This is a genomic window from Streptomyces sp. NBC_01166, assembly GCF_045039765.1.
Lineage (GTDB): Bacteria > Actinomycetota > Actinomycetes > Streptomycetales > Streptomycetaceae > Streptomyces.
In genome coordinates, this window is sequence record NZ_CP108613.1 from 6554653 (window position 1) to 6612125 (window position 57473).

A 57473-nucleotide genomic window follows, 5' to 3' on the forward strand; every position below is an offset into this window, starting at 1 on the left:
AGTACCTCACCTTCACGGTCTCCGTCCCGGGCCGCCACTACGCGCACAACGCGGTCGCCGCGCTCGCCGCCGGTGTCGCCCTCGGCATCCCCGCGCACAACCTGGCCTCCGCCATCGGCAAGTACACCGGGGTCAAGCGGCGCCTGCAGCTCAAGGGCGAGGCGGCCGGCGTCCAGGTCATCGACTCGTACGCCCACCACCCCACGGAGATGACCGCCGACCTGGAGGCCATGCGCGGCGCGGCGACGGATGCCCGCCTCCTGGTGGTCTTCCAGCCCCACCTCTTCTCCCGCACCCAGGAGCTCGGCACGGAGATGGGCCAGGCCCTCGCGCTCGCGGACGCCTCGCTGGTCCTGGACATCTACCCGGCCAGGGAGGACCCGCTCCCGGGCGTCACGAGCGCACTGATCATCGACGCCGCGAAGGCCGCCGGCGCCGATGTCACGGCCGTACACGACAAGGCCGCCGTCCCCGCGGCCGTCGCGGGAATGGCGAAGCCAGGCGATCTGGTTCTCACCATGGGAGCGGGCGATGTCACCGACCTCGGCCCGCAGATCCTGGACCACCTGTCGAGCTGAGGGAGCCACCGTGTCGTACGACGTCGAGAAGCCGGACGAGCAATGGCGGGCGGAACTGACGCCCGCCGAGTACGCGGTGCTGCGCAAGGCCGGCACCGAGCCCGCCTTCGTGGGTGAGTACACCGACACCAAGACGGCGGGCGTCTACTCCTGCCGTGCCTGCGGTGCGGAGCTGTTCCGCTCCGACACCAAGTTCGAGTCGCACTGCGGCTGGCCGTCCTTCTACGACCCGAAGGACACCGACGCGGTCGAGCTGCTCCAGGACAACACCCTCGGCATGGCCCGCACCGAGGTGCGCTGCGCCCGCTGCGGCTCGCACCTGGGGCACGTCTTCGAGGGCGAGGGCTACCCGACGCCCACGGACCAGCGCTACTGCATCAACTCGATCTCGCTGACGCTGGCGCCGGACGAGAGCTGAGCGGCCGCACCCCCGGTGCCCCCGGCCCTCGGGCCGGGGGCACCGGTGCGCTCACGTCTTCACGAGCTCGACCGGCTCCCGCTGCACCGGGATCTCCCGCTGCAGCCGCTCGCCCTCGATGTCGAGGTCGGGCAGCACCCGGTCGACGGGGCGGGGCAGCCACCACGCGGCGCGTCCCAGAAGGTGCATGACCGCCGGTACGAGGGCCATCCGCACCACGAAGGCGTCGACGAGCACGCCGATCGCCAGGGCGAACCCGATGGACTTGATGATCGGGTCGGGCATGAACACGAATCCGCCGAACACGGCCGTCATGATCACTGCTGCGGCCGTCACCACGCGTGCGTTGTGGCCGACACCGCTGATGACCGACTCGCGGGCGTCGGCGCCGTGGACGAAGTCCTCCCGCATACGCGAGACCAGGAAGACCTCGTAGTCCATGGCCAGCCCGAAGAGGATGCCGATCAGAAGGATGGGCAGGAAGCTGACCAGCGGCCCGGGTGTGTCGAGGCCGACCAGCTTGGCCAGGTGGCCCTCCTGGAAGATGGCGACGGTGATCCCGAAGGTGGCGCCGATGGTCAGCAGGAAGCCCAGCGCCGCCTTGAGGGGCACCAGGATCGACCGGAAGACGAGCATCAGCAGCAGGACGGACAGTCCGACCACGAGCAGGAGATAGACCGGCAGCGCGGCGGCGAGCTTCTCGGAGACGTCGATGCCGACCGCGGTGGCGCCGGTCAGCGAGACGGTGGCGCCCCCGACGTCCGCCACCCGGTCACGGATCTCGTTGACGGTGTCCTCGGTCGCGGCGGCGGTCGGACCGGTCTCGGGGATCACGGCCAGGAGGGCGGTGGTGCCCTTCTCGTTCATCTGCGGGGCGGCGACGGCCAGCACCCCGTCGGTGTCCATGATGAGCGCGGCGGTCTCCTTGGCCGCCGTACCGGTCGCCTGCGCGGTGTCGCCCGACACGACGGCGACCAGCCGGCCGTTGAAGCCCTCGCCGAACCCTTCGGTCGTCAGGTCGTACGCCTCGCGGTTGGGTGACCCGACCGCCTCGGTGCTCGCGTCGGGCAGCGCCAGACGCATGTCCTGCACGGGCAGGGCGAGAGCGCCGAGCCCCACCACCCCGAGGACGAGGACGGGCACACGCAGCCGTGCCACGATCCGGCCCCAGCGGAAGCCGAAGCCGGCCTCGGCGGGAGCAGGAGCGGGTGTCCGGTCCCGGGTCCGCTGCTTGCGGGGCAGTACGCGGGCGCCCGCGAAGCCGAGTACGGCCGGCAGCAGTGTGAGGGACACCAGCACCGCGAGAGCGACCGTGGCCGCGGCTGCCAGGCCCATGACCGTCAGGAAGGGCACACCCGCCACGGCGAGTCCCGCCAGCGCGATGACGACGGTGGCACCCGCGAACACGACGGCCGAACCGGCGGTCCCGGCCGCCCGGCCCGCCGCCTCCTCCCCGTCCATGCCCTCCAGGAGGTAGTGGCGGTAACGGGAGGTGATGAACAGGGCGTAGTCGATGCCGACCGCCAGGCCCAGCATGAGCGCCAGGATGGGCGCGGTGCTGGTCAGCTCCACCGTGCTGCTGAGTGCGAACAGCCCCGCCATGCCGGCCGCCACGCCGACCAGTGCGTTCAGCAGGGTCATGCCCGCGGCCACCAGGGAGCCGAAGGTGAGGACCAGGACGAGGGCGGCGACGGCTACACCGATGATCTCGGTCGAACCGATCTCCGGCACTCCCCGCATGATCTCGCCGCCGTGCTCGACCCGCAGACCGGAGACGGACGCACCCGCCTCGGTGAACGCCTCCCGCTGTGCGTCGGTGATGCCGTCGGCGCCCGACTCGAACTGCACCTGGATCAGGGCGTAACGGCCGTCCTGCGAGACGGCCTTGGACACGAAGGGGTCGACAGCCGCGAGGACGCCGGGCACCTCCGAGGCCTCCTCGGTCACGGGAGCCACAGCCGCGGGCGTGAGCTTCCCGCCCTCGGGTGCGGCGACGACTATGGTCCCCGTCGCGCCGCCCGCCTGCGGGAACTCCCGGGCGAGCGAGTCCAGGGCCTTCTGGGACTCGGTGCCGGGGATCGAGAACTTGCTGGTGGTGGGCCCGCTGAAGGCCGCGGCGCCCCCACCGAGCAGCGCGAGCAGCAGGAGCCAGAGGGCGAGGACACGCCCTCGGCGCCGGAAGGACAGCCGGCCGAGCCGGTACAGCAGTATTGCCATGCGAAGGAGGCGTCTTTCTCTTCGGTCTGGACGGCTTCTGTCAGCTTCGGCCGGTCGGATGCCCGAGGGTTCTCAGTGCTCCCTGGACCAGTTCGGCACGCATCGTGCCGGGTTCGACATCCACGCCGGCGGCGACCGTGACTGCCACGCCGCCGATCACCATCTGCGCCGTCACGCGCGCACGGGGCTCGTCCGAACGGCCGGCCAGCGCGGCCGCGAGCTGGTCGACGGCCCGGGGGATGACGGCCAGCACGGGATGGCCGAGCATGTCGGGCAGCTCGGCGAAGATGATCTTTACTTCGAGGTGGAAGCGCATGGCGAGGCCGACGTAGCCCGTGACGGCGGATTCGACGGCCTGACCGCCGGTCAGCGCGGCCAGCTCCTCGCCCATGGCGGAGAGCCCCTCGGCCGGAGGGGTCAGCAGCTCGGTGAGGATCGCGTCCTTGCCGGCGAAGTGGTACAGCAGGGATGCCTTGGAGCAGTGCGCCTCGACTGCGATGTCGTGCAGCGAGGTTCCCTTGAAGCCGTGCTCGGCGAAGAGACGCAGTGCGGAGTCGAGAATCTGACGACGCATCGCGGAAGGCGGACGTGGCATGGGGTCACCGTAGCTGACCGATCGGTCAGAGCTGACCGATCGGTCAGGCTTTTCGGGTGACGCCCGCCACATCCGGGTCCGTGGGGGAGGGGTGCTACTTCTCCGGCCGGCTCCGGCCGACGAGCTCTCCGTCGCGCGCCACGACGGCTCCGCCGTGCACGACCATGTCCCGTCGGGGCATGTCCACGACGACCTGGGGCAGGCACTCGCCCCGCACCAGGACGAAGTCGGCCGGGGCCCCGGGCCGGAGGTCCGCGTGCGCGAGGCCCATGACGTCCGCGCCCCCGTGGGTCGCGACGCGGTAACAGTCGGCCAGCTCCTCGTCCAGGCGCACGTCCGTCACCCATCCGAGCAGATGGGCGCGGTGCAGCATGTCGGCGTTGCCGAAGGGGCTCCAGGAGTCGCGTACGCCGTCGGAACCGAGCCCGACCCGTACCCCGTGCTCCCGCAGCCGCGCGATCGGCAGCACCAGGGAATCGGACGGCGCCACCGTCGTGAGCGCGATGTCCAGATCACCCAGTTCGGCGGCGAGGGAGCCGAGTTCACCGTCCGCCAGGCCGGGCAGGCAGAAGACGTGGCTCACGGTGACCTTGCCGGTGAGGGACAGCGCGCGCGTCCGGTCGATGATGCCGCGCAGCGCCTCGATCCCCTTGGCTCCCCGGTCGTGCAGGTGGATGTCCACGCCGATGCCGTGACGGTCGGCGATACCGAAGACGAGGTCGAGCTGCTCGTCCAGGGCCTGGTCGAAACCGCCGGGGTCGATACCGCCGATCATGTCGACGGTGCCGGTGCGCGCCGCTTCCTCCAGCAGTTCCGCCGTGCCCGGGGTGCGGATGACACCGTGCTGCGGGAAGGCCACGATCTGGACGTCCAGGGCGTGACCGAGCCGCTCACGGGCGTCCGACAGACCCTCGACCCCGGCCAGGTCGTAGGCCGGGGCCACGTCGGCGTGGGCGCGCATCGCCCGCGTGCCGCGCGTGACGGCGTGGGCCATCAGGCCGTACGCGCGTTCCGCGACGGTCCGGCGCTGGCTGTGGAACAGGTCCACGTCCTGGGCGACGTAGTCCGCGATACCGCTCGCGGGCCGGCGTGACACCCAGGACCCGCCCCAGGTCGTCTTGTCGGGGTGGATGTGCGCGTCCACGAGCGACGGCAGTGCGATCCGGCCGCCACCGTCGACGACCTTCGCACCGCGAGGTGCCGGGCCCCGCGAGACGCGGCCGCCGACGACCACGAGGTCCGTGGTCGTCGGAGCCCCGTGCAGGCGTACGTCGCGGAAGACGACGGTCCTGCTGTCGGCCGGTGCGGCACCGGAGGCGGCCGGTTCGACCGGGGCGGCGTCGGCCCGGGCGGCCGGGGCCACCACGGCCGCGGTCGCCGTGGCCGTGGTGCCGGCGAGTGCGGCGGCACCGGCCAGCACCGTGCGACGGGAGAAGGTGCCGGGGGCGGGCGATGACGGCTGCATGGGGACTCCTACTGCGGATCGACGCGGCGGGGGACGGGGGAGGGGCGGGGGCCGGGGCGGGTCAGAGCGCGACGCCCGCCCGGACCACCCGTACCGGCTGCGTGAGTACGGAGACGTCGGCCAGCGGATCGCCGTCCACGAGGACCGCGTCGCCCGCGAAACCGCGCGCGAGGCGGCCCACCGTGCGTTCCAGCCCCAGAAGGCGGGCCGCGCCCGTCGTGGCGGTGCGGATCGCGTCGAGTGCGGGCAGCCCGGCCGCGCGCATCAGCTCCACCTCGCGGCCGATGGGCCGCACCGTGCCGCCGGACGAATCCGTTCCGGCGGCGAGCGGCACGCCGAGTTCGTGTGCGGCGAGCACCGCCCGCTCCAGGACGGGGAGGTAGGTGCGCCCCCGCTCCGCGAGGACCGGGTCCGGGGACTGCGCCAGGCCGGCGATGGCGGTGAGGGTCGGCGTGAAGTACGTACCCCTGCGGAGCATTTCGTCGAGAGTGCGCTCCGCGACGAACGCGCCGTGTTCCAGGGAGCGGATGCCGGCGGTGACGGCGTCGTGGCAGCCCTGCTCGCTGTAGCTGTGGCAGAGGACGCCCTTCCCCCGTCGCCGCGCCGCGGCGACGATCTCCGAGAGCTGCTCGTGCGAGTACACCTGGGTGAGCGGGTCCTGTTCGGGCAGCCCGGCGCGCTCGTTGACACGCGTCTTGATCACGTCCGCGCCCCGCGCGATGTTCACCTCCACCACGCGGCGCAGCGCCTCGGCCGAGCGGACGCCGTCCTTGAGCCGGGCGAGCGGCGTGAGGTCGGGGTCGGCGAGTACGGTCTCGCCGAGGTCCGGGGTGACGAAGACGCCCGCCGCGGTCAGCCGGGGCGCGAGGTCGGGGCTGTGTCGCGCCAGTTCGCGAACGGCGATGTCCTGGTAGAACGACGTCGACCCGCTGCGGGCGCTGGTCGCGCCCTGGCGGACGGCGTCACGGGCCTCGGCGGCCGTGCTCAGGTGGATGTGCGCGTCGACCAGGCCCGGCAGGACCCAGCGGCCGTGCGCGTCCAGGACCTCGGCGCCGCTCGGTATACCGACGCTGCCGCGTGCTCCGGCCGCGCGCACCGTCCCGTCGCGGATGACGACGACGGCGTTCTCGGTGACCTCGCCGGTCGCCGGGTCGAGGAGAGTGCCGCCCCGGATGACGAGGCTGCCGCCCCGCGCCGCGCCGCCGGAGGCGCTCCGGGCGGCGGGTGAGGCCGCGCCCCGGTGCGCGGGGGCGGCCACCGCGGGAGCCGCCGCGGCCACGGTTCCGGCGAGGGCGGCGGCACCGGCGAGAACTCCGCGGCGGGTCAGCCTGCCTGAGGGTGGGGGGAGGGCTTCGACGCACATGAGAGCTCCTTGGGGGAGAGGGGCCGATGGCTACGGAATTTGTATACCAAGCATCGGGCGACGGGCAAGGATCATGTCGCCGAACAGCCGGAATGCGGGATTTGAGGCCATCGCCCCCGACGTGGCGCACGTGTGAGCTCGGCTTGGTATACAAGCCGCGGGCCGACAGGCCCTTGCCAGGTGTCAGGCGTCGCCGAACAGCGAGCGCAGGGCGACCGCTCGGCTGTCGCGCACATGCAGGAGGGTGCAGGCCGCGGCGGCCTCCACGTCGCCGGCGGAGATGTGCCGGAACATCTCCGCGTGCTGGGCCCGCATGTGGGCGGGCTCCTCGCGCATGCCGAACAGCAGCCGGAGCTGCCAGCTCAGCTGCTCCATGGTGCGTGCCAGCAGGGGATTGCCCGACATCGCCACGACGCCCTCGTGGAAGGCGGTGTGGGCGGCCACCTCGCGCGTCCCCTCGTCCGACGCGGCGGCCGACTCGGCCTGGCGGAGGGTGGCTTCGAGAACGGCCAGCCCTCCGGTCCGGCCCGCCGTCACGGCACGGGCCGCGAGCCGCGACGCCTGGACCGCCAGGGGCTCCCAGACCTCGTACAGGTGCTCGACATCGGTGTATTCGAGGCGGCGCACGCGGACGCCGCTGTGGGGGAGCAGCTCCAGCAGACCTTCGGCGACCAGCGCGCGCAGTGCCTCGCGTACAGGCACGCGGGACATGCTGAGCTCCTCGGCGACCTCCCGCTCGACGAGGCGTGCGCCCTGCGCGTAACGCCGGTCGACGATGCGCTGCAGGACGGCTTCACGCGCCCTCGCGCTGAGCGAGGCCGGCGCCGTCGCCCCCGGCGCACGTGAACCGCTGTCGCTTCCGTCCGCCACCTGATCCGCCTTCGTCCGCAGCCTTGTCCGGTGCGATCCGGACGGCAGGACCCTAGTCCTCGTCGGACCCGGACCCGGACTCCGCGGCCGCCTCGGCCCGCAGCAAGGGATGCACCACCCCGGGGAACACCCTGGCCCGTACGACCTCCTCGGCCGCACCGCCCTGCACCACGGTCTCGGCCACGCCCCACGGACGCCCCGCCAGATGGACGGTGAGCGTGTACGACGACGAGCAGCCCATGCACTCGTAGCGGTCCGCCCAGACCTCGACGTCCGTGACACTGCCCGGGTAACGCTTCACGTGCCGGTGCCGGGCATGGCAGTGATCGCACGTCTCGCCCGGCTCACACGTCCCGCCGCACGGGCACGGCACGTCCAGCGACTCCGCGGGCTGCCACCGCTGGACGAGCCGGGCCTCGCGGGTGGCGCCCATGTCCTTCATCGCCTTGAGGTTCCGCGCGGCGACGTTGTACGACTCGCCGGTCGCGGCCATCCGGTCCCGGATGACGTCCTTGCGTCCGCGGTTCGTCGTCATGCCGTCTCCTCCTGGGGTGTCACGCAGCCCGCCAGGAGGCACACGAGATCAGAACATCCCACGGTACCCGCCGTCAGGAGCGTCCGGCGACCTCGTCACGCCCTCCGGACCCGCCCCGCGATGCGTCTGCCGAGGCGTCCCAGGGAGCGGGGCGGCCGGTTCCAGGTGCGGAACGCTTCGAGGGTGCGGCTGCTGCCCTCGCGTTCCACGGCCTCCTCCACGGCCGCGAGCCCCTCGGGGGACAGGGCGCGTACCGCGGGGCGCAGCACCTCGTCGAGCAGCGCGGTCCGGGTCCGCGTCCAGCCGGCGCCCGCGTGCGGGTGGGCGTTCCATACGGTGAAGCAGTCCGCCACGTACGCGGGATCCGCCCGCAGCAGCGCCAGGACCGCTTCGCGGCGGGCCGCCCTGCCGTACGCCGCGATCAGGTCCTCGTCCCCGCTGTGCACGAACGCGTACAGCTCGTCCCCGGGCCGGTCCGGAGCGAGCAGCCGCTCGGCCAGGGCGCCCAGGGCGTGCCCCAGGGCCGGGGGTTCCGCCGGTCCGGCCTGGCCGCGCAGCGTCCGTACCCGGTCCGTCCAGCCGGGTTCCGCCGTTCCCGAGCGCACTTCGCGCGCGAAGTCGAGCAGCATCAGGCAGCCGCGTACCCGGGCGCCGATCTCCTGCGGGAAGCCGCGCAGCAGGTCGTGGGCGAGCTCGGGGGCGTCCTCGTCGCCGACGGGCGCGGCGAGCGCCGCGTCGACCAGGTGCGCCCAGGTGCCGGCCGTCCGGTGGGCGTCGGACGTGGTCTCGCCCAGCAGCGACCGGGCCTCGCCCGCCGTCGGGGTGTCCTCGCCCCACACCAGGCCGACGGCTGTCCGCAGCACCAGCGGCTCGGCGAACGGGGACATGCCCGCCGCGCGCAGCACCGTGTGCAGGACCCCCACCCGGTCGGCGCCCCGTGCCTTCGCCCCGGGTGCCTCGGCGCACATCCGCAGATGCGGCAGCGTCTGGGTCCCGGTGAACGGCAGGGCCACGCGGATCAGCAGCCGTTCCGTGTCCGCCGGGCGGTCCGGGGCGAGCCGGTCCAGCTCACCCAGGAGCGCCGTACGGACGTCGAACTGCTCGTCCAGCAGGTCCGGCAGCGCGCGGCACGCGCCCGCCTCGGGGTCGTCGAGCAGTGCGCTCGCCAGTCGGCCCACCACGCCGGGGAGCAGCTCCGCGCGGTCGAGGCCGAGCAGCCGGGCGATCCGCATCAGCTGCACGGTCCTGGCGACGCCCACGGGCGACGCGGCGGAGAGCTCGGCCAGCAGCTCGTCGCCGAGCTCCTCGACCAGGGCGGCGAGTGCCCGCTCCCCCGCGGGCTCCTCGAACGCCGAGCGCGCGGGCGGCTCCAGGTCCACATCGCCGCCCCGCACCGCCTCCGTCACCAGCAGCGCGGCCAGCGGCGCGGTGACGGCGGCGGGGCAGCGGCCGTCGAGCGCCGTCAGCAGCCGGAGCGCCGCCGCGCACTCCGCGGCCGTACGGTCGTCGGCCGGGGCGGTCAGGGCGTCGGTCAGCTGGCGGGTCCGCTTCTCGTCCAGCGCGTAGGGCCGCTCGGCCGCCCAGTCGGCCGCCGCCGCCCGCTCGTCGGACCCGAGCGCGATGCCGGCACCCAGCGCGGTGACGGCGAGCGGCCCGGCGGCGAACGGCTCGCCCGGCAGCTCCGCCGCCTCCCGGAAGAGCTGCGGCGACCGGCTCCGCCAGATCCGGGCGGCCGTCCCCGCCCACGCGTCGTCCACCGTCCCGGAAGGGCGCGGACCTGAGGCGGCGTGTACGCGGAAGCGGGGGTCGCTGATGTCGGGCGCGTCCTCGGGGAGGACCCCGATGACCTGGTGCGTGGTGAGTCCGGGGTGCCGGGTGTACGTGGTGAAGGTCAGCCGCTCGGCATGCTCCGGAGACAGCACGGCGGTCGCCAGCGCGACCCACCGGGCCACGTCCGCGCTCTGCCGCTCCACGAGCACGACCGGCGGCGCGGACGGGTCCTCGCTCACCCGGCGCAGATCGCTGAGCACGGCGGCGAGCCACGGGCTCCGGGCCACGGCGAAGTCGCCGAGGCCCTCCCGGGTGAGCCCACGCGAAGGGCCGTGAGCGGTGAGCATGGCGGTCAGGGGATCGGGCGGCATGCGGTCCGGCGTCGCGGAGAGCCACCCCGCGGCCCCCCACGCGGCGACCGGCAGCACCCGGCCGGGTATCGGCGTGCCGGGCGGGAGATGTACGGCGTGGGCGTGGAACCCGCCCGCGCCCGTGGCCACCGTACGGCTGAGCAGATGGCTGCCGTCGGAGAGCAGGGCGAAGCCGAACGCCACCGGCAGCGCGCGGAGTCCGGCACCGGGGAGCCGCTCGGGGGTGCCCGCCGGAGCGTCGTACGCCAGGATCGGCGCGGCCTCCGCGCGCACCGGCCCGGGTATCGCGGGGTCCACGGCGGTGAACCGGGGGGAGGGCACCCCGTCCCCGGACACGACGGAGGTGTAGTGCAACTGCGGGAGGCTCATGCGTAGGCCCTCATCGTCCCTGCCACGTGCGTCCCCGTCACACGCACCGGCCGCCGCTCGCCGCCCTGTCGGTGCGGCCCGGCCCGGCGGAGCGACGACCCCGGCGGGGAGCTTTCCGTAGTCGTGCGGGCGACGCTATCAAGCCCTGACGCCCCGTTGGGCCCCACGGAGGCGGAGGACGCCCTAGGTTGACCGTATGACCGACGTGACGCTTTCCGCGGGAGTGGTGGAGTACGAGGACACCGGTGGTGACGGGCCCGTGGTGGTCCTGCTGCACGGGGTGGCGATGAACGGCTCGCTCTGGCGCCACGTCGTCGACGGGCTGCGTTCCGACTACAGGTGCGTCGTGCCCACGCTGCCGCTGGGAGCCCACCGCAGGCCGATGCGCCCGGACGCCGATCTGACGGTGCTCGGGGTCGCCCACCTGGTGGCGGAGTTCCTGGAGAAGCTGGACCTGAGGGACGTCACCCTGGTGATGAACGACTGGGGCGGGGCGCAGGCCCTCGTCGCGGACGGCCGGGACCAGCGGATCGGCAGGCTGGTGATCACGTCCTGCGAGGCGTTCGACAACTTTCCTCCCGGACTGCCCGGCCGCAATCTCCTCGCCGCGGCCAAGGCGCCCGGTGGGCTGCGGTTCGCCTTCGCCCTGCTGAAGTCGAAGCGGATGCGCCGGCTCCCGCTGACCTGGGGATGGATGAGCAAAAGGCCGGTACCGCACGACGTGATGGACGAGTGGTTCCGGCCGCTGTGGACCTCCGCCGCTATCCGGCGGGACCTGAGGGCGTACGTGCTCGGGGTGCCGCCCGCGGAGGTGCTCCTGGCCTGGGCGGAGGCGCTGCGCACGTTCGACCGCCCCGCGCTCGTCGTCTGGGCGACGGAGGACAAGGTCATGCCGCTCGCCCACGGCCGGAGGCTGGCGGAGATGCTGCCCAAGGGCGAACTCGTGGAGATCGCCGACAGCTTCACGCTCATCCCCGAGGACCAGCCCCAGCGGCTGAGCGAGGCCGTCAAGGCGTTCGTACCGCTGTCCTGAACGCGGCCCGGCCGGGTGCGGGAAGCGCGTGTCTGCGCCTCCCGCACCCGGCCGGGGCGGGCGGGAGGGGCCTCAGCTCTCCACGGCCCCGGTGCGACTGCGCATCCCGAACCCCGCAAGCAGCGCGCCGGCGGCACACAGGACCGCGGTGACGACCACCGCGGCGTGCATGCCGTTCATGAAGGCGTTGCCGCTGCCCTCGATCACGGCTGCCCTCAGCTGTGCCGGCATGTCGGCGGAGACCGGCGAAACACCCATGGACACGGCGTCCTTGGCCTCTTCGAAGCCGGTCGCCGCCTCGGGCGGGACACCGGCGGAGGTCAGCTCGCCGGTCAGCGTCGAACCCACCTTGCCGCTGATGAGGGAGACCAGCACGGACGTGCCGAGCGCACCGCCGATCTGCAGCGAGGTGGCCTGGAGCCCGCCCGCGACGCCGCCGTCCTTCCGCGGGGCGTTGCCCACGATGGCGTCGGAGGACGCGGACATCACCATGCCGACGCCCAGACCGATGGCGAGGAACGGCGGCCACATCGCCATGAACGCCGAATCCGCGTCCCAGGTCAGCATCCACAGGGAGGCCGCCGCCTGGAGAACCATGCCGGCCGGCATGGTCACCCGCGGGCCGAAGCGCTGCGTCAGCGCGGCGCCGAGTGGTGCCGCCACCACGGTGGCCAGGCTGAACGGCAGCGTGCGGACGCCGGCCTCGACCGGCGTGAAGCCACGCACGTTCTGCAGGTACAGCATCACGAAGAAGATGACACCGAGCATCACGAAGAAGTTGATGGCGGTGACGATCGTGCCGATGGTCAGTGAACGGTTGCGGAAGAGGCGCATCGGCAGCAGCGGGTGCTCCTGGCGCGTCTCGTACCAGCAGAAGACGGCCAGCACGGCCAGGCCCGCGACGATCGACCCCAGCGTTCCACCGGAGGTCCAGCCCCAGGTCTCCCCCTTGACGACGCCGAAGATCAGGGCGACCAGGCCGACGGCGAGCAGGAGCACACCGGGTACGTCGAAGCGGTGGTTCCCCGTGGAGTCCTTGCTCCTGGGGAGGACGAACAGGCTGAACGCCAGCGCGAAGACGCCGATGGGGGCGTTGATGTAGAAGACCGACTCCCAGTTGACGTGCTCGATGAGCAGTCCGCCGACGATCGGGCCGAGGGCGGTGGAGCAGGACGCCACCATGGCCCACAGGCCCACGGCCATGCCGAACTTCTGGGGCGGGAAGACCGCGCGCAGGAGGCCGAGGGTGTTGGGGATCAGCAGGGCGGCGAAAAGACCCTGGACCGCCCGGAAGGTGATGACGCCCTCGACCGAACCGGAGAGGGCGATCGCGACCGAGGCCAGTGTGAAGCCGACGGTGCCCGTCATGTAGACCGTGTGCCGCCCGAAACGGTCACCGAGCTTGCCGCCCAGGATCAGCAGGGCGGCCATGGCGATCAGATAGGCGTTGGTGACCCACTGCAGGTCGGCCGTGGACGCGCCGAGGTCCCGGCCGATCTCGGGGTTGGCGATCGCGACGACGGAGGAGTCGAGGTTGACCATGAACAGACCGATGGCCACGGCGATCAGAGTCAGCCAGGGGTTGGTACGCCTGCTGCGGGGCACGTCGGGCGGACTGCTCTCGGGCAGGGCGGAGGTGTCCACGGTGGTGGAGGACATGCGGAAGCCTTGTCTGTGGAACTCGGTACGGAGAAAAGGGACTTCGGGGCAGCGGAAGGCGCGCCCCGGCTACGACGGGCGCGCCGCGGGCGCGCCGGGGGGCCCGGTCACGGCCGGGCCCGGTGGCGGAGTCAGCCGAGGGGGGAGTGGAGGCCCCGGTTCAATGAGGTCAGTGCGCCCAGGGCGGCACCGAGAGCGTCGAGCTCCCCCTCGGTGAGGGTGCGCAGCGCCCCGGCCAGATGGGCTTCCTTGAGCCCCCGCGCCTCGGCGAGGCGCTGCCGGGCCGTGGCCGTCGGGTGCAGATGGGCGACCCGCTTGTCGGCCGCGTCCTGCCGGCGTTCCAGCAGTCCCTGGTCGGTGAGCTGGGAGACGAGGGCGCTGACGTTGTTCGGCTTCATCAGCAGGGCGTCGGCCGCATCCCTGACGGTGATCCCTTCGCGCTCCTCGACGAGGAACAGCAGCGCCAACTGGCCGTCGGGGAGCCGTGGATGCGGGAAATCGCGTGCGACCTGCCGCTCCAGACCCCGGTGCAGCGCAGGCAGGGACGCCACGAGCGCGGAGGCTACGTGGTCGATGTCCTGGTCGGGCGCGGTGGGGTCGGGCACGACCACAGCATAGGTACCGGAAGATAGCTATGTCAACATACCTAAATATGGTGCGGTCCGCCGGGTGGTATATGTGCCCTGAAGAGAGCCCCGAGCGCCGCGCACGCGGTCGAGAGAAGGACCGTGGACAAGCCGACGCACTTGATCGAATTCGAGGCGATGCTGCTCGGGCGGCACCTCCAGCCGGGCGCGTCCCGGTCGAGGCGCGGCGGCGGACACCTCGACCGCAGCGCGTACACCCTGCTGAGCCGGATCCGTATGGAGGGCCCGATGTCCATCGGGCAGCTCAGCGACGCCTTCGGCCTCGACGCCTCCACCCTGAACCGGCAGACCGCCGCCATGCTGCGGGCCGGTCTGGTCGAACGCATCCCGGACCCCGACGGGGGCATCGCCCGCAAGTTCCGCATCACCGGTGCGGGTGAAGACGGTCTCGACGCGGAGCGCGCGGCGAACATCAGGGGCCTGGAGCGGGTCATGGCCGACTGGTCGCCCGACGAGGTCGCGGCCTTCGCCGCGTACCTCAAGCGCTTCAACGGCGACATCGAGAACCTCGACGGTCGGCCCTGGCCCCGGCCCTGAGCGAGAGGCGCCCGTTCCGTCACGCGCGTGTCCCGCTTGTCGCACGGGCGCAACAGTCCGCCGGATCCTCGTGCGGGGCGGTCCGCGGCTCCTATGATCGAGCGGCGTCGTGGATATGGGGGCACGAACTCGTGAGACACCTAAGGTCGTTGCACAGGTACGCCATACCGGTTCTGGCTCCGCTGATGTTCCTGGCGGCGTGTTCGAGCGGGGACGGCGGCACTCCGTCCGCCGGGAAGGCGAACCCTTCGGCGAAGGCAGGGCCGGGCCCGGACACCGCGTCACCGACCCCGGTCGTCGACGCCGATCCCGCCCGCCTCCCCAGGGACCGCGAGGCCGCGCTCGACCTCATCGGCAGGGTCATCGCGGACCCCGACAGCTTCGGCCCGGGTGTGGTGAGACGCAGTCCGTACGAGAGTGGTCCGGCCACCTGGCCGGTGCTCGGCGCCGACTGCGTCTGGCACCAGGAGAAGCCCGCGAGAAACGTCCTCGCCACGCTGTCCCGTTCCTTCGAGGTCCCCGCCGCACAGGGGAAGGGGCCCGTGCGGCTCTCGGCGGTCGTCACCGTCCACCGCACCCGTGAGGACGCGCAGTGGGAGATGGCCGAGTCCCTGGAGGAGACGATGCGCTGTCCCACCCAGCAACTCCAGGAGGGCGAGAAGATCGGCTCGATGGTCTCGGGCGTGCTGACGGGAGGGGAGGGCGGACAGTCCACGGCGGAGGACATGCTGACCGAGACCGGCGAGTTCACCAGCACCGAACTGGGCGGCCCGCACGTCTACGACTGGCAGCAGGCGCAGAGCCTCCAGTTCACCGTCGCCGCGACGGGCAAGGGAGCCGAGGGCCGCACCGGCCAGGAGATCTCCGACCTGGTGGCCCATGGGCTGGCCACCATGCTGGTGCGCATCGGGTCCGCCGTCGAGAAGCAGAGCTGAGGACACCCCATGGACGAGCTTCGGCCCACGGACCCGGCGCGCATCGGCGCGCACCGGCTGCTCGGACGCCTCGGCGCGGGCGGCATGGGGGTGGTCTACCTCGGCCGCACGGACGAGGGAGCTGCCGCCGCCATCAAGGTGATCCTCCCGGAGTACGCCGGGGACGACGAGTTCCGGGCCCGGTTCCGCCGCGAGGTCGAGGCCGCCCGTAAGGTGCGCAGCCCCTGGGCCGTCGCGGTCACCGGCGCCGGGACCGAAGAAGAACGCCCCTGGCTGGCCACCGCGTTCGTCCCCGGCCCCTCGCTCTCCGAGGCGGTCACACGCTGCGGCCCGCTGCCCGCCCGCAGCGTGCGTGTGCTCGGACGGCTGCTCTCCCGCGCCCTCACGGCCGTACACACGGCGGGACTCGTGCACCGTGACGTCAAACCCGGCAACGTCCTGCTCGCCGTCGACGGGCCGCGGCTCATCGACTTCGGCATCGCCCGGTCCGGCGACGCCACCGCGCTCACCGCGACCGGCCTCGTCGTCGGCACTCCCGGCTTCCTGTCACCGGAGCAGGCTTCCGGGGGCGGTACGCCCGCCGGGCCCGCGAGCGACGTCTTCTCCCTCGGCTGTCTCCTTGCTTACGCCGCGACAGGCCGGCCGCCCTTCGGCAGCGGAGCCGTGGACGCCCTGCTGTACCGCACGGTGCACGACGAACCCGACCTGGCGGGGATCGGCGACACCGGACTGCGCGCCCTGGTCGCCGACTGCCTGGCCAAGGACCCCGCCGGCCGGCCGACAGCGCGGGAGCTCGACGAGCGCATCGCCGAGGACGCCCCGCACGGCTCGATCGCGTGGCTGCCCGAGGACGTCGTGCAGCTGATCGCGGACCGGTCCGCCGAGATGCTCGCCCTGCCCGACATCGAACCCACGATCGCCGAGGAGCCCGTGCCCGCGGCCCCGGGCAGACGCCGGTTCCTCTCGCTGGCTGCCGCCGGCGCGGTCGTCGTGGCGGGCGGCGGCGCCTTCGCCGCCTGGGAGGCGCTGAGCGACGACGAGGACGGCGCCGCGGCGAAGTCCGGCGAACGGGCCTGGACCATCGGCGTACAGGCCGATCTGTCCGGGGCCCGGAAGGCGGCGGGGAAGGCCCAGGAACGCGGGGTGCGTGTCGCGGTCGAGCGCTTCAACTCCCGCAAGGACAAGCCCTTCACGCTTCAGGTCAAGGCGCTCGACGACCGGGGCGACACCGGGCGGGCCGTGAAGGCGGCCCAGGAGTTCGCCCGCGACCGCGACGTGCTCGCCGTCATCGGTCCGACCGGCGACGCGGAGACCGGCGCCGTCCTGGGCGTCTACGACGAGGCGATGCTGCCGCTGATCACGGTGTCGTCCCTGGCGATCGGCTACGCACCCCGGTCCAGGAAGTCCTTCTTCCAGGCCGCCCCGTCCTATGCCGTCCTGACCGAGCCGATCGTCAACAGGCTGGTGCTCCGGCCCGGCGTCGAACGCCTCGGTGTGCTGCTCGACCGCGCCGGGGGACAGGCCTCCTACACCGGCGGCTACGCGACCGACCTGCTGACTCCTGTCCTCACCACCGGGACCGCCTACCCGAGGGTGATCCCGGCCGGCACGCGGGATCTGGGCCCGGTCGTCGCCGACATGCTGGCGAACAGGAGCGACGCGTTCTTCTACGCCGGTGACGAGGCCGGAGCCGCCCGCACCGCACGCGCGCTCGCGGCGACCCCGTTCGAGGGGCCCCGGATGGCCATGCACACGGCCATGGGACCGGGGTTCATCGAGGACGCGGGCGACGCCGCCACGGGATGGGAGTTCACCGCCCCGTACACCGACGCGACCGCGCCCGCCGCGAAGGAGTTCGCCGCCGCGCACCGCAGGAGCTTCGGCTCGGCGCCCGGCCACTGGGCGGCCGAGGCCTACGATGCGGCAGGCCTCGTCATCGACGCCCTCACAGCCTTCAGGGAACGGCCCGCGCGTGCGGCACTCGTGGCGCGCATCGCCAGGTCGGCGTACAAGGGAGTCTCCCGGACGTACACCTTCGACGAGGACCGGCTCATCGAGAGCAAGGACGCGTATCTGTACCGGGTCGAGAACGGCCGCTACCGCTTCGTCGGCCCGGCGCCGAAGACCGCGAGCTGACGTGCGGCCGCTCACGTCCGAGGACCCCCGGACCGTCGGCGGGCACCGCACGCTGGCCCGGCTCGGGGCGGGCGGCATGGGCGTGGTGTACCTGGCGCGCTCGCCCGGCGGCGGCCTGGCCGCCGTGAAGGTGATCCGCGCCGAACACGCCGCCGACGCGGGATTCCGCGCCCGCTTCCGGCGCGAGGCCGAGGCGGCACGGCGGGTCTCCGGACCGTGGGTGGTCCCCGTGACCGGCGCGGACACCGAGGCCCGCGAGCCCTGGCTGGCCACCGCCTTCGTACCGGGCCCCTCGCTCGCCGAAGCGGTCGGCGCGCAGGGGCCGTTGCCGGCCGGCACCGTGCGGGCGCTCGGTGCCCGGCTGGCGGTGGCCCTCGCGGCGGTGCACGACGCCGGCCTGGTCCACCGCGACGTCAAGCCGGGCAATGTGCTCCTGGCGCTCGACGGACCACGGCTCATCGACTTCGGCATCGCCCGCCACGACGGTGCCACCGCCCTCACCGCGACCGGTGCGGTGATCGGCACGCCCGGCTATCTGGCCCCCGAGCAGGCGTCCGCGGGGGAGTCGGGACCCGCCGGGGACGTCTTCGCGCTCGGCTGCGTCCTCACGTACGCGTCGGCCGGGCACGGCCCCTTCGGCCAGGGGCCGGCAGCGGGCGTACTCTTCCGCACCGTTCACGAGGACCCGGACCTGGACGGCCTGCCGGCCGAGCTGCTGGACACGGTCAGCGCCTTCCTGGCCAAGGATCCGGCGGACCGCCCCACCGCCGCGCAGGCAGCGGAGCTGCTCACTCCCGGGGGAGGGGCGGCGGACCGGTGGTCGGTGCCCGGACTCTCCGCACTGATCGCCGAACGCTCCTCCGCGGCACTCGCCCTGCCCGACCCCGAACCCCTCCCCACCGGGCCGGACCCGGCGCCTCCCGGGAACCCCTCCAGGCGCCGCGTGCTCATGGCCGGAGCCGCCGGGGCGGTCCTGCTGACCGGCGGTGGCACCGCCGCGTGGCTGACGGGCCGGCGCGGAGACCCGTCCGGCGGCCCGCCGAGCGACCGTCCGACGTACACCATCGGCCTGCACGCCGACATGAGCGGACCCGGCAGAGCCGTCGGCCTGGCCCACCAGCGGGGCGCCCAGCTCGCCGTGGCGGCGCACAACGCGCGCGCCGAGGCGGCGTTCAGGCTGGCCCTGCGCACCGAGGACGACACGGGAACCGCCGAAGGCGCCCTACGGGTCGCCGACCGGCTGTCCGAGCGCCCGGAGGTGCTGGCCGTCGTCGGCCCGAGCACCGACAGCACGCCCGAGGCCGTCGTCACCCGGTACGGCAGGAGCGGCCTCGCCGCGGTCGTCGTCGCGGCCCGGTCCTCGGCCGGGGCGGGCACCCAGGGCACCCTGTGCGTGATCCGGCCGCCCGACGGCGTGCTTCCCGCCGGCCTGATCCATTACGTGGTGAACGTCAGACCGGCCGAGCGGATCCATCTCGTCGAGGACGGCGCCGATCCGGCGAGCAGCTGGCTGATCACGAACTCGTTCCGCGACGCCGCTCCCACCGGAGCCACGCTCACCGTGCACCCCGTGAAGTCGGACGGCGGCTTCGGCCCCGCCGCGCGGGCGGCCGTCTCCGCCCGGGCGGACGCGGTCGTCTACGCGGGCGGGTCACCCACCCGGGGCGCCCTCTGCGCCAGGGCCCTGGCCGACGCCGGATTCACCGGGACCCGGCTGTCCACGGGGCCCGTCCTGGCTCCGGCCTTCCTCCGGGACGCCGGGGACGCCGGAGAGGGGTGGGTCTTCTCCGAGGCCTGGACCGACCCCTTGGCGGCCCCAGCCGCCAAGGCGTTCACCGCGGCCCACCGTGCCCGGTTCGACGCCCCGCCCGGCCGCTGGTCCGCCGAGGCGTACGACGCGGTCGGCCTGATCGCCCGCGCCGCCGGGGCGACCAGTGCGACGGACGCGAAGCGGAGCGGAGTGGTCCAGCGGCTGTTCCTGCTGGACCACCAGGGCATCAGCCGGCGCGTGACCTTCCACGGCAGCCGTCAGGTGCGGAGCGAGGCGGGGATCTTCCTGTACCGGATCGAGGGCGGGAAGGCCCGCTGGCTGGGGCTGTACTCGAAGGTGTGAGGCGAGAGGCGTGAAGCGAAGCTGCGGCGGCGCTTAAGAAATCCTCGATGGACCTGCGGTCCGGCGTGCGGCAAGGTCTCTGTGACGGCAGCGAGCGGCGGATGACGCGCTCACCTGCTCCGTCACCCCCAGCCACTCCGGGCCCGCAGGCCGCCTTCGGCATGCCCCTGCCCGGAGTGTTCACCAGGTACTAGGTACAGGGAGCCGCAGCTGTGAAGGCACTCGTGAAGCACAAGGCCGAGCCCGGACTGTGGCTGATGGACGTGCCGGAGCCGGAGACCGGCCCCGGGGACGTGCTCATCAAGGTGCTGCGCACCGGGATCTGCGGCACCGACCTGCACATCCGCGACTACGACGGCTGGGCGCAGCAGGCCGTGCGCACCCCTCTCGTCCTGGGCCACGAGTTCGTCGGCGAGGTCGCCGGGATCGGCTCGGACGTCGTCGACATCAAGATCGGCGACCTGGTCAGCGGCGAGGGCCACCTGGTCTGCGGGAAGTGCCGCAACTGTCTCGCCGGGCGCCGGCACCTGTGCCGCTCCACCCTCGGGCTCGGGGTCGGCCGCGACGGGGCGTTCGCCGAATACCTGGCGCTGCCCGCGTCGAACGTCTGGGTGCACCGGGACAAGGTCGACCTCGATGTCGCCGCGATCTTCGACCCGTTCGGCAACGCCGTGCACACGGCCCTGTCCTTCCCCCTGGTCGGCGAGGACGTGCTGATCACCGGCGCCGGCCCGATCGGCATCATGGCCGCCGCCGTCGCCCGCCACGCGGGCGCCCGCAACGTCGTCATCACCGACGTGAGCGAGGCGCGGCTCGACCTGGCCAGGAAGGTCGGGGTGGACCTCGCCCTGAACGTCGGCGGCGCCACCATCGCCGACGGCCAGCGCACCCTCGGACTGCGTGAGGGCTTCGACATCGGCCTGGAGATGTCCGGACGCCCCGAGGCCATGCGGGACATGATCGCGAACATGACGCACGGCGGCCGGATCGCGATGCTCGGACTGCCGTCCGCCGAGTTCCCCGTCGACTGGTCCCGCGTCGTCACCTCGATGCTCACCATCAAGGGCATCTACGGCCGCGAGATGTACGAGACCTGGTACGCCATGTCCGTACTCCTGGAGGGCGGGCTCGACCTCGCCCCCGTCATCACCGGCCGGTACGGCTACCGCGACTTCGAAGCCGCCTTCGACGACGCCGCGAGCGGTCTCGGCGGCAAGGTCCTGCTCGACTGGGCCGCCTGACACTCCTCGTACGCACCCGTATCCACCTGGGAGACACGCCTGATGTTCGACTCCGTACGCGATGACCTGCGCACCACCCTCGACGAGATCCGCGACGCCGGACTGCAGAAGCCCGAGCGCGTCATCGGCACCCCGCAGTCCGCCACCGTCGCCGTCACCTCCGGAGGCCGCGCCGGTGAGGTCCTCAACTTCTGCGCCAACAACTACCTGGGCCTCGCCGACCACCCCGAGGTCGTCGCCGCAGCCCACGAGGCGCTCGACCGCTGGGGCTACGGGCTCGCGTCCGTCCGCTTCATCTGCGGCACCCAGGAGGTGCACAAGGAGCTGGAGCAGCGGCTCTCGGCCTTCCTCGGCCAGGAGGACACGATCCTCTACTCCTCCTGCTTCGACGCCAACGGCGGAGTCTTCGAGACCCTCCTCGGCCCCGAGGACGCGGTGATCTCCGACGCCCTCAACCACGCCTCGATCATCGACGGCATCCGACTCTCCAAGGCGAAGCGCTACCGCTACGCCAACCGCGACATGGCCGACCTGGAGCAGCAGCTCAAGGAGGCCTCCGGGGCCCGCCGTCGGCTCGTCGTCACCGACGGCGTCTTCTCCATGGACGGGTACGTCGCCCCGCTGGCCGAGATCTGCGACCTCGCCGACCGCTACGACGCCATGGTCATGGTCGACGACTCGCACGCCGTGGGCTTCGTCGGCCCCGGCGGCCGGGGCACCCCCGAGCTGCACGGGGTCATGGACCGCGTCGACATCATCACCGGCACGCTCGGCAAGGCGCTCGGCGGCGCGTCCGGCGGTTACGTCGCGGCGCGCGCCGAGATCGTCGCGCTGCTGCGCCAGCGCTCGCGCCCCTACCTCTTCTCCAACTCGCTCGCCCCGGTCATCGCCGCCGCCTCTCTCAAGGTCATCGACCTGCTGGAGTCCGCGGGCGACCTGCGCGAGCGGCTGAACGCCAACACCGCGCTCTTCCGCTCCCGGATGACCGAGGAGGGCTTCGACATCCTGCCCGGCGACCACGCCATCGCCCCCGTCATGATCGGGGACGCGGCGAAGGCAGGCCGGATGGCGGAGCTGCTCCTCGAGCGCGGTGTGTACGTGATCGGGTTCTCGTACCCGGTCGTCCCGCAGGGGGCCGCGCGCATCCGCGTCCAGCTCTCCGCCGCCCACTCCACCGAGGACGTCAACCGCGCCGTGGACGCGTTCGTCGATGCCCGGGCCGCCCTGGAGGCGTAGAACCGTCTCACGATCTGGGATCATGGGCGCATGATCGATGCACGGCGGCTGCGCATCCTCCGTGCGGTGGCGGACCACCGCACGGTGACGGCCGCGGCCGCCGCGCTGTATCTGACCCCCTCCGCGGTCTCCCAGCAGCTCGCCGCCCTGGAGCAGGAGACCGGCCACCGGCTGGTCGAGCGCGGGGCGCGGGGGGCCCGGCTGACCGTGGCGGGGGAGATCCTGCTGACCCACGCCAACGCGGTCCTCGCCCAGCTGGAGCGGGCGGAGGCGGAGCTCGCCGACTACAGCGCGGGCGTCGCGGGCACGGTCACCGTCGCCGCGTTCGCCACGGGGATCGGGCTCGTCCTCGCCCCCGCGATCGCCGAGCTCACCCGCACGGCCCCGGGCATCCGGGTCCGGGTGCAGGACGCCGAGGGCGACGCCAGCGTGCCGATGGTGCTGGACCGGCAGGTCGATGTGGCGGTCGCCGTCGAGTACCGGGGCGCGCCCGGTGACGACGACCGGCGGCTGACCCGGGTGCCGCTGTACTCCGAGCCCTTCGACGCGGTGCTGCCGGTCGGCCACCGTCTCGCGGGCCAGGACCACATCGCCGTCGCCGATCTCGCCAAGGACGCGTGGATCGGCCCGTACCCCGGCAACCCCTGCCACGACGTGGTGGTCCTGGCCTGTGAGTACGCCGGCTTCGAGCCCCAGTTGGAGCACTCGTCGGACGACTTCCACGCCGTTGTGGCCCTCGCCGGTGCGGGTGCCGGGGTGGCGCTCGTGCCCCGCTCGGCGCTGCGCGGCACGGAGCTCGGCCGGGTCGTCGTACGGCCCGTGGAGGGCGCCGCCCCGACCCGTCGGGTCTTCGCCGCCGTACGGCAGGGGGCCGAGGGGCACCCCCTGATCAAGCCGGTCCTTGAAGCACTGCGCGCGGCGGCCGGGCCGGCCTAGCCGTGCTGTCCCCGGCAGAAGCCGACGAAAGGGCGGGGTCCGGCCGGCGCACCGCCGGCACGGTCTGCGGGGGGTCAGCCGACGCGACCGACCCGGGCGAAGACGCTGCTGTCCAGATGCGCGAGGAGATCGGCCGGGTTCCGGTACACCTCACCGGCCCCGGCCTCCACCAGTTCCTCCCGGGCGATACCGCCCGACAGGAGTGCCACAGCGGTCACGGACGCGCCGGTCGCGGCTTTCATGTCCCAGACCGAGTCACCCACGTACACCGTCTCCCCGCTCGTCCCACCGGCAAGCTCCATCGCATGCCGGACCGGTGCGGGGGACGGCTTCCCCTCGTCCACATCGTCTGCACTCGCTGTATCGGTGATGACGTCGTCGGCGTCCAGCACGCGCCGCAGAGCCTTGAGCTCCGGACCGGACGCAGAGGTGGCAAGAACCACCTTCCACCCCCGGGCCGCCAGGGCCCGCAGCAGGTCGGCCGCTCCGTCCACCGCGACCAGCCGCTCGAAGTACGTCGCGTACAGCGCTGAGTGCGTGCTGCTGATCCACTCGTCCCGTCCGCCGTCCCGGTCAGCCCCGAGGAGATGCTTGATCAGATCAGCGGAGCCCAGGCCGATCGCTCGGTGCACCGCGGTCATGGGTACCGTGTGCCCGGCTTGCCGAAAGGCCTCCCACCAGGCCGTGACGTGGAGGTAGTTGGTGTCCACGAGCGTTCCATCCACATCGAACAGGGCAGCGCGAACCATGACACTCCTTCTTGTGAACCGGGGCCCCGGCTCCGCGAGGTTTCGGCGAAACCGCCGGGGCTTCCTCCGGACTCTTCCCGCGATCAACGGGTGCAGTCCGTGTTGTGTCGCGGTGGCCGGCGCCCAGATGGTCAACAGGGTCCGCCCCACGTTCCACATCCTCGGCGCGGCCCTCGGCGGATGTGCGCTCATCGCCGATCTTCTGAATCGTGAGGCCCGGCAGAGGAACGTGCAACACCATTAGCGGTCGAGGCGGTCGAGCCCAACCGGCGTGAACCGACGGCGGAGACCCGCAGGAAGTCTCCGGCACGGTCCGGTCAGTGCGAGCGAGGCTCGGAGGGACCGGTGTCCCCCATGCCTCTGCGATCCTGGTCCGTCCACTTGCTGGTGTCCCGGGGCGTGACATAGGGCTCCTCCAGTTGTGGATGGCCACCGATCACGGCCCGCTCACGCGCCGACTCCGCATCGAACTCGAGACCGAGCAGAACCGCCAGGTTCGTGATCCACAGCCAGACGAGAAAGATGATCACGCCGGCCAAGGCACCGTAAGTCTTGTTGTACGAACCGAAATTCGCGATGTAGAAGGCGAAGGCCGCCGACGCCACCATCCAGATCAACAGCGCCAGCAGGCTGCCCAGCGACACGAACTTGAAGCCTCGCCCTTTGGCGTTCGGCGCTGCCCAGTAGAGCATCGCCAGCAGCATGGTCACCAGCACCACCAGGACGGGCCATTTCGCGATCGACCAAACGGTCATGGCCGTGTCACCGATACCCAGTGCGGTACCGAGCCGTCGCGCGAGGTCGCCCGAAAGAACGACGATCAGCGCACTCGCGCAGGCCAACACCATCAGCGCCAAGGTCAACCCGACCCGGACCGGGAGCACCTTCCAGGCCGGCCGCCCCTCGGGCACGTCGTACACGGCGTTGGAGGTCCGGATGAACGCCGCCACGTAGCCGGACGCGGACCACAGCGCGGCCAACAGCCCCACGATCGCCATGACCAACCCGGTCCCGCTGCTGGACTGCAACTGGGTCACCGCGTTCCTGAGGACGTCGCGCGCCGCCCCGGGAGCAAGCTTCTGAATGTTGTCCAGCACGGTCCGGGTGTTCGACTCACCCGCGATGCCGAGCAGGGAGACAAGAACCAGCAGAGCCGGGAACAGCGCCAGGATTCCGTAATACGTCAGTGCCGCCGCCCGATCGGTGAGCTCATCCCGCTTGAACTCCTTGAGCGTGCGTAGCAGCACCGCTCCCCACGACGCCTTACCGACCTTCGTGGGCGTGTCCGGCGCATCACGCTCCACTTCCGGGACCGGGCCGGCACCCCCACCCCCGCGCGGCCCTGTGCTGTCCCCGCTGTTCTCTTCGTTCGGCATGTGGATCAGACAATCCCAGGCGCGCCCGCCGCGCGACCGCACAGCGGGCCCACGCCTCCAGGCGGACCAGCTGCCCCGCCCGGATGCCGGAAGGGCGCTAGTCCGGTTGCCGAATGTGCTCCCGCGTGCAGCTGGCTCCGCGCTCGGCCTTCCCTGACTGCGGATGGAGGGAGCTGGTCTGGGGGAGGTCGCGGGCAGCCGGTGGCCACGTCCCGGGCCGGGAACCGGACCTCGGCGTTGGCCCCGTGGTCTACACCGCGCCCGTCGTGCTGTGCGTGCCCTCCACCCACCGGCTGGCCACCCGTACCTCCGTCTCCTGCGAGGATCTCGCCGACGAAGTCGTCCTGACCGGCGCCTCCCCGGACTACTGGCGCGAGGTGCTGGTCCCCACCCGCACCCCCAGCGGACGGCCGATCGCCAAGGGGCCTGCCGCGGCCGACGGCATGCAGCTGCTCGCCATGGTCGCCAGCGGGGAAGCGGTCTGCCCTGGGCACGCGCTGCGTTACTACGCCTGGCCGGACATCGCCTGCATACCCGTCAACGAAGCCCCATTCGGCCGCTGGGCACTGTGCCGGCGCACCAGCAGTGAGACCGACTCGATCCGCGATCTGGCCGAAGTCGCCGAGAAAAGCGGCCCGTTGTCCCTTTGAGCGCCCCGCGGGGCTGCCCGCTTCCACGGCGACACTTCCGAGGACGAGCGGGCAGCGGCACCGGCAGCCTTGCTGCGGTCGCCCGCAGGACACCGGCCGCCGCCTCACGCCGGCTGCAGCAGGTCCCACCGGTTGCCGTAGAGGTCCTCGAACACCGCGACGGAGCCGTACGTCTCGTGCCTCGGCTCCTCCAGGAAGCGGACCCCGGCGGCTCGCATCCGCTCGTGATCACGTGCGAAGTCCTCCGTGTGCAGGAAGAAACCGACCCGGCCGCCCGTCTGCGCCCCGACGCTCGCGAGCTGGGCCTCGTCCTTGGCGCGCGCGAGCAGCAGCCCCGTGCCCGTGGTGCCACGCGGCCGCACGACGACCCAGCGGGAGCCGTCGCCCCGGTCCGTGTCCTCCACCGGCTCGAATCCGAGGGCGCCGGTGTAGAAGGCGAGGGCCTCGTCGTAGTCGCGGACGACCAGCGTGACCAGGGCGATGTAAGACATGGGGACCTCGTCCTCGACGTACGGCTGTATGAGTTATACGTAACACTAACGCGCCCCCGTCCCGTGCGGGGACAATGCCCGCCATGGACACGATCGACCTCGCCGCACTGGCGGACCGCGCCCGGGGCCTCGCCTCCGGGGGCCACCGCCGCATCCTCGGCATCGCGGGTGCGCCCGGAGCCGGGAAGTCCACGCTGGCCGCCCGGATCGTCGAACGGCTCGAAGGCCGTGCGGTCCTCGTTCCGATGGACGGCTTCCACCTGGCGGGGGCGGAGCTGGAACGTCTCGGCCGGGCCGACCGCAAGGGCGCCCCCGACACCTTCGACGCCGCCGGATACGCCGCCCTGCTCCGGCGGCTGCGCGGCCCCGAGGGCCGGGACCCGGTGTACGCGCCCGCCTTCGACCGGGCGCTGGAGGAGCCGGTCGCCGGGTCCGTGCGCGTCCCGGTGGACATCCCGCTCGTCGTGACCGAGGGCAACTACCTGCTGCTGGACGAAGGGCCCTGGGCGCCGGTGCGCGGGCTGCTGGACGAGGTGTGGTTCCTCGACGCCGATCCGGAGCTGCGGGTGCGCAGGCTCGTGGACCGGCACGTGCGCTTCGGGAAGCCGCGCGCCCACGCCGAGCGCTGGGTCGCCGGCTCCGACGAGCGCAACGCCCGGCTGGTCGAGCGCCACCGCGACCGGGCCGACCTCGTCGTGCGGGTTCGCTGAGCGGGGCGCGGCACGGTGGTGGTGCCGCCCCGGCCCCGCGCGGCCATGGTTCGCTGCACGCTATCCGGCGTCGCGCGGCGGCAGCCGCCGGGTGATCCGGTCGAACAGCTCCGTCAGCGGCTCGCCGACATCCCGGCCGAACTCGGTCAGACCGTAGGTGACCTGGGGCGGCGTCGTCGGCTCGACCTCCCGCCAGACCAGGCCGTCCTGGACCAGTGCGCGCAGGGTCTGGGCGAGCATCTTCTCGCTGACGCCCTGGATGCTCTCGCGCAGCTCGTAGAACCGGAGGCTGTTGCTCCGCAGAGAGATCAGCACCCAGACGCCCCACCTGCTGGTCACATGGTCGACGACGTCGCGCGCCGCGCAGTCCGTGTGAAACACGTCATACCGCTCGGTCGTCCCGGCCTGTCTGCGCTGCACACCTTCCACCATGTCATGAACTTACCTTGAGGTACGTCCTTACCAAAAGTTAGTCCGCGCTCCTAGCGTCAAGCCCACAGAAGGCATCTGACAAGGAGCTGACCATGATCGTAGTGACCGGGGCCACCGGAAACATCGGCCGTCCGTTGACGCAGGCACTGGCCGAGGCGGGCCGGCAGGTGACGGCGGTGTCGCGGCACACGGCAGCGGTGCCGCACGGCGTCCGCCACGTGGTGGCCGACCTGGCCGAGCCGGCCGGCCTCAAGCCCACCCTGGCCGGGGCGGAAGAACTGTTCCTGCTGCTGTCCGGAGACCTGCACGCCACCGGAGCCAACCCTGCCGACATCATCGGCGAAGCCGCGGCCGCCGGGGTCCGCCGGGTCGTCCTGCTGTCCACCCTGGGTGTGGTGACCAGGCCCTCGGGCCGAACGCGGATCGCGATGCGCGCACTGGAGGACATGCTGCGGGAATCCGGCCTGGAGTGGGTCATCCTGCGGCCGGGCGGCTTCGCCTCCAACGCCCTGTGGTGGGCCGACTCCGTCCGCACGCAACAGGTCGTCGCCGCACCCTTCGGTGACGTCGGGGTGCCGATCATCGACCCGGCGGACATCGCCGCGGTCGCGGCGGCCTGCCTGCTGGACGACCGGCACACCGGCGGCGTGTACGAGCTGACCGGCCCGGAGGTGATCACTCCGCGCCGGCAGACGGAGGCGATCGCCACCGCGCTGGGCTCACACGTGCGGTTTCACGAGCTCACCCGCGACGAGGCCAGGACCGCCATGACCCGGAGCATGCCGGCGGAGCTCGCCGACGACACTCTGGACATCCTCGGCTCCCCGAACCCGGCCGAGCTGCGCGTCAGTCCGGACGTCCAGCGGATCCTCGGCCGCGCTCCGCGTCCCTTCGCCGACTGGGCCGCCCGTAACGTCGCCGCGTTCCGCTGAGGCATGCGCATCCGCACGGACCGTCCGAGCTGCGCCTGAACCGCCGGAGTACGGCTTCGTGGAGGCGGGCGCGGCACACCCGGAATCCTGCTCGCGTCCGCACCGGCGGCCGGGCAGGATGCTGTGTGCCGCGTCGCCCCGCCAGGAGGTCCTCATGTCCAGCACCGAGCAGCCCGTGCCCTTCACCGCCGACGACTACCGGGCCCGGATGACCCGCGCCGCCGAGACGGCCGACGCGGCGGGCCTGGCCGGCGTGCTCGTCGCGCCCGGCCCCGACATGGTCCACCTCACCGGCTACCGGCCGACCGCGGACACCGAGCGCCTCACCCTGCTCGTCCTGCGGGCGGGCCACGAACCCGTCCTCGTCGTACCGGCCCTGGAGGCGGCCGACGCGGAACGTGCGCCGGGTTCCCCCGCCCTCGCCCTGAGGGAGTGGACCGACGCGGCGAACCCCTACACCCTGACCGCCGGACTGCTGCACGCCAAGGGCCGGTTCGGGATCAGCGACAACGCCTGGGCGCTCCATCTGCTGGCCCTGCGCAAGCTCCTCCCCGACTCCTCCTACGCCTCGCTCACCGAGGCCCTGCCGATGCTGCGGGCGGTCAAGGACGCGGCAGAGCTGGAACGGCTCGCCGCCGCGGGGGCCGCCGCCGACGCGACGTACGAGCAGATCCTGAAGGTCCGCTTCTCCGGCCGGCGGGAGAGCGACGTGGCCGCCGATCTGGCCGCCCTTCTCATGGAACACGGCCACTCCCAGGTCGACTTCACCGTGGTCGGCTCCGGCCCGAACGGCGCCAACCCGCACCACGAGGCGGGCGACCGCACCATCGAGGGGGGCGACATGGTCGTCCTGGACTTCGGCGGACTGATGCACGGCTACGGCTCCGACACCTCCCGCACGGTCCATGTCGGCGAACCCACCGCCGAGGAACAGCGGGTCCACGACGTCGTACGGGAGGCGCAGGAGGCCGGCTGCCGTGCGGTCCGGCCCGGGGTCGCCTGCCAGGAGATCGACCGGGCGGCCCGTGCCGTCATCACGGAGTTCGGCTACGGCGAACGCTTCATCCACCGCACCGGCCACGGCATCGGCGTCACCACCCATGAACCGCCCTACATGATCGAGGGCGAGGAACAGCCGCTGGTCCCCGGGATGTGCTTCTCCGTCGAGCCGGGCATCTACCTCCCGGGCCGCTTCGGCGTCCGCATCGAGGACATCGTCACGGTCACGGAGAGCGGGGGCAGGCGGCTGAACACCACCGCGCGCGAGCTGGCGGTCGTTGAGTAGCGGTCCCTGTTGCCGGGGCCGGGCCCGCGGCCCCGGCCCGGTCCGGGCGGAACGCCCTCGCTCACGCGGGCCGAGCGGGGCGCGTGACCTCCCAGGCCGCCTCGATCATCCGGAAGATCTCGTCCACCGCTCCATCCGGATCGGCCGCCTCACGGGCCAGCGCATGGGCGTCGACCACGAACCGCGCGATCGCCCGGCTCTCCGTCGTGCTCCGCGACAACCCGGGATCGGCGGCGATGGCCGTCGCCAGCGTCTCCGCGTGGCGCAGCCTCATCGACTCCTCGTACTTCCGCAGGGCGGGCGATCCGTCGATCATGCGCCAGATCGGCGCGCTGTTGCGCGCCGTGCAGTGCCGCACCATGGCCTGGATCTCGCGCCGCAGCGCGGGGATGAGCGGCTCGTGCGGAGCCCGGCCGGTGACCGCCCGCGTGAGGCGTTGCTCGAAGTCCTCGTCCTGCTCGAAGACCAGGGCCTCTTTCGAGGCGAAGTGGGAGAAGAGCGTGGTGACGGCCACGTCGGCCTCGGCGGCCACGTCACGGATGCCCACCGCGTCGTAACCGCGTTCCAGGAAGAGCCGCAGGGCGGCGTCGGCGATCTTCTGGCGGGTCGCGGCTTTCTTGCGCTCACGGCGTCCGGGCGGGGCGGTCATGCCCGCACGCTATCAGCTAGGAAACCGTAACCGTTTCAAAACACTAACCGTTAGTGCTACGGTCCACCGCATGAAGAAAGTGAGCTTCGCCGAGTTCGGCGGCCCGGACGTCCTGCGCCTCATCGATGCCGAGGAGCCCCATGCGGGACCCGGCCGGATACGCGTCGCCGTGCGGGCGGCGGGTGTCAATCCCGTCGACTGGCGGGTCCGTGAGGGCCAGATGCTGAAGGCCCATCCGATCGAACTGCCCACCGGGGTCGGGCTGGACGCCGCCGGGGTGGTGGACGAGGTCGGTGAAGGCGTCGAAGGGGTCGAGACCGGCGACCACGTGTTCGGCGAAGGCTCCAGCACCTACGCCGAGTTCGCCGTCCTGACGGCCTGGGCCCGTATGCCCGAGGGGCTGACGTTCGAGGAAGCCGCCGGGTACCCCTCCGTGGTCGAGACCGCGCTGCGCATCATCCGCGAGGTCGGCGTGCGGCCCGGAGAGACGCTGCTGGTCAGTGGTGCGTCCGGGGGAGTCGGGTCGGCGGTGCTGCAGATCGCCCGCGACCGCGGTATCGCGGTGATCGGCACCGCCGGGGCCGCCAACCAGGACTATCTGCGGAGCCTGGGCGCCCTCGCCACGACATACGGTGACGGCTGGGCCGAGCGGGTGCGGCGGCTCGGCCGTGTCGACGCGGCACTCGATCTGGCCGGCTCGGGCGTGATCCGCGAGCTCGTCGGGCTGACCGGGGACCCGCGGAAGGTGATCTCCATCGCCGACCTCGAGGCGCCGGGACTCGGTGTCCGGTTCTCCGGCGTGGCCGGGAGCGTGCCGGACGCGCTCGCCGAGGCCGCCCGCCTCATCTCGCTGGGGAAGCTCCACATCCCGGTCGAGAGGTCCTACACGCTCGCCGAGGCCGCGGCGGCGCACATCGACAGCCAGGCCGGTCACTCGCGCGGGCGCCGGGTCGTGGTCGTCTGAGCCGTCCTGCCCGGTCGCACGGCGTCGTGAGAGTGAAGCCCCTTGCACGACATGCGAGTTGCCCGTCACCGGAGGCGCAAGCACCCTTACGGTCGTAGGATCCGTACGGTCCTCGAACCGGCGAGGACCGTACGAGGGGGGCGCCGGATGACCGGCATGCTGACGATGAGTCACCCGAGGCGACCGCAGGGCGTCGCTCCCGAGCCGGTCGCCCGCAGGATCGACCTCTTCGTCAAGCCGGGGCCGTCCTGGACCGTGGGCCACGTGGAACGGGAGCTGCCGCCGGGCGGCGTGCCCGCCTATCTCGCGGCCCGGGGCAGCGGCGCGCGCTCGTTCGTCCTGTGGACGGACGAGTACCGCGGGGCACGGGCCGCCACCGTGGTGACGGTCTCCTGCCAGAAGGGGGTCTCGGTCCATCAGGTACTCGGCGCGCAGGGCGAACTCCTGTGCACCGTCGTACGTGAGAAGGCGTTCAGGAGGGGGCTGCGCACCCGGTGGACGGTGAGCCGGCCCGGTGCCCCCGACGCGGTGGGACACAAGGGCCGGATCGTCTGGTGGTGCGTGTGGTGGCTGTTCTCGCCCCTGCTGCCGTTCCTCCTCCTGGCGGCCGTGTTCGGCGGAGGCGGCGACCTTCCCCGCGGACCGGGCCGCATCATCTGGCGCGAGGGCGGCCGGGTGCCCCTGGAATTCAAGGCGCACGGAAACCAGCTGCATCTGCAGGAGGCGTTCCTGGACCCGCGGTCGGGCGCCGCGCTGCTCGCCCTGGTCCGTTCCTTCGACGGCATGCTGCACGCGTGGGACCGGGGAAACATCTGACGGCCGCCCCCGGAGGGGTGCGGCCTCAGCCGTCGGCCAGCACCACGCACGACTCCGGCGGCAGGTGCAGCACTCCGTCGCCGCCCGGGGCCTCGGCCGGCTCCCAGGCGGCCAGCACCCTGCCCCCGGGCGCACGGTGGCGGCCGGCCCCCAGCGGGATGGCGGCGGGCTTCCCGGACAGGTTGACCGCGATCCGCAGATCGCCCCGCCGGTAGGCGATCCAGCGGGCCTCCTCGTCGTACGCCGTCCGCAGCGACGCCAGATCCGGATCGGAGAGGTCCGGCAGGGCGCGGCGCAGCGCGATCAGCTCGCGGTACCAGGCGAGCAGCCGGGCGTGGGGCTCGCGCTCCGGTTCGCTCCAGTCGAGGCAGGAGCGGGCCCGGGTGTCCGGGTCCTGCGGATCGGGGATGTCCTCCTCGGCCCAGCCGTGGGCCGCGAACTCCCGCCGCCTGCCGTCGCGTACGGCGCGGGCCAGCTCCGGGTCGGTGTGGTCGGTGAAGAACTGCCACGGGGTGCGGGCACCCCACTCCTCGCCCATGAAGAGCATCGGGGTGAACGGCCCGGTGAGCACGAGCGCCGCGGCGCACGCCTGGAGCCCGGGGGAGAGCCCGGCGGCGAGCCGGTCACCGAGGGCACGGTTGCCGATCTGGTCATGGGTCTGGGCGTAGCCCACGAAGCGGTGGGCAGGCGTCCGCGTGATGTCGACCGGGCGGCCGTGCGTGCGGCCCCGGAAACTGGAGTACGTACCGTTGTGGAAGAACGCCCTGGTCACGGTCTTGGCGAGGGCCGCCAGCGGGGTGACCGCGAAGTCGGCGTAGTAGCCCTGGGACTCGCCGGTGAGCGCGGTGTGCAGGGCGTGGTGGAAGTCGTCGTTCCACTGGGCGTGCAGCCCGATGCCGCCCTCCGTGCGCGGAGCGGTCGTCCGCGGGTCGCAGAGATCGGACTCCGCGATCAGCCCGAGCGGTCTGCCGAGCTCCGAGGCGAGGGCGTCGACGGCCGTGGAGAGCTCCTCCAGGAAGGTGAGCGCCCTCCCGTCGGCCAGCGCGTGGACGGCGTCCAGGCGCAGGCCGTCCAGGCGGTAGTCCCGCAGCCAGGCGAGCGCACTGCCCAGCAGATAGGCGCGCACCTCGTCCGAGCCGGGGGCGTCGAGATTGACGGCCGAACCCCAGGGGGTGTGGTGCGTGTCCGTGAAGTACGGACCGAAGGCCGGCAGGTAGTTGCCCGAGGGGCCCAGGTGGTTGTGGACCACGTCCAGGACGACCGCGAGGCCCAGACCGTGCGCCGTGTCGACGAAGCGCTTCAGCCCTGCCGGGCCGCCGTAGGGTTCGTGCACCGCCCAGAGGGACACCCCTTCGTACCCCCACCCGTGCGTGCCGGGGAACGGACAGACGGGCATCAGCTCCACATGGGTGATGCCGAGGTCCACGAGGCTCCCGAGCCGCTCCGCCGCGGCGTCGAAGGTGCCCGCCTCGGTGAACGTGCCGATGTGCAGCTCGTAGAGGACGGCGCCCGGCATCCCGCGCCCCGCCCAGACGGTGCGCCAGGCGTGGGCGCCGTGGTCGACGACCGCGCTCTCGCCGTCGGGCCCGTCCGGCTGGCGGCGGGAGCGCGGATCGGGCAGCACGGGGCCGTCGTCGAGCGAGAACCCGTAACGGTCCCCGTCCGCCGCCTCGGCCTCCGCGGTCCACCAGCCCGCACGCAGCGGATCCCGCTCCATCGGCCGGCGGCCGCCCGCCACGCACAGCGCGGCGGAACCGGCCTCGGGGGCCCACACCTCGAACTGCATTCAGCACTCCTCGTCCATGAACCTGATGCCTCGTCGGAGGCCCCACGATCGACGGAATTCGCACGCACGGCCCCAGGACACTGGAACGAGCCCGTAACTGGCGATTAGGGTCTGGTCCTGATCATTGCCCTACCGGGTTCTGCTCATTCGCGGCTGGCCCGGGCAGTAGTACCAGGATCTCTCGTTCGGATCAGGCTGGATCAGGGTGTGGTGCCGGGCACGCGAGCCCGGCATGATCCGAACGAAAGGCTCCGGGTCCCTCTTACGGCTGCTGGAGGCCGAGATGACCGTGCCGACCTTCCCACCCGGCTTCCTCTGGGGTGCCTCCGCCTCAGCCTTCCAGACGGAAGGGGCCTTCGACGCCGACGGCAAGGGGCCCTCCGGCTGGGACGCCTTCGCCGCCCAGCCCGGCCGGATCAAGGACGGCACCGACACCACCCGGGGCACCGGCTTCCACGAGCACTACCGCGAGGACGTCGCCCTGCTCGCCGGACTCGGGGCGGACGTCTTCCGCTTCTCCATCAGCTGGCCCCGTGTCGTACCCGGCGGCAGCGGCGCGCTCAACCCGGCCGGGCTGGACTTCTACGACCGGCTCGTCGACGAACTCTGCGCCCACGGCATCACCCCGGCCCCGACGCTCTACCACTGGGACACGCCGCTCCCGCTGGAGGAGGCGGGCGGCTGGCTCAACCGGGACACCGCCTACCGCTTCGCCGAGTACGCGGGCATCGTCGCCGAACGTCTGGCCGACCGGGTCCCCATGTGGATCACCATCAACGAACCGGCCGAGGTCACCATGCTCGGCTACGCGCTCGGCGAGCACGCCCCCGGCCGCACGCTCCTCTTCGACGCCCTGCCGGCCGCCCACCACCAACTGCTCGCGCACGGACTGGCCGTACGGGCGCTGCGCGCCGCCGGCGCCGGCAACATCGGCATCGCGCTCTCCCACTCACCCGTCTGGACGGCGGGGGATTCGGACGAGGACCGCATGGGCGCGGAGCTCTACGACACCCTGACCAACTGGCTGTTCGCCGACCCGGTCCTCACCGGCCGCTACCCCGACGAGGGTTTCGCCGCGCTGATGCCGGGGCCGGTCGAGGACGACCTCAAGGTCATCTCGGCGCCCCTCGACTGGTACGGCGTCAACTACTACAACCCGACGCTCGTCGGCGCCCCACGCCCCGGAGCGCTCGGCTCGTTCTCCGGCTACACCATGCCCGAGGGACTCCCCTTCGGCATCAGGGAGATCGAGGGCTACGACACCACCGACTTCGGCTGGCCGGTCGTCCCCGAAGGGCTCTCCGAGACCCTCGGTCAGCTGAGGGACCGCTTCGGCGACCGGCTGCCGCCCGTCTACATCACGGAGAACGGCTGCGCCGTCGACGAGCCCGTCGCCGACGGCCGCCGCATCGCCTTCCTGGAAGGTCACCTGGAGGCGCTGCGTACGGCCATCGACGCGGGCGTCGACGTGCGCGGCTACTTCACCTGGTCGCTCACCGACAACGTCGAATGGACCGAGGGCGCCAGCAAGCGGTTCGGCCTGGTCCACATCGACTACGAGACGCTGCGCCGCACGCCCAAGGAGTCGTACGCCTGGTACCGCGACGTGATCAGCGCCCAGCGCACCGGGGGCTCGCAGGGGACGGCGCTCACACCAGGTGGACACGCTCCTGCGTGATGCGGTGACCGGCCCGCGCGAATGCCGGCAGCCTCGGCCGCCGCGATCCGCGCCGACGCCGCCGCCCGGACCGCGGGCACGTCCCGCCAGCGGGGCGGCACGATCAGCTCGTACTCGACGGACCACGGGGCACGGCGCAGCAGTTCGGTGCCCGCGGCGTCCTCGCCCTCGGCGAAGTCGAAGTAGTTGAGCAGCACGGGCTCGGTGTCCTCGGGCCCGCCCCACCAGGCCGCCCTGGCGACGACGACACCGTCGCGCAGGGCCACCCAGGTCCACTCGGGCAGGTACTCGCCGCCCTCGTCCACGGTGGCGTAGCGGTGGCCGAACGCGGCACGGCCGACGAGGGAGGGGCCCTGCAGGGCATGGAAGAGATGTGCGTCGCTCGGGGTGAGCGAACGGATGACCGGAACGGTCATGGTGATGTCCTCCGGGACTCGGCGCCCCCGGTCAGACCGAGTCCGACACCGCCCTGCGGACGGGACGGGAGCGCGTGAACGTGGTGCTACGGGTGGTGCCTGTGTCACGCACGTGTCTCGCCTCCTTCCTCGTCCGGGGCAGGCGCCCCAGCGGGTGCCGGGCGCCGACGTTACGGCCTCCGGCACCCCACGTCCACCGGTTTACGGCTGGTCCCACACCATGTCGAAGGCCCGCTCGAAGTTGACGTACCCCAGGCGCTCGAAGGACCTCGCCATCGGGACGTTGCCGAGGTCGGTCGCCGCCCTGATCCGTTCCACGTCCTCCTGCGCGGCGAGCACCCGGGTCCCCTCGGCCAGGATGTCGTCGATGTAGCCGTGGCCCCGGTGTGCCGGCAGCACCCCGATGTAGCTGATCATCGGGTGGTAGTTGTTGCGCGCCGGAATGACGAAGCCCACCGGCTCGCCGTCCGGCAACTCCGCGATGCGCCACCACTCCTGAGGCGTCCTGAGACCGGCGAACTCCTCGTCGTACTGCTTCTCCGCCGCCTCGCGGGCACTCAGGCCGGAGGCCAGGTCCGCCTGGCCGTGGGCGTCCAGGGTGCCTTCCATCACCGGGGTCATCAGCGCGACGAGGTCCTCGCGTCCGGTGACCTCGCGGAACACCAGCCGGCCGGTGTCCTCGGGCACCGGTGTGCCCGCCCGCCACTCCAGACGCAGCCGCTCGACCAGCATCCGGGCGCCGCTCGCCTCCATGACCCGTATCCGCGCCTCGACGACATCGCGGGCGGCGGGGTCCTCGCGCCAGTCCGGCGGGACGTAGCGACCGTACTCGGGCCGGGCGGACCCGGCGGGAACGACCGCCGCGGTCGCCTTCTCGACCAGTTCGAGCCCGACCGTCCCGCGCTCCGGCTCCGGCAGGGTGTCGTCCAGGTCGAAGAAGTCCAGGAGCTGAGGGCTGCCGCCGTCCTGGCCCGTCCACCAGGCGATCCGCCCCACAACTTGGCCGCCGCGCAGGGCCACCCACATCCACTCGGGGCGGCGACGGCCCGAGGCGAGGTCGTCGGCGAGCTCATGGTCGAGCACGTAGGGAAGCCGGAGGAAGAGACCGAGTTCGTCCGCTCCGGTGAGCGGACGGATGGTCAGTTCCGATGGTGCAGGGGTCACAGAGTCTCCTCGACGCGAGTGCCGCCCACGACGGCGGCAGCGCGCGAGAATAACAAGCCCCGGGCCCCCGGCGAGCGGCATTTACCCACTGCGGCGCAGGTCGGAGTGGCCGGAAACGGGCATCGTCTGGACACCTCGGGCCTGTCGGCCCGACAATCGGTGCTGTGACGTCCTCCTTCGAGCACTACACGTATCCCGCGCGGCTCTCGGACGCCGAGCGCGACCGTGTACTCGGTGTGCTCAGAGACGGCGCCGCACAGGGCAAGCTCTCCCACGACACGTTCCTGCGACGCATGGAACTCGCCCTGACCGCCCGGCGCTCCGAGGAGCTGAAAGCGCTCACCTCGGACCTGGAGGCGGGCGGGCGCTGGTCCCGCGGCCTGTTCCGCGCGGTGGGCGAGGTCTCCGCCTTTCCGGCCCGGGTGCGCAGGGCGTGGCAGTCCGAGCGGCTGCCCAGACTCCTGCTGCCCGTGCCCGGACCGCACCCGCTGCGCATCGGCCGCGACCCGGGCAACGGACTGCGGCTCAGCCACGAGACGGTGTCGCGGCTGCACGCCGAACTGACCGCGCACGGCAGCCGGTGGATCCTGCGCGACCTGGGCTCGACGAACGGCACCTGCGTCAACGGCCAGCGGGTCGTCGGCTCGGTCGTGGTGCGCGACGGCGACCAGGTGAGCTTCGGCCGGATGACCTTCCGGCTCTGCGCGTCGCTGCCCGTGCCCCCTCCCTGAGCGAGCCCCCCGCTCAGCGCCCCGCCCTCACCAGCAGTGCCACCGGCCGGTCCGCGAAGAGTTCCGCGACCGGGACCACCGGTCCCGTGAACTCCCGCCCGGCGGACAGGAGATCGCTCCAGGGTCCCTCGTCGGGCAGCGCCAGTTCGGTGTCGCGCCAGCCACCCTCCTCGTCGAGCCGGAGCGACAGCCGGGTCACCGCCGTGACCACCTCGCCGGACCGGCAGAACGCCAGACAGTGCGCTGCCGCCGTGCCCCGCGCCGTCAGCGGCGCGTAGGTGCCCGACTCGCCGAAGAGCTCCGGGCGCTCCCGGCGCAGCCGCAGCGCGGCCGTGGTCAGCGCCGCCTTCTCGTCCTCGCCCCCGGAGGGCCTGCTGAACGGCCTACGGTTGTCCGGGTCGACCAGCGCGATGTACTCCCGCTCCGTGCCCTGATACAGATCGGGCACCCCGGGCATCGTCAGATGCACCAGCGCGGCACCCAGCACATTGGCCCGCACGAAGGGGGCGAGCGGGTCCGCGAAGCCGGTCATCATCGACCGGGCCTCGCCCGCGTCGCTGCCCGGGCCGGCCGCCACGAAGTCGGTCACCGCGCGCTCGTACGCGGGATCCGGCTCCGTCCAGCTGGTGAACAGCCCCGCCTCGCGCACGGACTTCAGCAGCGCGGGCTCCAGCCTGCCCGCCATCTCCCCGGCGGGAAGGCCCGCGCAGCCGTACGCCGACTGCCAGGCCTGCCAGGCCAGCTGAGGGTCCGGGGCCGGCACGGAGGCCGCCCCGGCCAGCCGCGCGACCAGCGCGGACCACCGCTCGGGGCACTCGGAGAGGACCGCGATCCGTGCCCGCACGTCCCCGCTGCGTTTGGTGTCGTGGGTGGTCAGCACCGTGCCGGTGGCCGGCCAGTCCCGCGCGATCCGCGCACAGAAGGCGTGGAACTCCTCCGGGCTCACCGCCGGCCGGCCCGGGTCGCCGCCCACCTCGGTCGCCGAGATCAGCGGGACGTAGCGGTAGAACGCCGTGTCCTCCACCGACTTGGCGTGCAGCGCCGACGCGGTCTGTGCGAACCGGGCACAGAACGCCACGTGCTCCGGCCCGTCGCCGAGCCGGCCCAGCGCCAGATCCCGCACCACGTCGACGGCGTCCGCCTCCTGGGCGACCGAGAACACCGCCCTGGCGTCCCGCACCGCCTCGGCCGGGAGCGTCGACTCGGCGATCTCCGTGAGCGGGCCCCCCGCGGTCACGTACGGCCGGTAGACGGGCACCCGCACCAGCAGCTCGCGCACCGCCGTGTGGAGCGCCCACGGCGCGTGGTCGCGCAGTGCGGCGTCCCCGGCGCACGCCTCGACGGCGAGGCGGGTCAGCCACTCCGTCTCGGCGGCCAGCTCATGGGTGACCACGCGGTAGGCCGCGCGGCGGACGGTAGCGGTCCAGTAGCCGCCGCGGTCCCCGGTAGGGCCCGCGAAGTCCCGGTAGCGGCCCAGCAGGTCGGCCGCGCCCATCGGATCGGTGAACACGCCGTCGATCCGGTGCAGCGCGTCGTAGCCGGTCGTCCCCGCGACGGCCCAGCCGGCCGGCAGGGCCTCCGGACCGGTGAGGATCTTCTCCACCACCGTCCACCGCCCGCCGGTGGCGTCGCCGAGCCGCCCGAGATAGGCGGCGGGGTCGGCCAGCCCGTCGGGGTGGTCGATGCGCAGCCCGTCCACGACCCCGTCGCGGACCAGTTCGAGGATCTTGGCGTGGGTGGCGGCGAAGACCTCGGGGTGCTCCACCCGGACACCGATCAGATCGGAGATCGTGAAGAAGCGCCGGTAGTTCAGCTCCGTCCTGGCCAGCCGCCACCAGGCGAGCCGGTAGTGCTGGGCGGCCAACAGCTCGTCCGGCGGGAGGTCCGCCGTACCCTCACGCAGGGGGAACTCCAGGTCGCCGTAGCGGAGCACCGGCGTGCCGTCGGCGCGGGTGCCCGGCTCGATGCTGCCGCGCTCCTCGCCGAACCGCCCCGCCAGCACGGGCAGCAGCACCTTCCCGCCGCCCGCCGCCCAGTCGATGTCGAACCAGCGGGCGTACGGGGACTCCGGGCCCTCGCGCAGCACCTCCCAGAGCGGCAGGTTGTGCCGGGGTGCGGCGGCCATGTGGTTCGGCACGATGTCGAGGATCAGCCCGAGGCCGTGGGCGCGTGCCGTGACCGCCAGCTCCCGGAGCCCCTCCTCGCCCCCGAACTCGGCCCGCACCGTGTGGTGGTCGACGACGTCGTAACCGTGCCCCGAGCCGGGCACGGCCTCCAGGACGGGGGACAGATGCAGATGAGAGACGCCGAGCTCGGCGATATACGGCACGGCGTCCGCGGCGGCGGCGAACGGGAAGTCCGGTTGGAGCTGCAGCCGGTACGTGGCGGTGGGCGTCATGGACTCGTACGTACCCAGCCGGAGGCCTCTCTCCCACCTTCTGCGCCACCCGGACCGACCGGGCGGCCCCGCCCGGTCGGTCCGGTCACCCCAACGGCCTATGCCGGGCGCTTGAGCACCGTCAGGCTCCGCCCGACGAGCGTCACCCGCTCGCCCGCCGAGACCTTGGGTCCCGCGCCCGGTGGTACGCCGTCCGGGATTGCCGTGTCCACGACGACCTGCCACTGCTTGCCGTGGTTCATCGGAACGGCGAACTCCAGCGTCTCGGCACCCGCGTTGAACATGAGCAGGAACGAGTCGTCGGAGATCCGCTCACCGCGCGGCCCCGGCTCGGAGATCGCGTGGCCGTTCAGGAAGACGGTCATGGCCTTGGCGTGCGCGGCCTGCCAGTCCCGCTGGGTCATCTCCTCACCCCTGGGGGTGAACCACGCGATGTCGGACAGCTCGTCGTGCGTGCCCTCCACCGGACGGCCGTGGAAGAAGCGTCTGCGCCGGAAGACCGGATGGTCGCGGCGGAGCCAGACCATGGACCGGGTGAACTCCAGCAGGCTCGTGTCCGTGGAGCCACCCTCCTCGTCGCCGTCCTCCGCGTGCGAGGCGGCGGCCGGATCGGGCCAGTGGACCCAGGAGAGCTCGTTGTCCTGGCAGTAGCCGTTGTTGTTGCCCCGCTGCGTCCGCGCGAACTCGTCGCCGTGACTCAGCATGGGCACGCCCTGGGAGAGCATCAGCGTGGCGATGAAGTTGCGCATCTGACGGCTGCGCAGCTCCAGGACCTCCTTGTCCTCGGTCTCCCCCTCCGCCCCGCAGTTCCACGAGCGGTTGTGGCTCTCGCCGTCCCGGTTGCCCTCGCCGTTGGCGTCGTTGCGCTTCTCGTTGTACGAGACCAGGTCGTGCAGCGTGAAACCGTCGTGGCAGGTGGTGAAGTTGATCGAGGCCAGCGGGCGTCTTCCGTCGTCCTGGTAGAGGTCCGAGGAGCCCGTCAGACGCCCGGCGAACTCCGCGAGGGTCCGGGGCTCACCCCGCCAGAGATCCCGCACCGTGTCCCGGTACTTGCCGTTCCACTCGGTCCACAGCGGCGGGAAGTTCCCCACCTGGTAGCCGCCCTCGCCCACGTCCCAGGGCTCGGCGATCAGCTTGACCTGGCTCACCACGGGATCCTGCTGCACCAGGTCGAAGAAGGAGGACAGCCGGTCCACCTCGTGGAACTGGCGTGCGAGTGTCGCGGCCAGGTCGAAGCGGAAGCCGTCCACGTGCATCTCGGTCACCCAGTACCGCAGGGAGTCCATGATCAGCTGGAGGACGTGCGGGGACCGCATCAGCAGGGAGTTCCCGGTGCCGGTGGTGTCCATGTAGTACTTCTGGTCGTCCGCCAGGCGGTAGTACGAGGCGTTGTCGAGACCCCGGAAGGAGAGCGTCGGGCCGAGATGGTTGCCCTCGGCGGTGTGGTTGTAGACCACGTCGAGGATCACCTCGATGCCCGCCTGGTGCAGGGCCTTCACCGCCTGCTTGAACTCCAGCACCTGTTCACCGCGGTCGCCCCAGGAGGCGTACGCGTTGTGCGGAGCGAAGAAGCCGATGGTGTTGTAACCCCAGTAGTTGGCCAGGCCGGCGTCGGCGAGACGGTGGTCCTGGACGAACTGGTGCACCGGCATCAGCTCGATCGCGGTGACGCCCAGCTCCGTCAGATGGGCGATGATCTCGGGGTGTGCGAGCCCCGCGTAGGTGCCGCGGAGCTCCTCGGGCAGGCCCGGGTGGAGCATCGTCAGGCCCTTCACATGGGCCTCGTAGATCACCGTGCGGTGGTAGTCGGTGCGCGGGCGGCGGTCGTCACCCCAGTCGAAGTAGGGATTGACCACGACCGAGCTCATCATGTGCGGCGCCGAGTCGAGGTCGTTGCGCTCGTCCGGCTTGCCGAACGGGTAGCCGTACACCGCCTCGCCCCACTGGATCTGCCCCGAGATCGCACGCGCGTACGGATCGAGGAGCAGTTTCGCCGAGTTGCAGCGCTGCCCGTGCTGCGGCTCGTACGGTCCGTGCACCCGGAAGCCGTAGCGCTGCCCCGGCATCACCCCGGGCAGATAGGCGTGACGGACGAAGGCGTCGGTCTCGCGGAGTTCCACCGCCGTTTCTGAACCGTCGTCGTGCAGAAGGCACAACTCGATCCGGTCGGCGGCCTCCGAGAAGACCGCGAAGTTGGTTCCGGCGCCGTCGTACGTGGCGCCGAGCGGATACGCGTGTCCCGGCCAGACCTGCATAGATAGGACTCTTCCACTTCTGATCCGGGTGCTGGGGGGTTTTCGCCCCGATACTCCCCGAAAGACGGTCCTGTACCTAGTACGTCGACCGGTGCGGCCGGTTTCCGTCGTCGGATCCCACCGGGCCGGTCAACCCGGTACACCTCGGTGTCGCCCGGACAGGGGCCCGGCCGCCGGGCAGCTCCTCCGTCCGGTATGCGGCGTGCGAGGGGGTGCGCAATCGCTATGAACCATCTCACTCCACCCGATCTCACCGCAAGGAACGAGCCTGCCGCATAGGGGAGTTGAGTAAGGAGCCTGTGCATCCTGCTGCACCGGCTCCCGGTACCGGAGTACCCTTCCTTGATCGTTGGTGGGGGAGCGGAAGGCGGTACACGGGTGAGCTCGGGAGGGTTCGAGCTGCCCCCAGGTGACGCGGGTCACGAGGGGGAATCGACCGATGCCCCGCCAGGGGCTGTCTCCCTCGCACAGCCCATGGAGATCGGTGCCGATCTGAACTGGGGAGCGGATGCCTGGAACGAGGTGCGCACACGCGCCCAGCGCGCCGGGCGGGCGTACATCTGGCTGAATCTGGTGGAACAGCGGCTGCGCGCCGTGGTCTCCGCCGTGATCCGGCCGATCTACGAACCGGTGCACGGCGAGGACTGGGTGGTGGCCGCCGCGGGGCCCGCGGGGCAGGAGTGGGTGCAGCGCGCCGTCGCGGTCCGGGAGGTCTCGCGCCGCAAGGGCTATCTGCTCGACCCGGCCGACGACAACGTCCTGAGCTTTCTCACGCTGCCGCAGTTGCGTGAGCTGATGGTCCAGCACTGGCCCTGCTTCGAGCCGTACTTCGACGACCGCCGCGAGGTGGAGCTCGCGCTGGACGAGCTGGAGGTGGCGCGCAACGTCGTCTCCCGCAACCGCGCGCTCAACGAGGCGGTCCTGGCGCAGGCCGAACGCGCCTCCGCGCGGCTCCTGGAGATCCTCGGCAGCGGCGCGGCCGTCCCCTCCGCCGACCGGCTGCCGGTGGACGCCGTGGAGGAACTGGTCGGCGACCGCTACGCCGACGTGGTCTCCGTCCATCCGGACCGGGTGCGGCTGCAGCGTCAGCTGCCCGCCGAGGACCTGTTCGGGAGCGCGCGCCGGCTGGACGCGATCGGCATCGGGCTCAACCTCCTCACGCAGAACTTCTCGGGGCGCCGGCTGGTGCGCCTCGCCGAGTCGGGCTGCCGGGTCCGGCTGCTGTTCATCAATCCGGCGAGCAGCGCGGTCAAGCGCCGGGAGCGCGAACTGGGCCTCAAGAAGGGCGAACTGAGCCGCTCCGTCGAGATGAACATCCTCCACATGCGCCGGGTCCGCTCAAAGCTCCGCGACCCGGGCGCCTTCCAGATCCACGTCTTCGACGAGACGCCGCGCTTCACGGCGTACCTCGTGGACGGCGACGGACCCGACGCGGTCGGGGTCGTCCAGCCGTATCTGCGGCGCGCACGCGGCATGGAGGCGCCCGTGCTGGTGCTGCGTGGCGGGGGGCGTGCGGTGGTCAGGGCGGGGCAGGACAGCGAGCACGGCCTCTTCGAGACGTACCGCGAGGAGTTCGAGTCGGTCTGGACGGACTCCAGGCCCGTCTCCTGACGCCCCTTCCAGCGTTGTCAGTGGTGCGTGCGAAGGTGGTCATCACTTGGGGGAACGCACCACAGAAGGAGGTACGGGATGAGCTGGATCAGCGGGCCGCTGCTGGCTTTCGACCTGGAGACCACGGGGACGGACGTCGAGACCGACCGCATCGTGACGGCGGCGGTCGTCCGGCTGGAGGCGGACGGATCCGTCTCGGAGGAGCGGACCTGGCTGCTGGATCCCGGTGTCGCCATACCGGAGCAGGCATCGGCGATCCACGGCATCTCGACCGAAAGCGCCCGCGAGCACGGGATGCCGGCCGCCTCCGCGATCGAGGAGATCACCCGGGCCGTCGCCGACGGGCTGCGCTCGGGGACGCCGCTGGTGGTGATGAACGCGCGCTACGACCTCTCCCTGCTCGACCGTGAGTGCCGGAGGTACGGCGTGGAGTCGGTCAGCGAGCGGCTGGGGGACGCGCCCTCGCCCGTCATCGACCCGTTGGTGATCGACAAGCATGTCGACAAGTACCGCAAGGGGAGGCGCGCCCTCCACGCGCTGTGCGCCCACTACGGGGTGTCGCTGGAGGACGCGCACGACGCGAGGGCGGACGCCGTGGCCGCGGCCCGGGTGGTGCGGCGGATGGGGGAGAGGCACCAGCCTGTCGGAGTGATGCCGCTGGAGGACCTGCACGGCCTCCAGGTGCACGCGGCGGCCGAGCAGTCGCTCTCCCTGCAGGCCTATCTGCGGCGCACGGCGGATCCTGCGGCCGTCGTGGAAGCCGCCTGGCCGCTCATCCCCCGGAGGCGCGAGCCGCAGCCGGGCGGGAGTGATGCGGGGGCGTCAGTTCGGAGCCGGTGAAGCCGTTTCGTCGGCCTTGATGTCGAAGTCGATCCGGTCGCCGTCGACCGAGGTCACGGTGACGGACACGCCCAGGGTGCTGCCGTCGTCCGCCGTGAGGGTGCACCGCGTGGTGGTGCCGGTCTTCCCGGCGAGGTCCTCGGGGCAGGTGACGTCCGGCTTCGGCTGGTTCATGGTGCTCGCCAGCTTCTCGGCCACCGTGTCGGCCAGCTTGTCCGCGGACATCTTCGGCTCGGAGCTCCCGACGTCGACCGAGGCCGAGCAGCCGACGAGCAGCAGGCCGGCCGCCAGGGCCGAGAGGCTCCATGTCGCCGCGGTCGAGCGGGGATGGCCATGGGGGGAGCTCCAGTTCCGAATGTCCGAGGCAGTGGCCGGAAGCATACGTGGCGCGGGTGCGGCCGATGCGGGGCGTCCGGATCCGGCCGGCTCACAGCTTCCCGAAGAGCACTCCGCGCCAGGTCCAGCCGGACGTGAGGGTGGTGTTCCGCAACGGTCCGGTCAGCTCCGCGCTGTCGAAGCTGAACGTCTCCGTCGCCTGGAGGCGGCCGTTCTCCCCGCGCTGGAGCGACCAGCGGCGGGACACGGTCCTGCCCGAGCCGCGCCCGTACTCCGCCGACGTCCGGAGCCGAGGGGGATTGCCGACGCGGGTGACCTCCCACTGCTCCTCGACGGCCCGCACCTCATGGCTCTCCTCGGCCAGGCGCATCCGGATCCGGATGGCGTGCGTCAGCTGGGACCCGATGAAGAAGGTCTGCCAGGCGGGCTCGGCGATCCGCCACTCCGCCACCAGGTCCGCGCCGTCCGACGCGCCGTCACGGATGACGTAGGGGACGTCGGGCCGGTTGAGAGCGAGCAGGGCACCCCGCAGCTCCTCCGCCGGACGTGGCTCCGCCCCGTCCTCGGGGTGCCTGGTTCCGGTGAGCTTGTCGAGGATTCCCATGCGGTCAACCTATGCCACGTGCATCCGGGCTATGCCACGTGCATCCGGGGCCGTGCGCGACGGGGATGCGGTTCGGACGGGGTGCGGTTCAGAACGGATACCAGCGCACCTCGGGGTCGTCCTCGCGCAGAGACGCCACCCTGCGCCGGAACTCCGCCAGCGCCTTCGGGTTGGCCGGGGCGTGCTGGGACACCCAGGCGCAGCTCGCCGTCTCGCGGGCGCCGCGCAGCACCGCGCACCCTTCCCAGGCGCGTACGTCCCAGCCGTACGCCTCCGTGAACGCGTCGTAGGCCTGCGCGGGCAGGCCGTACCGGTCGCGGGAGAGCGCGAGGACCACCAGGTCGTGCTCGCGCAGGTCGGCGGAGAAGGTCTCCAGGTCGACCAGCACCGGCCCGTCCGGGCCGACGTGGACATTGCGGGGGAGCGCGTCGCCGTGGATGGGTCCCGGCGCCAGGTGCGGGGCGAGCGCCGCCGCGGCCTTGGCGAACCCGTCGCGCCGGCCGCGGAGATAGTCGGCGTCGGCCGGATCGATCGCGTCGCCCGCCAGACGCAGCCAGCGCTCGACACCGCCGAGCAGCTCACGCCGCGGCAGCGTGAAGCCCTCCGGGGCGGGGAGCGCGTGCACCTGGGTGAGCAGCGGGGCAAGATCGCGCGGTTCGGAGGGGCGCACGGCGTCGGGCAGCCGGTGCCACAGGGTCACGGGGTGGCCCTCGACCAGGCGGGCCAGAGGTTCGGCGGCCCGTACGGCGGGTACGCCCGATTCGGCGAGCCACAGGGCGACGGCCACCTCGCGCTCGGCCCGTTCCCGGAGCTCCGGGTGGTGTGTCGAGTCCCGGCCGACCTTGACCACCAGGTCGCCGAGGCCGAACACCGCGTTCTCGCCGAGCGCGAGGAGCTCCGCGCCGGCGGGCAGTCCGGCGGCCGTCAGTACCTCGCGCGCACGCATGTCGTCCATGGCTCGATTTTCTCATCCGCGCAGGCCACCTTGACGAACGGGCGGCCCGTCAGCACGATGACGGGGGCCGCCCGGGCGGCGATACGGGGATGAAACCGATCCAAGGAAGTAAAAGGGGTCGAATTCATGACATTGACGGCCGCAACGGAGCGGTCCGGGCGTAAGAGCCCACAGGGCGGACGGGATGAGGGCCGCCGACGGGACGGCGCCACCTGGTTCCTGGTGCTGCCCGCACTGATCCCGATCCTGATCCTGAGCGTCGGTCCCCTGGTCTACGGCATCCTGCTGGCCTTCACCGACGCCCAGTCGGGCCGGACCCGCTCCACCCAGTGGATCGGGGTCCTCAACTTCCAGGACCTGCTCCACGACACCCTGTTCTGGGACTCGTTCCGGATCGGCCTGCTGTGGGCGGTCGGGGTCACGGTCCCGCAGTTCGTGCTGGCCCTCGGTCTCGCCCTGCTGCTCAACGCGAACCTGCGGATGCGCTGGCTCGCCAGGGCCCTGGCGATCATTCCCTGGGCCATGCCCGAGGTCGTCGTCGGCATCATGTGGCGGCTGGTCTACAACCCCGACGCGGGCATCCTCAACGAGACCATCCGCGATCTCGGGCTGGGGGACGGCAGGGACTGGCTGACCGGTCTCGCCACCGCTCTGCCCGCAGTGATAGTCGTCGGGATCTGGGCCGGCATGCCGCAGACCACCGTGGCGCTGCTGGCAGGGCTGCAGAACACCCCGCACGAACTCCACGAGGCGGCCGCCCTCGACGGAGCGGGAGCCTGGCGCCGCTTCCGCACGGTCACCTGGCCCGCCATCCGCCCGGTGGCGCTGGCCATCAGCGCGCTCAACTTCATCTGGAACTTCAACTCCTTCGCCCTGGTCTACGTCCTGACCAGCGGAGGACCGGGAGGCCGCACCCGGCTTCCCATGCTCTTCGCCTACGAAGAGGCCTTCCGCTACGGACAGTTCGGCTACGCCGCCGCGATGGGATGCGTGATGGTCGCCGTCATCTCGGTGCTCCTCGCCGTCTACCTCGTCGGCCGGCTCGGGGGAGGCGAGGACGCATGAGCCTCCGTACGGGCAGAACCGCGCGCGCCGGGCAGTACGCCGCGCTCCTGTGCTACCTCGTCTTCCTGGCGTTCCCCTTCCTCTGGCTGATCTCCACCGCCTTCAAGCCGGCCCGTGAGCTCGGCTCGCTGCACCCCACGTGGATCCCCGAGGACCCGACGCTGGACAACTTCCGGCAGGCCTTCGACGAGCAGCCGCTGCTCCGGGCCGCGGCCAACTCGCTCACCGCGGCGCTCTGCGCCGCCCTGATCGCGGTCGTCATCGCCACACCCATGGCCTATGTGATGGCCCGTCATCGCGGGCGGCTGTCCACGGCAGCCACCGGGTGGGTCGTGGTCAGCCAGGCGTTCCCCTTCGTCCTGGTGATCATTCCGCTGTTCCTGGTCCTCAAGTACCTGCACCTGATCAACTCGCTGTGGGGGCTGATCCTGGTGTACGTCGTCTGGTCGCTCCCCTTCGCGCTCTGGATGCTGGCCGGATACGTACGGGCCGTGCCGCCCGAGCTGGAGGAGGCCGCCGCCGTCGACGGGGCCGGTAAGGCGCGGATCCTGATCTCGGTCACCGCGCCGCTGCTGGCTCCCGGGATCGTCGCCACCGCGCTCTTCGCGTTCATCACCGCATGGAACGAGTTCTTCTTCGCGCTCGTCCTGCTCAAGACACCGGAGAAGCAGACCTTGCCGGTCGTACTCACCCACTTCCTCGGCGCGGAGGGTGTCGCCGACCTCGGGCCGCTCGCCGCCGCCGCCTTCCTCGCCACCCTTCCCTCGCTCGTGCTCTTCGCGGTCATCCAGAAGCGCATCACGGGCGGTCTCACGGCCGGGGCGGTGAAGCACTGATGCGCCGCCGGCTGCCCGCCCTCGCCGCGGTGACCTCCGCCCTCGTCCTCCTGCTGGCCGGCTGCTCGGGGGAGGGCGGCGGTACGGACACGGACGGCACGATCCGGCTCAGCTTCCAGTCGCTCGCCTGGCAGAAGGAATCCGTCGACGCCAACAAGCAGCTCGTACGCGAGTGGAACGCCGCCCACCCCGACGTGCAGGTGGACTACGTCCAGGGCAGCTGGGACAACGTCCACGACCAGCTGCTGACCTCCTTCGAGGGCGGCGAGGCGCCCGACATCATCCACGACGCCTCCGACGACCTCGCGGACTTCGCGTACGGCGGATACCTCGCCGATCTGCGGACCTTGCTGCCGGACCGGCTGACCGAGGACATCCCGCAGCAGTCCTGGGCCACCACCACCTTCGGCGACGGCGTCTACGGAGTGCCGTTCCTCCAGGAGCCCAAGGTCCTGATCGCCAACAAGAAGATCCTCGCGTCCTCGGGCGTCCGGATACCCACCCCCGACAAGCCCTGGAGCTGGGAGGAATTCCGGCAGGTCACCGAGAAGCTGACGAAGAAGGGGACGTACGGGGTCGCCTGGCCGCTCAAGGAGCCGGTCTCCGTCACCCTCAATCTGGGCCTCTCCGCCGGCGGGCAGCTCTTCCACCGGAGCGCGGACGGCAAGGTGGCCATCCGGTCCGACGAGGGCGACCAGATCATGCCCGGTACGGTCCGGGACCAGGGCAACTCCGACCGGAGCGCGGCGCGTTCGGCGCTCGGCATGGGGGGCTCGGATACGCTCCCCGGATTCTTCGGCGGCAAGTACGCCATGGTCCCGCTGGGCTTCTCCTACCGCCAGCAGGTCGTGGAGCAGGCCCCCGAGGGCTTCGAATGGACGGTGCTGCCCCCCCCGGCAGGCAGCGGAGGGCTCGCCCAGGGGGTCAGTCCGCAGACCCTCTCGGTAGCCGAGGACAGCCCGCACAAGAAGGAGGCCGCGCGGTTCATCGACTTCCTCCTGCGCCCACCGAACATGGTGCGGCTGGCCAGGGGCGACTGGATGCTGCCGACCGGCACCGAGGCGCTCGCGGATCCCGCACTGCACACCGAGGAGAACGGCTGGGCGACGGGCACCGCTCTCGCCCGGTCGCTGCGCCCGGCACCCGCGCAGTCGGTGCGCGGCTATCCCGAGTGGAAGGACAAGGTCGCCACGCCCGCGCTCCAGGAGTACTACAGCGGGGCCATCGACACCGAGGAGCTGAGGAAACGCCTGGTCGACGACGGGAACAGGGTGCTGGCCCGCTATCAGCGCTGAGCCGTGCCAGGCACGGACCGGTAAATAGGCTGGACGAGACGTTGCGTCTCGTTTACGGTGAGGGCATGACATCGACCTCGCGTGCCCACATCGCCATGTTCTCCATCGCCGCCCACGGGCACGTGAACCCGAGCCTCGAAGTGATCCGGGAGCTCGTCGCCCGTGGACACCGCGTCAGTTACGCCATCCCGGCCTCCTTCGCCGAGAAGGTCGCCGCTACCGGAGCCGAACCGGTGCTCTACACCTCGGTGCTGCCCACCGAGGACAACCCGGAGGACTGGGGGACCGAGCTGATCGACAACCTCGAACCGTTCCTCGCGGACGCGGTCCAGGCCCTCCCGCAGCTCGCCGACGCCTTCGAGGGCGACGAACCGGACCTCGTCCTGCACGACATCACCTCCTACCCGGCCCGGGTCCTCGCCCACCGCTGGGGAGTGCCCGCCGTCCAGCTCTGGCCCAACCTGGTTCCCTGGGAGGGGTACGAGAAAGAGGTCGGGGACCCCGCGACCGCCGAGCTGAAGCAGACCGAGCGGGGCCGGGCGTACTACGCGCGCTTCGCGGCCTGGCTCGCGGAGAACGGCCTGGGCGACCTCTCGTCCGACGACTTCGTGGCCAGGCCGCGCCGCGGCCTGGTGCTCATCCCCGAGGCACTCCAGCCGAACGCCGACCGGGTGGACCACGCGAGGTTCACCTTCGTCGGCGCCTGCCAGGGTGAGCGCGCCGACCAGGGGGAGTGGGAGCGGCCTGCCGGGGCCGCGAAGGTCCTGCTGGTCTCCCTCGGCTCGTCGTTCACCAACGAGCCCGCGTTCTACCGCGAGTGCGTCAAGGCCTTCGGCGACCTGCCGGACTGGCACGTGGTGCTGCAGATCGGCCTCCACGTCGACCCTGCGGAGCTCGGGGACGTACCGGACAGCGTCGAGGTGCACTCCTGGGTCCCGCAGCTGTCCGTGCTGAAGCAGGCGGACGCCTTCATCACCCACGCGGGCGCGGGCGGCAGCCAGGAAGGGCTCGCCACCGGCACCCCCATGGTGGCGGTCCCGCAGGCCGTCGACCAGTTCGGCAACGCGGACATGCTCCAGGCCATCGGCGTCGCCCGGCACCTGCCGAAGGAGGAGGCCGACGCCGCGTCCCTGCGTGACGCGGTGCTCGCCCTGGTGGACGACCCGGACGTGGCCGCGCGGCTGGCGCGGATCCGGGAGCAGATGGCGGGGGAGGGCGGGGCGAAGCGGGCAGCCGACATCATCGAGGCCGAACTCCCCGCCCGCCAGGGCTGACCGGCAGCGACGGGGCCGCAGGAGCCGCTACCCGCGCCGTGCCCCGTCTGCCCCCGCGCCCGCCGACGGACGCACCGTCAGGGAGGTGAAGCGCGGCCAGCCCCCGTCGGGGTCACCGTTACGCACGCTCACGGCGATCCCCCCGGTCGCGTCGCCGCCGGTCGCGCGCGCGGCCTGTCTGATCTGCGTCCTCCCGTCGACGGCGACCAGGGTCCGGCCGTCCTCCACGGTGATCCTGACCCGGTGCGCCGAGGCGTCGGTCAGGGTGCGGCGGCCGATCTCGTGCCACCGGCCGCCCCTGTGCTCGCGCAGCCTGACGTAACTGAAGCTGAGCGACACCTCGAGCGGGTCGAGGCTGCCGTGGCGCACGATCACGCCGGCGCTGTTCTCCGACTCCCGCAGCCCGCTCACCCGGAAGTCGACTCCGTAGCCGGTCCAGTCGGCCGTCCCCGTCGGCAGGTAGGAGGCAGCGGCGTAGCCCGTGGGGCCGGGGTAGGGGCCCGCGCCGGTGAACACGCCGAGACCGGGGGCGCGCCAACGGCCGTCACGCCGCCACGACCGCACCTGGGTGAGCGGGGCCGGGCAGTCGGCCGGGGACACCGACGTCCAGCGCCGGACCCCGGCCAGCAGCTCGCGGACGCCTGTGCCGGCGGTGACCTCCACCCGCTGCACCTCACCGGCGGCTGCCGCCCGGCGCCCGGCCGGCAGCGGACGGCCGGAGCTGTTGGTCAGGGCGGCCACGAACCGCTCGGCGAGTGCCGCACGCAGCATGCGGTTGGTGGCCAGGGCCGACACGTGCCCGTTCGTCTCGGAGAAGGGGTAGGCGAAGAGCCGGGGCCTGGGCAGTCCCCGGCGGGTGATGTCGCCGATCGACCGGTCCAGGTCGGCCTCGATGCGCAGCCGGTACTCCTCCGCCGTCTCGCGCCGCTCCTCGCCGGGCAGCCACAGCCGGGAGGCGAGCGCGGAGGACGTGCGGCCCGCCGCGTCCACCGCCTCGCGCCGGTGCAGGTCGTGCGTGTGGTTCTCGAAGTCCCAGCGCCCCGACCGGGCCATACGGCCGATCTCCTTCCAGGAGAGGTAGTACGGGCGATGGCTCCCCACCGCACGGGTGATGAGGAAGGCGGCCGCCCGCATGCGGTACCTGGCGAGGATGCGGTCGGCGTGCACCCACAGCCCGTGGGCGCCGTCGTCGAAGGTCAGGAAGACCGAGCGGGGCCCCGGCGCAGGCCCTCCGCGCAGATACGCGGTGAACTCCTCGCTGCTCAGCGTGCGGTAGCCCGCCGCCGCGAGGGCGGCGAGGTGGGCGTCGAACGCCTCGGGGGTCACCGTGTAGCGGCTGCGGCTGTCACGGCCGATGTCGTGGTACGCCAGCACGACGGGTGCGGTGCCTTCCGTCCGCCGCCCGGAGGCCGGCCCTCCCGCGCCCGCGGCGGCCGCGCGACCGGGCCCGGGAGGGGCCTCCTGCGCCGCCACGGCCCGCTGGAACTCGTCGTAGCGCCATGCGCCGTAGAAGGGCACGCAGACCATCGCCACGGCGAGCAGCCCGAGCAGCGCCCGTCTGGGTGCGGAGTGGGTCACGGCAGGGCCCCCCGGGAGAGCACGAGAAGGTAGACGGTGATGACGGCGGCCGCGCTGAGCAGAGCGGCCAGCGCCCTGGCGGCCAGACGGGCCAGGTCTCTCACGCCGCCCCCCTGGACCAGACGCCGCGCCGGACGGTGAGCAGGGAGTACGGCAGCAGCCAGGCGAGCAGCACCGACGAGAACAGGCTCATGAGGGGCCGGTAGCGCCAGTGGGTGTCCCCGGGGTGGTCGATCCTGTACGCGAGCCCCCAGACACAGCCCTTGAGGATCACTCCGCAGAAGTAGAGCAGGGTCAGGAAGAGGGCTCCGTGCACCGGCGCCCAGAACAGATGGCGGAACGCCATCACCGGTGCGGCGAGCACCCACAGCACGTGCCCGTAGTAGAGGGCCGCGGGCCCGGGCCCGCGGCGCCACATGAAGGAGCCGGTGAAGAAGAGGTTGCGGATGAAGCTCTTCTTCCAGCGGACCTGCTGCCGCAGGAGCGGGCCCAGCCGGGCGGGCACATCGGTCCACACCCGCGCGGAGCGTACGTACCCGACGCGCCAGCGGCGTTCGGCGAAGTCCTCCTCGACGAACGGGGATCCGGCGTAGCGGCGCTTGAGCGCCGCGCCCCTCCATGCCTGTCCGAGTACGTAGCCCGTCAGCTGGCGGTCCGTGGCGAAACGGAACGGCGCGCCCATGAACCGGTCGTCGGCCCACGCGGGCAGGTAGTTGTAGACGGCGTCCCGGCGGAAGACGGCCAGCGGTCCCGAGACGCAGGACACCGAGCCGAAGGACGCCTCGGCCGCCTTGGCCACCCTGAACTGGCCCTCGTACCAGACGTCCTGGGCCCGCGCCAGGAATCCGGCGTCCGTGTTGAGGGCCCGGCAGTGGCCGCTCACGGCGCCCAGCTCGGGGTGGGTGACCAGGGCGCGCACACAGCGGCGCAGGGCGTCGGCGGCGAGGACGCAGTCGGAGTCGGTGAAGGCGATGATCTCTGTGTCGGCGAGCTCGCAGGCGCGGACCAGCGCGTGCTTCTTGCCGACGTTGGAGTCCAGATGGATGACGGTGATGCCGAGCTCGTCCCGGAGCCGGCGCAGCACGTCGCCCGTCCCGTCCTGGGAGTGGTCGTCCACCACGATGATCCGTACCCCGGGGCAGTCGGAGGCGGCCATGGAGCGTACGCACGCCTCGATGCCGTCCACCTCGTCCTTGACGGCCAGCAGGAACGAGACCCGGGGGTCGGCGGGCAGCGGCGGGAAGGTCTCGTCGGGGCCCGGCCGCACCCGCAGTTCGCCCTCGGCCGGGTCCTCGTACCGGCTGTAGGCGACGTAGAGCAGGGCGATCGTGCCTGCCAGCACGACGAGCCCGTAGCAGACCGGCAGGTTCAGACGGGGCAGACGTACGGCGTGATGGGCCAGGACGACCAGGAGCGGCATCAGACAGAGCAGGACGAGCAGCCGGCGCACCCCGTGCCGGAGCGCGGGGTCGGCGGGGGTGACCCGTTGCTTGAGCGCCCGCATCCCGCGGGGGCCCGGCACCGTGTCGTGCGCGGTGTGCGGCGCAGGCGCGCGGGTACCGGTCTGCGGCCGGTGGAGGGCGTTCACCGGTACGTCCCTTCCGCCGGGCGATGCGGGGGTCGGCGGCCGGTGTGGTCCCGCGCCGTGAAGCCGAAGAAGGCCATCTCGGTGTTGTCGCCGCGCAGCCCGACACCGCCCGCCTCCGTCAGCCGGCCCGGTTCCCGGTCCTCCGCGTCGAGGACGGTCCGTCCGTCCAGGGACAGCGTGATCCGGACCCGGTCGTCGCCCCGGGTGGTCACCGTGGCCGAGATCTGGTGCCACCGGCTGTAGTCGAGGGCGTGATCCGCCGTCGCGAGCGTGGTGTAGACGCCCTCCTCGTCCACGGGCCGGCCCGGCGCCGGGTATTTGCGCTTGAGAACGGCCATGCCGTCGCGGCGGCGGAAGCTCAGGGCGTACAGCTCCTGCGGGCTGTGGTGGCGGAGCCAGAGATGACCGCCGTCCCAGTCGCGTGCGGGGGTGCGCCCGGTGGCACCCGGGGGCTTCAGGAACACCCAGGACCGCACGGTGGTGTCGCCGAAGTCCTGACGGCGGCTCACGAGCCGGAAGACGGCCGACCCCGTGTGCAGGCCCGAGTCGGGGCCGGGCGCCTCGCTGTCGGGTACGCCGGTCCAGCCGAAGGCCCAGTGCGCGAACAGGGAACCGCTGGTGACGATCCAGTCGTGCGAGAGGCGGGCGTCCTCGGAGTCCGGATGGCTGTAGGCGTACTCGTTGGTGACCAGCCCCTCCACCGGGAAGTCCGGGCGGAAAGGGGTCCCGGGGCCACCGGCGGGCGCTGCCGGATCCGCGTCCCCCGGGTCCGGTCCCCCGGACGCCGGACCGCCCGCGGCCTTGCCGTCCCAGGACCTGCCGGCGGTGTCCGGATCCGGGCCGTCCGAGGTGAGGACACCGGCGAGCCCGGCGGCCGGGGCCGCGACGGCGGCGGCGAGCAGCGTGCGCCGGCTCGGGGCAGGGGAGGCGTTCATACGGTGGCGCCGGTGGCGGCGGCCGTGGGCAGGTGATGCGTGACGTCCAGGACGGCGGGGCCGCCGTCCAGCCAGCCCAGGTCGGTCCCGGGATGCACGGTGTGGACGACGACCAGGTCCCAGTCCAGCGCTCCGGGGGCGTCGACACTGCGCCGTACGACGCCGTGCCGGTCCAGGCTCGGCACCAGCGGGTCCGTGTACTCGACGGTGGCGCCCCAGGCCGTGAGCCGGTCCATGATCTCCAGGGCGGGGCTCTCGCGCAGATCCGCCACGCCGGGCTTGTAGGCCACGCCCAGGATCAGCACCCGGGAGCCGGCGGTCTCCAGCCCGCCGGCCGCGAGGGCGTCCCGCGCCTTCCCGGCGACCCGGGCGGGCCGCTCGGCGATCGCCGTCATCGCGGTGTCCACCAGGGGGGACGTCCTCTTCCTCGCCCGCAACTGCCACAGCAGGTAGTGCGGGTCGCAGGGGATGCAGTGCCCGCCGACGCCCGCGCCCGGGTAGAAGGGCATGAAGCCGTACGGCTTGGTGGCCGCGGCCTCGATGACCTGTCGCGGATCCAGTGCGAACTCCAGGCAGCTCTCCGTCAGTTCGTTCGCCAGTGCGATGTTCACCGCCCGGAAGGTGTTCTCCCACAGCTTGCTCATCTCCGCTGCCTCTGGGCTGTCCACCCGGTGTACGGAGGGTGCGGTTCCGGCCAGCAGGGAGGCGGCGAGTTCGGTGGACCGGGGAGTGACGCCGCCGATGACGCGCGGGGTCCGGTCGGGGGAGTGGGCGGGGTTCCCGGGGTCGATCCGCTCGGGCGCGAACGCCACGAAGACATCGCTGCCGGGCCGCAGTCCCCGTGCCGCGAGCGGCTCGACGAGGAGGTCACGCGTGGTGCCGACATAGGTCGTCGAGGTGAGGACCAGCAACTGCCCCGGCACGGCGTGGGCCACCACCGACGCGCAGGCGGCGGTCAGCGCGCGCAGATCGGGCACGAGCTCCCCGTCGACCGGGGTCGGCACGCAGATGATCACCGCGTCCGTGCCCGCGACCGCGGCGGGGTCGGCCGTCATCCGGAAGTCCGCGTCCTGGAGCGCCGTGGCCAGCCTGCCGTGCTGCGAGGGCAGCAGGTCGACCAGCCCGGACCGGATGTCCCGCAGCCGGGGCGCGCTGGTGTCCACGCCGACCACCGTGTGGCCGGCCGCGTGGAGGGAGAGCGCGGTGGGCAGTCCGACGTAACCGAGGCCGACGACCGCGACCGTCGGGCGGCGGCCGTGCTGGACCTGGGACGGCAGGCTCGCGGCGGTCACCGGCTCCGGAATCACGACGGCGGCGCGTACCGCGCTTACTGACGCCTCGTCACCCTCACTTGTCGTACAAGCGGCGTGCCGCGTGTTCTCGCATGAGGAATGGGATGGGTTGCTGGGGGTGTGCACAACCGAAACATGACATTCCGTTCCCGCGCTCATTAGCAATGAAGTGCGGTTATGCGTGCTCGATCGTGCGAAGTTCACCCGACCGGAACCCGTGTACGTCCTCATGTTCGGTCGGAGGCCTGGCGGTTTGCCCGACATGGCGGGGAGTGCGCAGGTTTTCTGTGACGAAAGGTTGCCGAGTACGTGACGGCTACATGAAGGTCTTGATCTGGGCGCGTCAATCGAGCAGTGTTTCGAGGCAGCCCCCGGAGATCTTCCGGCCGAGGGCCAATCCCCCCACAAAAGAATGACGAGGAGACCCCTCTTCATGGCAATTCACAAGCGTGTGCGTTCGGTCAAGCTCACCGCCGCGATAACCGCAGTGGCAGCGGCTGCCGGTGTCACCCTGCTCACCACCCCGTTCGCCGGAGCCGCCACGGCGCCCGCGACGGGCACCGTCTACGGCGCGGACGCGGCGACAGCCGTCTCCGGCAGCTACATCGTGATGCTGGACCAGAAGGCCGACAAGGCCGACCTGGCCGAGGAGTACGGCGGCACCCTCCGGCGGAACTACAAGTCGGCCATCAACGGCTTCTCGGCCAGCGGGCTTTCGGAGACCGAGGCCAAGCGGCTCGCCGCCGACCCGGCCGTCT

Annotated in this window: 50 protein-coding genes and 1 pseudogene (2 of these 51 only partly in view); 25 read left to right on the forward strand and 26 right to left on the reverse strand. The window is 72.2% G+C overall.

Going from position 1 to position 57473, the window contains the following annotated elements; translation table 11 throughout:
• Window positions 1-578, forward strand: the end of a protein-coding gene (murC, locus tag OG379_RS29990; protein WP_405666090.1) for a UDP-N-acetylmuramate--L-alanine ligase. 817 nt of this gene lie to the left of the window's left edge; the window shows 578 of its 1395 coding nt (coding positions 818-1395); the start codon falls outside the window, past its left edge; it ends in the stop codon at window positions 576-578.
• Window positions 579-588: 10 nt separating this feature from the next.
• Window positions 589-996 carry a peptide-methionine (R)-S-oxide reductase MsrB gene (msrB, locus tag OG379_RS29995; RefSeq protein WP_393764154.1) on the forward strand — a complete coding sequence of 136 codons (408 nt, stop codon included), beginning with the start codon at window positions 589-591 and terminating at the stop codon, window positions 994-996.
• A gap of 51 nt (window positions 997-1047) precedes the next feature.
• Here the strand turns inward: msrB and OG379_RS30000 are convergent, their stop codons facing one another.
• The 7 genes from OG379_RS30000 to OG379_RS30030 form a co-directional block, all read right to left on the reverse strand.
• Entirely contained in the window at window positions 1048-3213 is a 2166-nt protein-coding gene (locus tag OG379_RS30000; protein WP_405666091.1) for an MMPL family transporter, read from the reverse strand.
• Between the two features lie 40 nt (window positions 3214-3253).
• Window positions 3254-3808: a TetR/AcrR family transcriptional regulator gene (locus OG379_RS30005; protein WP_405666092.1), complete on the reverse strand. Its 555-nt coding sequence runs from the start codon at window positions 3806-3808 to the stop codon at window positions 3254-3256.
• Between the two features lie 94 nt (window positions 3809-3902).
• Complete coding sequence (locus OG379_RS30010; RefSeq protein WP_405666093.1) at window positions 3903-5273, reverse strand: amidohydrolase; 1371 nt, start codon at window positions 5271-5273, stop codon at window positions 3903-3905.
• Window positions 5274-5334: 61 nt separating this feature from the next.
• Window positions 5335-6636 (reverse strand): amidohydrolase family protein, encoded by a 1302-nt coding sequence (locus OG379_RS30015; protein ID WP_405666095.1) that lies wholly within the window; start codon window positions 6634-6636, stop codon window positions 5335-5337.
• A gap of 183 nt (window positions 6637-6819) precedes the next feature.
• Window positions 6820-7506: a GntR family transcriptional regulator gene (locus tag OG379_RS30020; protein WP_405666097.1), complete on the reverse strand. Its 687-nt coding sequence runs from the start codon at window positions 7504-7506 to the stop codon at window positions 6820-6822.
• A 52-nt stretch (window positions 7507-7558) separates the two neighbouring features.
• Window positions 7559-8041, reverse strand: coding sequence for a hypothetical protein (locus OG379_RS30025; RefSeq protein ID WP_362936564.1), 483 nt, complete (start codon window positions 8039-8041; stop codon window positions 7559-7561).
• Between the two features lie 95 nt (window positions 8042-8136).
• Window positions 8137-10551, reverse strand: coding sequence for a GTPase-associated protein 1-related protein (locus OG379_RS30030; RefSeq protein ID WP_405666099.1), 2415 nt, complete (start codon window positions 10549-10551; stop codon window positions 8137-8139).
• Between the two features lie 196 nt (window positions 10552-10747).
• On the opposite strand from OG379_RS30030, the gene OG379_RS30035 reads away from it, so the two are divergent.
• The gene (locus OG379_RS30035; protein ID WP_405666100.1) at window positions 10748-11584 is read left to right on the forward strand and encodes an alpha/beta fold hydrolase; all 837 of its coding nucleotides are present in this window, start codon (window positions 10748-10750) and stop codon (window positions 11582-11584) included.
• 72 nt (window positions 11585-11656) lie between these two features.
• On the opposite strand, the gene OG379_RS30040 is transcribed toward OG379_RS30035, so the two are convergent.
• Both OG379_RS30040 and OG379_RS30045 read right to left on the reverse strand, forming a co-directional pair.
• Window positions 11657-13243 carry an MFS transporter gene (locus tag OG379_RS30040; protein WP_405666101.1) on the reverse strand — a complete coding sequence of 529 codons (1587 nt, stop codon included), beginning with the start codon at window positions 13241-13243 and terminating at the stop codon, window positions 11657-11659.
• 131 nt (window positions 13244-13374) lie between these two features.
• Window positions 13375-13848, reverse strand: a complete 474-nt coding sequence (locus tag OG379_RS30045) for a MarR family winged helix-turn-helix transcriptional regulator (protein ID WP_405666102.1) — start codon at window positions 13846-13848, stop codon at window positions 13375-13377.
• Between the two features lie 159 nt (window positions 13849-14007).
• Between OG379_RS30045 and OG379_RS30050 the strand changes: the two genes are divergently transcribed.
• From OG379_RS30050 to OG379_RS30080, 7 genes are all read left to right on the forward strand, one after another.
• Complete coding sequence (locus OG379_RS30050) at window positions 14008-14427, forward strand: MarR family winged helix-turn-helix transcriptional regulator (protein ID WP_405668700.1); 420 nt, start codon at window positions 14008-14010, stop codon at window positions 14425-14427.
• Between the two features lie 185 nt (window positions 14428-14612).
• Window positions 14613-15362, forward strand: a complete 750-nt coding sequence (locus tag OG379_RS30055; protein ID WP_405668702.1) for a hypothetical protein — start codon at window positions 14613-14615, stop codon at window positions 15360-15362.
• Window positions 15363-15371: 9 nt separating this feature from the next.
• Window positions 15372-17498, forward strand: coding sequence for a bifunctional serine/threonine-protein kinase/ABC transporter substrate-binding protein (locus tag OG379_RS30060; RefSeq protein ID WP_405666103.1), 2127 nt, complete (start codon window positions 15372-15374; stop codon window positions 17496-17498).
• A gap of 1 nt (window position 17499) precedes the next feature.
• Window positions 17500-19611 carry a bifunctional serine/threonine-protein kinase/ABC transporter substrate-binding protein gene (locus OG379_RS30065; RefSeq protein WP_405666104.1) on the forward strand — a complete coding sequence of 704 codons (2112 nt, stop codon included), beginning with the start codon at window positions 17500-17502 and terminating at the stop codon, window positions 19609-19611.
• A gap of 212 nt (window positions 19612-19823) precedes the next feature.
• Window positions 19824-20852 carry an L-threonine 3-dehydrogenase gene (tdh, locus tag OG379_RS30070; RefSeq protein ID WP_393764127.1) on the forward strand — a complete coding sequence of 343 codons (1029 nt, stop codon included), beginning with the start codon at window positions 19824-19826 and terminating at the stop codon, window positions 20850-20852.
• A 42-nt stretch (window positions 20853-20894) separates the two neighbouring features.
• Window positions 20895-22088, forward strand: a complete 1194-nt coding sequence (locus OG379_RS30075) for a glycine C-acetyltransferase (protein WP_393764125.1) — start codon at window positions 20895-20897, stop codon at window positions 22086-22088.
• A gap of 30 nt (window positions 22089-22118) precedes the next feature.
• Window positions 22119-23024, forward strand: a complete 906-nt coding sequence (locus tag OG379_RS30080) for a LysR family transcriptional regulator (RefSeq protein ID WP_393764123.1) — start codon at window positions 22119-22121, stop codon at window positions 23022-23024.
• A 74-nt stretch (window positions 23025-23098) separates the two neighbouring features.
• Here the strand turns inward: OG379_RS30080 and OG379_RS30085 are convergent, their stop codons facing one another.
• Both OG379_RS30085 and OG379_RS30090 read right to left on the reverse strand, forming a co-directional pair.
• Window positions 23099-23773, reverse strand: a complete 675-nt coding sequence (locus OG379_RS30085; protein ID WP_405666105.1) for an HAD family hydrolase — start codon at window positions 23771-23773, stop codon at window positions 23099-23101.
• A 317-nt stretch (window positions 23774-24090) separates the two neighbouring features.
• Complete coding sequence (locus OG379_RS30090) at window positions 24091-25149, reverse strand: YihY/virulence factor BrkB family protein (protein ID WP_405666106.1); 1059 nt, start codon at window positions 25147-25149, stop codon at window positions 24091-24093.
• A 113-nt stretch (window positions 25150-25262) separates the two neighbouring features.
• Here OG379_RS30090 and OG379_RS30095 point away from each other — a divergent pair, with 113 nt between their 5' ends.
• On the forward strand, window positions 25263-25799 hold the full coding sequence (locus OG379_RS30095; RefSeq protein WP_405666107.1) for a LysR substrate-binding domain-containing protein: 537 nt from the start codon (window positions 25263-25265) through the stop codon (window positions 25797-25799).
• A 104-nt stretch (window positions 25800-25903) separates the two neighbouring features.
• Here OG379_RS30095 and OG379_RS30100 read toward each other — a convergent pair whose 3' ends face one another.
• A complete protein-coding gene (locus OG379_RS30100; protein WP_405666108.1) occupies window positions 25904-26290 on the reverse strand; it encodes a VOC family protein in 387 nt (128 codons plus the stop codon).
• Window positions 26291-26373: 83 nt separating this feature from the next.
• Between OG379_RS30100 and OG379_RS30105 the strand changes: the two genes are divergently transcribed.
• Window positions 26374-27000, forward strand: coding sequence for a nucleoside/nucleotide kinase family protein (locus OG379_RS30105; protein ID WP_405666109.1), 627 nt, complete (start codon window positions 26374-26376; stop codon window positions 26998-27000).
• 60 nt (window positions 27001-27060) lie between these two features.
• Here OG379_RS30105 and OG379_RS30110 read toward each other — a convergent pair whose 3' ends face one another.
• Entirely contained in the window at window positions 27061-27432 is a 372-nt protein-coding gene (locus OG379_RS30110) for a winged helix-turn-helix transcriptional regulator (RefSeq protein WP_405666110.1), read from the reverse strand.
• Between the two features lie 92 nt (window positions 27433-27524).
• Between OG379_RS30110 and OG379_RS30115 the strand changes: the two genes are divergently transcribed.
• Together OG379_RS30115 and OG379_RS30120 are read left to right on the forward strand one after the other, a co-directional pair.
• Complete coding sequence (locus OG379_RS30115; protein ID WP_405666111.1) at window positions 27525-28364, forward strand: SDR family oxidoreductase; 840 nt, start codon at window positions 27525-27527, stop codon at window positions 28362-28364.
• Window positions 28365-28518: 154 nt separating this feature from the next.
• Entirely contained in the window at window positions 28519-29649 is a 1131-nt protein-coding gene (locus OG379_RS30120) for a M24 family metallopeptidase (RefSeq protein WP_405666113.1), read from the forward strand.
• Window positions 29650-29710: 61 nt separating this feature from the next.
• On the opposite strand, the gene OG379_RS30125 is transcribed toward OG379_RS30120, so the two are convergent.
• A complete protein-coding gene (locus OG379_RS30125) occupies window positions 29711-30298 on the reverse strand; it encodes a TetR/AcrR family transcriptional regulator (protein ID WP_405666114.1) in 588 nt (195 codons plus the stop codon).
• A gap of 70 nt (window positions 30299-30368) precedes the next feature.
• On the opposite strand from OG379_RS30125, the gene OG379_RS30130 reads away from it, so the two are divergent.
• A complete protein-coding gene (locus OG379_RS30130) occupies window positions 30369-31262 on the forward strand; it encodes an NADP-dependent oxidoreductase (protein WP_405666116.1) in 894 nt (297 codons plus the stop codon).
• Window positions 31263-31409: 147 nt separating this feature from the next.
• Entirely contained in the window at window positions 31410-32078 is a 669-nt protein-coding gene (locus OG379_RS30135) for a hypothetical protein (RefSeq protein WP_405666118.1), read from the forward strand.
• 25 nt (window positions 32079-32103) lie between these two features.
• Here the strand turns inward: OG379_RS30135 and treZ are convergent, their stop codons facing one another.
• Entirely contained in the window at window positions 32104-33864 is a 1761-nt protein-coding gene (treZ, locus tag OG379_RS30140) for a malto-oligosyltrehalose trehalohydrolase (protein WP_405666120.1), read from the reverse strand.
• A 283-nt stretch (window positions 33865-34147) separates the two neighbouring features.
• On the opposite strand from treZ, the gene OG379_RS30145 reads away from it, so the two are divergent.
• Complete coding sequence (locus tag OG379_RS30145; protein WP_405668704.1) at window positions 34148-35542, forward strand: GH1 family beta-glucosidase; 1395 nt, start codon at window positions 34148-34150, stop codon at window positions 35540-35542.
• A 17-nt stretch (window positions 35543-35559) separates the two neighbouring features.
• Here OG379_RS30145 and OG379_RS30150 read toward each other — a convergent pair.
• Both OG379_RS30150 and OG379_RS30155 read right to left on the reverse strand, forming a co-directional pair.
• A pseudogene (locus OG379_RS30150) lies at window positions 35560-35958 on the reverse strand (GNAT family N-acetyltransferase); the annotation flags it as partial.
• 201 nt (window positions 35959-36159) lie between these two features.
• Complete coding sequence (locus tag OG379_RS30155; RefSeq protein WP_405666121.1) at window positions 36160-37122, reverse strand: GNAT family N-acetyltransferase; 963 nt, start codon at window positions 37120-37122, stop codon at window positions 36160-36162.
• Window positions 37123-37286: 164 nt separating this feature from the next.
• On the opposite strand from OG379_RS30155, the gene OG379_RS30160 reads away from it, so the two are divergent.
• Complete coding sequence (locus OG379_RS30160; protein WP_405666122.1) at window positions 37287-37853, forward strand: FHA domain-containing protein; 567 nt, start codon at window positions 37287-37289, stop codon at window positions 37851-37853.
• Between the two features lie 13 nt (window positions 37854-37866).
• On the opposite strand, the gene treY is transcribed toward OG379_RS30160, so the two are convergent.
• Window positions 37867-40251: a malto-oligosyltrehalose synthase gene (gene treY, locus OG379_RS30165; protein WP_405666124.1), complete on the reverse strand. Its 2385-nt coding sequence runs from the start codon at window positions 40249-40251 to the stop codon at window positions 37867-37869.
• A 98-nt stretch (window positions 40252-40349) separates the two neighbouring features.
• Window positions 40350-42506: a glycogen debranching protein GlgX gene (gene glgX / locus OG379_RS30170; protein WP_401628650.1), complete on the reverse strand. Its 2157-nt coding sequence runs from the start codon at window positions 42504-42506 to the stop codon at window positions 40350-40352.
• A gap of 378 nt (window positions 42507-42884) precedes the next feature.
• Between glgX and OG379_RS30175 the strand changes: the two genes are divergently transcribed.
• Together OG379_RS30175 and OG379_RS30180 are read left to right on the forward strand one after the other, a co-directional pair.
• Entirely contained in the window at window positions 42885-44117 is a 1233-nt protein-coding gene (locus OG379_RS30175; protein ID WP_393764090.1) for an SAV2148 family HEPN domain-containing protein, read from the forward strand.
• Window positions 44118-44195: 78 nt separating this feature from the next.
• Complete coding sequence (locus OG379_RS30180) at window positions 44196-44957, forward strand: 3'-5' exonuclease (RefSeq protein ID WP_405666126.1); 762 nt, start codon at window positions 44196-44198, stop codon at window positions 44955-44957.
• Here the strand turns inward: OG379_RS30180 and OG379_RS30185 are convergent.
• From OG379_RS30185 to OG379_RS30195, 3 genes are all read right to left on the reverse strand, one after another.
• Window positions 44940-45338 (reverse strand): DUF4333 domain-containing protein, encoded by a 399-nt coding sequence (locus tag OG379_RS30185; protein WP_405666127.1) that lies wholly within the window; start codon window positions 45336-45338, stop codon window positions 44940-44942. The two genes, OG379_RS30180 and OG379_RS30185, sit on opposite strands and share 18 nt — an antisense overlap.
• Window positions 45339-45384: 46 nt before the next feature.
• A complete protein-coding gene (locus tag OG379_RS30190; protein ID WP_405666128.1) occupies window positions 45385-45897 on the reverse strand; it encodes a hypothetical protein in 513 nt (170 codons plus the stop codon).
• Between the two features lie 88 nt (window positions 45898-45985).
• On the reverse strand, window positions 45986-46852 hold the full coding sequence (locus tag OG379_RS30195) for a phosphotransferase (RefSeq protein WP_405666129.1): 867 nt from the start codon (window positions 46850-46852) through the stop codon (window positions 45986-45988).
• Window positions 46853-46978: 126 nt separating this feature from the next.
• Here OG379_RS30195 and OG379_RS30200 point away from each other — a divergent pair, with 126 nt between their 5' ends.
• The 4 genes from OG379_RS30200 to mgt all read left to right on the forward strand — a co-directional run bounded on the left by OG379_RS30200 (window position 46979) and on the right by mgt (window position 51322).
• Window positions 46979-47917, forward strand: coding sequence for a carbohydrate ABC transporter permease (locus OG379_RS30200; protein ID WP_405666131.1), 939 nt, complete (start codon window positions 46979-46981; stop codon window positions 47915-47917).
• Window positions 47914-48753, forward strand: a complete 840-nt coding sequence (locus tag OG379_RS30205) for a carbohydrate ABC transporter permease (RefSeq protein WP_393764077.1) — start codon at window positions 47914-47916, stop codon at window positions 48751-48753. Before OG379_RS30200 ends, OG379_RS30205 begins: the two co-directional genes overlap by 4 nt.
• Window positions 48753-50048, forward strand: coding sequence for an extracellular solute-binding protein (locus OG379_RS30210; protein ID WP_405666133.1), 1296 nt, complete (start codon window positions 48753-48755; stop codon window positions 50046-50048). The genes OG379_RS30205 and OG379_RS30210 overlap by 1 nt, the downstream gene beginning before the upstream one ends.
• Window positions 50049-50113: 65 nt before the next feature.
• Window positions 50114-51322, forward strand: coding sequence for a macrolide-inactivating glycosyltransferase (gene mgt / locus OG379_RS30215; RefSeq protein ID WP_405666135.1), 1209 nt, complete (start codon window positions 50114-50116; stop codon window positions 51320-51322).
• Between the two features lie 27 nt (window positions 51323-51349).
• Here mgt and OG379_RS30220 read toward each other — a convergent pair whose 3' ends face one another.
• From OG379_RS30220 to OG379_RS30235, 4 genes are all read right to left on the reverse strand, one after another.
• A complete protein-coding gene (locus OG379_RS30220) occupies window positions 51350-52900 on the reverse strand; it encodes a polysaccharide deacetylase family protein (protein ID WP_405666137.1) in 1551 nt (516 codons plus the stop codon).
• Between the two features lie 100 nt (window positions 52901-53000).
• On the reverse strand, window positions 53001-54488 hold the full coding sequence (locus OG379_RS30225; protein WP_405666139.1) for a glycosyltransferase: 1488 nt from the start codon (window positions 54486-54488) through the stop codon (window positions 53001-53003).
• Window positions 54485-55423: a hypothetical protein gene (locus OG379_RS30230; RefSeq protein WP_405666140.1), complete on the reverse strand. Its 939-nt coding sequence runs from the start codon at window positions 55421-55423 to the stop codon at window positions 54485-54487. Before OG379_RS30230 ends, OG379_RS30225 begins: the two co-directional genes overlap by 4 nt.
• Window positions 55420-56715 (reverse strand): nucleotide sugar dehydrogenase, encoded by a 1296-nt coding sequence (locus tag OG379_RS30235; RefSeq protein WP_405666142.1) that lies wholly within the window; start codon window positions 56713-56715, stop codon window positions 55420-55422. The genes OG379_RS30230 and OG379_RS30235 overlap by 4 nt, the downstream gene beginning before the upstream one ends.
• A 433-nt stretch (window positions 56716-57148) precedes the next feature.
• Here OG379_RS30235 and OG379_RS30240 point away from each other — a divergent pair, with 433 nt between their 5' ends.
• Window positions 57149-57473: the 5' portion of a S8 family peptidase gene (locus OG379_RS30240; protein WP_405666144.1), read on the forward strand. It continues 878 nt past the right edge of the window; 325 of the gene's 1203 nt are visible here — the first part of the coding sequence; the start codon lies at window positions 57149-57151; its stop codon lies off the right edge, out of view.

Coding starts and splice junctions, on each gene's coding strand:
- mgt (WP_405666135.1), top strand. CDS start 50,114: ATGACATCGACCTCGCGTGCCCACATCGCCATGTTCTCCATCGCCGCC.
- OG379_RS30075 (WP_393764125.1), top strand. CDS start 20,895: ATGTTCGACTCCGTACGCGATGACCTGCGCACCACCCTCGACGAGATC.
- OG379_RS30135 (WP_405666118.1), top strand. CDS start 31,410: ATGACCGGCATGCTGACGATGAGTCACCCGAGGCGACCGCAGGGCGTC.
- OG379_RS30085 (WP_405666105.1), bottom strand. CDS start 23,773: ATGGTTCGCGCTGCCCTGTTCGATGTGGATGGAACGCTCGTGGACACC.
- OG379_RS30100 (WP_405666108.1), bottom strand. CDS start 26,290: ATGTCTTACATCGCCCTGGTCACGCTGGTCGTCCGCGACTACGACGAG.
- OG379_RS30205 (WP_393764077.1), top strand. CDS start 47,914: ATGAGCCTCCGTACGGGCAGAACCGCGCGCGCCGGGCAGTACGCCGCG.
- OG379_RS30125 (WP_405666114.1), bottom strand. CDS start 30,298: ATGACCGCCCCGCCCGGACGCCGTGAGCGCAAGAAAGCCGCGACCCGC.
- OG379_RS30120 (WP_405666113.1), top strand. CDS start 28,519: ATGTCCAGCACCGAGCAGCCCGTGCCCTTCACCGCCGACGACTACCGG.
- OG379_RS30195 (WP_405666129.1), bottom strand. CDS start 46,852: ATGGACGACATGCGTGCGCGCGAGGTACTGACGGCCGCCGGACTGCCC.
- treZ (WP_405666120.1), bottom strand. CDS start 33,864: ATGCAGTTCGAGGTGTGGGCCCCCGAGGCCGGTTCCGCCGCGCTGTGC.
- OG379_RS30230 (WP_405666140.1), bottom strand. CDS start 55,423: ATGAACGCCTCCCCTGCCCCGAGCCGGCGCACGCTGCTCGCCGCCGCC.
- OG379_RS30080 (WP_393764123.1), top strand. CDS start 22,119: ATGATCGATGCACGGCGGCTGCGCATCCTCCGTGCGGTGGCGGACCAC.
- OG379_RS30035 (WP_405666100.1), top strand. CDS start 10,748: ATGACCGACGTGACGCTTTCCGCGGGAGTGGTGGAGTACGAGGACACC.
- OG379_RS30210 (WP_405666133.1), top strand. CDS start 48,753: ATGCGCCGCCGGCTGCCCGCCCTCGCCGCGGTGACCTCCGCCCTCGTC.
- OG379_RS30050 (WP_405668700.1), top strand. CDS start 14,008: ATGCTGCTCGGGCGGCACCTCCAGCCGGGCGCGTCCCGGTCGAGGCGC.
- OG379_RS30190 (WP_405666128.1), bottom strand. CDS start 45,897: ATGGGAATCCTCGACAAGCTCACCGGAACCAGGCACCCCGAGGACGGG.
- OG379_RS30095 (WP_405666107.1), top strand. CDS start 25,263: ATGTGCTCCCGCGTGCAGCTGGCTCCGCGCTCGGCCTTCCCTGACTGC.
- OG379_RS30000 (WP_405666091.1), bottom strand. CDS start 3,213: ATGGCAATACTGCTGTACCGGCTCGGCCGGCTGTCCTTCCGGCGCCGA.
- OG379_RS30025 (WP_362936564.1), bottom strand. CDS start 8,041: ATGACGACGAACCGCGGACGCAAGGACGTCATCCGGGACCGGATGGCC.
- glgX (WP_401628650.1), bottom strand. CDS start 42,506: ATGCAGGTCTGGCCGGGACACGCGTATCCGCTCGGCGCCACGTACGAC.
- OG379_RS30040 (WP_405666101.1), bottom strand. CDS start 13,243: ATGTCCTCCACCACCGTGGACACCTCCGCCCTGCCCGAGAGCAGTCCG.
- OG379_RS30015 (WP_405666095.1), bottom strand. CDS start 6,636: ATGTGCGTCGAAGCCCTCCCCCCACCCTCAGGCAGGCTGACCCGCCGC.
- OG379_RS30180 (WP_405666126.1), top strand. CDS start 44,196: ATGAGCTGGATCAGCGGGCCGCTGCTGGCTTTCGACCTGGAGACCACG.
- OG379_RS30030 (WP_405666099.1), bottom strand. CDS start 10,551: ATGAGCCTCCCGCAGTTGCACTACACCTCCGTCGTGTCCGGGGACGGG.
- OG379_RS30090 (WP_405666106.1), bottom strand. CDS start 25,149: ATGCCGAACGAAGAGAACAGCGGGGACAGCACAGGGCCGCGCGGGGGT.
- OG379_RS30110 (WP_405666110.1), bottom strand. CDS start 27,432: ATGGTGGAAGGTGTGCAGCGCAGACAGGCCGGGACGACCGAGCGGTAT.
- OG379_RS30010 (WP_405666093.1), bottom strand. CDS start 5,273: ATGCAGCCGTCATCGCCCGCCCCCGGCACCTTCTCCCGTCGCACGGTG.
- OG379_RS30200 (WP_405666131.1), top strand. CDS start 46,979: ATGACATTGACGGCCGCAACGGAGCGGTCCGGGCGTAAGAGCCCACAG.
- OG379_RS30055 (WP_405668702.1), top strand. CDS start 14,613: ATGTTCCTGGCGGCGTGTTCGAGCGGGGACGGCGGCACTCCGTCCGCC.
- OG379_RS30005 (WP_405666092.1), bottom strand. CDS start 3,808: ATGCCACGTCCGCCTTCCGCGATGCGTCGTCAGATTCTCGACTCCGCA.
- OG379_RS30060 (WP_405666103.1), top strand. CDS start 15,372: ATGGACGAGCTTCGGCCCACGGACCCGGCGCGCATCGGCGCGCACCGG.
- OG379_RS30130 (WP_405666116.1), top strand. CDS start 30,369: ATGAAGAAAGTGAGCTTCGCCGAGTTCGGCGGCCCGGACGTCCTGCGC.
- OG379_RS30115 (WP_405666111.1), top strand. CDS start 27,525: ATGATCGTAGTGACCGGGGCCACCGGAAACATCGGCCGTCCGTTGACG.
- OG379_RS30105 (WP_405666109.1), top strand. CDS start 26,374: ATGGACACGATCGACCTCGCCGCACTGGCGGACCGCGCCCGGGGCCTC.
- OG379_RS30185 (WP_405666127.1), bottom strand. CDS start 45,338: ATGCTTCCGGCCACTGCCTCGGACATTCGGAACTGGAGCTCCCCCCAT.
- treY (WP_405666124.1), bottom strand. CDS start 40,251: ATGACGCCCACCGCCACGTACCGGCTGCAGCTCCAACCGGACTTCCCG.
- OG379_RS30145 (WP_405668704.1), top strand. CDS start 34,148: ATGACCGTGCCGACCTTCCCACCCGGCTTCCTCTGGGGTGCCTCCGCC.